Here is a 52,458-nt window from a genome sequence, read left to right as displayed (position 1 = left end):
CAACGACACGCTCACGCAACTCAATCGGATGCGGCTTGCCCATGGTGCATCTCCTTCCATGAGACAAGTGAATCACAGATCAAGCCAAACGGGAATCCCGAATCCGGTTAACAGCGACATGCTTTAGGCTGCCCCGTTGAATCCTGCTTGGCGGGTGTTCGTTACTTTGCCTGTGTGAAGAGATTGCGGAACTGGCGCGGCTGTGAACGCAGAAACTGGGGAGCCGCCTCAATCGTTTCGCCGAAATGCGCCGCCGCATGCCACGGCCAGCGCGGATCATAGAGAACCGTGCGTGCGAGTCCGATCATATCAGCATCACCAGTGGCCAGAATGGCTTCAGCCTGCTCGAAATCGGTAATCAGACCGACAGCAACGACGGGAATATTGACAGCCGCTTTTACAGCGCGCGCCAGCGGTACCTGATAGCTCGGGCCGACTGGAATTTTCTGTGCCGCATCAAGGCCGCCGCTCGAAACGTGAATTGCTGCGCAACCTCTTGCGGCCAAAGCTTGCGAGAACGCTACGGTCTGTTCGATATCCCAACCGCCTTCGACCCAATCCGTTCCGGAAACGCGCATCGTGACCGGACGATCCGCTGGGAAAGCGGCGCGAACAGCGTCGAACACTTCGAGCGGAAAACGCAGACGGTTTTCCAGCGAGCCGCCATATTCATCGTCGCGCTTGTTCGAGAGCGGCGACAGGAATTCGTGCAAAAGGTAACCATGGGCTCCGTGCACCTGGATTGCATCGAGACCGAGCCGCGCCGAGCGTTTGGCAGCGCTTACAAATGCATCGCGGATGCGCTTCAACTCGTCTTTATCCATCGCTGTCGGAGCATTGTCGGCGGGGTTAAACGCCACTGCAGATGGCGCAATGGTCTGCCAGCCGTTCTCGTGCTGCGGCGCAATCTGGCGTCCACCTTGCCACGGCAAATCAGTAGATGCTTTGCGGCCTGCATGCGCAAGCTGTATGGCGATGGGCATGGATGACCAGCGACGAATACCGTCGAGCGTCCGTTCCAGCGCGGCTTCGGTTTCATCGGAATAAAGCCCGACATCCGCATAACTGATCCGGCCTTCAGGGCTGACTGCCGTTGCCTCAATCGTCAACAGCCCTGCTCCGGATTGAGCGAGACTACCCAGATGCATCAGATGCCAATCGGTAGTTTTGCCGTCTTCAGCCGAATATTGGCACATCGGGGCAATGACAATGCGGTTTTTCAGATGCAAACCGCCCACGTCCAAAGGAGAAAATAGCTTCGTCTGGCTCATTAGCTCGCGCGCCTCTTATTGAAATCGATCTGACAATGCCCTCTGACAGAGGGTTCGTCATCACACTTATCACAAGCTTATTTTCATTTTCATTGGCTAAAACGCCCCATAAGTTCAATAAAATTGAAGCATGGAATGCGCCGTTGGGAACAGTATTTCTGGTTTCGCCGCGCCAAATTTTATTCGCGAATTAATACTTTTCCGACGATTTACAACTAAGAACAGGCCATTGTGGATCGGGGGGATACCATGGCCTGGAAATTTATGCTGGCGACAGCCGTTATGGCGGTTGCGCGTACTATGCCAAATGTCTTTAAGCCTAATATTTTTAACACACCGGCGAAGCCTGCGCTCATTGCCGATAATGCATTCGACATGGAGCTGAAATCCGCGCCGATTAATCCTGAATGGATACTGGCTGGATCGCCAAAGGCACGTTCATGCGAGCAATCCGCCAGCGGCGACCGCGCGGCTTTCACTGCGATCTGGGATTGCACCGCGGGCGAATTTCGCTGGTATTTCGGCTGGGATGAAACGGTTTATATTCTCGAAGGCGAGGTGCATGTCACCGATGCCGACGGAAAACATCGAACGCTGAAAGCCGGTGATGTGGGCTATTTCCGCGGTGGAACATGGGCCACCTGGAAGATCGACCGCTACCTGAAGAAAGTTGCATTCATGCGACGTACCCTTCCCGCACCGACCTCCACTATTTATCGCATCAGCGATGCGTTGCGGAATCGGGTTGCGCGATTGTGAAGCTCCAGCCGCGTTGACGGGGCGTGCGGCTATTCTATATAAATAATGCGCATGATGGGAATGGGGGTCTCCCGAAACCGCCGCTTCTGGCTGATGACTCCTGCTCGAATTGACAACAGGAACGCAATGCGTCGATAGCGGGAAGCTGTCGGGGCTGTGGGTTATCCCCTGCCCGACTTTCTCCAGCAGGCATTTCGTTCCGCAATTTTGACAGGTGAATTATGCAAGCAACCATCATGGTGGCTCTCGGCGGCGCAATCGGAAGTGTAGCGCGTTACTGGCTCGCGCTTTTGATGTTGCCGGTCAGTCGCGACCTTCCCTGGGGCACAATCGTCATCAACATAGCCGGATCGTTTGCTATTTCCTTTTTCGGTGCGCTGACACTCGAACAGGGGCGCTTTGCGGTGCCGGAAATCTGGCGTATCGCCTTCATGGTCGGCGTGTGCGGCGGCTTCACCACATTTTCTTCATTCAGCCTGCAGACACTGGATCTCCTGCGAGCAGGCCAGGCCGGCAAAGCTCTGCTCAATATCGGCATTTCGGTTATCCTTTGCCTCATTGCGGTCTGGCTTGGCTTCCTTGCCGCGCAACAGATCAACAGCGGTTCCCAACAGATCGCACAAACTGCCGTCGAGGAAGAAGGGTCGTAGGCGACCAGATTCGAGGTGCCGAGGATTTAGTTTCTTAACATTGATGAATGCGGGCCTATATCTCCCCATGTAACAATGGAAAATGGAGAGAACCAATGCGTTTGATGCTTACCGTTCTGGCATTTGCAACGACCTGTGGTCTGGCGTCAGCCGCCGACCCTGAAGGTCAAAAACTTTCTGAAATCATTTCGAAGATCGAGCAAACCTCGGACGTGTCATATGTCGATGAAGTCGATTGGAATGATCGTGGCTATTATGAGATCGAGTATTTCATGAAGAACGGCGCGAAAGTCGAAATCAAAATCGATCCAAAGACCGGAGAATCGATCAAATAAGGTCTTGGAAAAGTGGTGAGCGCGCAGGGATTCGAACCCTGGACCTACTGATTAAAAGTGGCTTCCGCTCATACAAGCTGAAACATTATCAACGCTATAAAACACCCGATATCCCTGCAAAACATGGGGATTTCTGTTCTATAGTGTCCAGTGGCGTATCAGCGAGTTTTGACATTTCCGTACCCATACGGTACCCAAATGGAAATCAGAAGATTTTCATCAGTAGGTTCAATATGGCTAAGGTGCGTCTGACTACTCGCTTCATCGACACAGTAAAAGTCGATGTACGGACGGATTATCACGATACGCTTGTTCAAGGCCTTACCTTGCGAGTGGCCCCGACTGGTACCAAGACGTGGAACCTCCTCTATACCCGAGACAGCGATAGCGCGAAGCAGCGGGTGAAGCTTGGTCGTTACCCAGCGCTTGACCTTGAGAACGCCCGTGCGAAGGCGTTGAAAGCCATGAGTGGTGTTTCCGAAGGTGAAGACCCTGCCGAACACAAACGCGCTAGGCGGGGCGCTATGACGGTCGAGGAGCTAGGCGCGCTTTATATCGAGAAGTACGCCCAGCGGAATAAGAAGACGTGGAAGCAGGACGAGCAACTTCTCAAGGCTGATGTCTATCCTGAAATTGGGCGCATGAAAGCCGAGGCGGTCAAGAAGCGCGATATTCTGGATATCGTAGAGGCCAAGGCCGAGGCGGGCAAAGGGGCGCAATCGAATAACTTACTGGCGGTCATCCGCAAGATGTTCAATTGGGCAGTCGATGGCGACTATATCGAAGCCTCGCCTGCATCGGGCATCAAGCCGCGAGCGAAGCCCGTCAGACGCGACCGAGTGCTTTCCGGTGAAGAAATCAAGGCAATCCTAAAGGCGCTTCCTGACGCCGCTCTCAGCCCGCATACGGTTAGCATCATCCAACTGCTATTCTTGACCGGGCAACGCTCCGGCGAGGTATGCGGCATCAAACGCAGCGAAGTTGATCTTGATGGGAAGAAATGGACGATCTCAGGCAGCCGTACGAAGAATGGAAACACGCACGTGGTCCCGCTGTCTGAGCAGGCGCTGGCGATCCTTTCCAAAGCCATAGCGGACACTGATAAGGACGAGGAAGACCCTGCCCTATTCAGCCGCGTGGATAATCCGATTGAGAGCAATGCCATCGCGCAAGCGGTTAGGCTGAAGCTTCAAGTCACCGGCGAACGATGGACGCCTCATGATATTCGCCGCACGGTTGCTACCGGCATGTCAAATCTCGGGGTAATGCCGCACATTGTGGAAGCCTGTCTGAACCATATCAGCGGTTTCAGGTCCGGTGTCGCAGGTGTCTATAACCGAGCAACCTACGAGCCGGAGAAGCGGGACGCTTTGGAAAGGTGGGCTAGTAGCCTATCGGGAACGTTAAGTGAACCCAAAGTGAACAAAATAACACAGTTTCCTGCGGAAAACCCCAAATAAGACAACCCCAAGATTAGGGATACCCCCCTCTTTGCGTTATACTGGAAGGCAGTTAATCCGATTGCCCGAACGGTGAAGTCATGAGCAAATCTGTAAATAGCATCAAGACATTAATCAGCATTCGTGAAGTGTGCTCTATCACCTCCTTTTCACGTTCCACCCTGTGGAAGAAAGTGAAAGAAGGTGCATTCCCTAAGCCGGTTTCTTTAAGTGATGACGGCATTCGAAAAGCGTTTGTGTCCGATGAGGTTCAAGCGTGGATCGACAACCGTATCTCCCTCCGCGATCATAAGGACGCAGCATGAGTTTGCGGTTGCGGAAAATAGAGAACAGAGACGGTTCCGAAAAAGTACTAATTGGCAAGGTGATCTGGAAAGAAAAGCCGTCGCGCAAACGCGCACGGCGGTCGGACTGGACTTTCTCCATCGAATTGTTGCGGTTGCGCGAAATCGAAAAGCTAATTCGCCACAGGCACGGCGCGATGATCCCTGATCCTGAAGACACAGATGATCGGGAGACGTGCCTGAATTATGTGCGAGCAGCGGCACTTTCGAAGGCATCCGAGGATATTACCGCATGGAGCCGAAAGTGGGCACCATGGGCAACGGCTGCGGAAATACACTCTTTCATCTTGGAAGCTTTCAATCGCCGCAAGATGATGAAATCCGATGGTGTGGCAGGCCTTCTCAATGTCACGTTGGCAGAACGAACAACCATTGGATTGAACACGATTGGCGCTTGTGACGTTTCAAAGTCGGACCGCAAAAAAATGGCGAAGGAACGCAAGCGCGAGCAAGACAGGGATCGGCAGGCCAAGAACAGAGAAGCTCGTGGGTGCAAAAATAGAAAGTCCCACGAGGCGTTGACCATCACGCATCAAAAGCCGTGGGTGGAAGCCGGAGTATCGAGAGCCACGTGGTACAGGCAACGGCGTGAGACACAAAAGTCGAAAGTAGTATTAAACGGGATTGGCGACACTTCTGTCTCAAAAGCCGAAATATGTATCCGTCAAGACCGCGCAGCGGGATTGATGACGGGTCTGGGGGATTATCCCCCAGCGGAGCTCCAAGAGGCAGCGCCTCATGGGAAAGAAGATGCAAAATCTCGGAGGGCGGCATGATGCAAGAACCTAATGTGAACATTGTCTCGATCATTCCTTTCCCTCTGGATCGAGAACTTCGCCTTATCCGCGAGACTGCAAGACAGCTTGAGCGTCGTGATGGTGAACGTGCCAACAAATATTTCAGAACTGAATGCAACCGGATTTATGCCCGCCTTCAGGTGCTTGGCTTTGACCATGGGACGATTGATGAACAAGTAGATCGGTTCGCCAGCGCCGTTCAGTTGGAGCTTCAAAAAATGGCGATGTGTGCAACAGGAGGTGCCGCATGACCGAGCAATATAACTCCAGCATCATTGAAGCTGCCCGTTGGTTGGCGACCACGCCGGAACGCGACAGGCCGCACCCGATCATTCCGGCGCTTCGTCGGCGGTTTGGCTTGACCGTGCTTGAAGCGACCCTTGCCGCCGCAGAGAGCGTTCTTATCCAAGCGAGGGCAAATTGATCAGGAGAACCAGCAGCGAACGCCCCAGGACGGCAGCAGAGCGTCAACGTGATTGTCGCGCCCGTCAACGCCGTGGGGATGTGATATTCCCTCTCGCGCTTCCGGCTGAAGCCGTCAGAGATTTCCTCATCGAAACCGGACACCTGAAAGAATGGGACGATGACGATCCGGAGCGGGTCAAGGAGGCTCTTGAAGTCGCCTTCCGGGATTATGTCACGCGTGACGGGTCGTGACGATGCGGGGTGATAGATTTGTCAGCAATGGCAAACAAGGCACCCAACATGACCCGGAACACAAAAGACCAGAGGGGCGCGGCATACTTCACCCGCGCTCTTCGCCTCCCAGAGAAGCCCCGCCAGCTTGTTGAAGCGGGACAGGCATATGAGGCAACCCGGAACGCCAGAGCGTTAGCATCGCGTGAGCTTTCCGATATGCGGTTGAGCCGCAGTAATGCCGAAGCCGGTGTTACGGTTCGGTCAATTCCCAGTCAGGTACAGATTGATGATGCGGCGGATAATCTGGCCGAACTTGTCAATCAGGATACCGAGACAAGCGGCACCTTCCAAAGCCTCCATCGCGAATACGTCCAGACGGCCAATCAGCAACTCCATCCGGTTTATCAGGAATATGCCGCTGCCGTTCTCGAAGCGGTGGAGACACTGGATACCCTTCTGAAAGCTGGCGAAGATTTCCATCGTGAAGCTCTGCGGGCCGGTCTCTCTCCCGACCATCCAGCCATCAACGGCAGCAAGGGCCAGCGCGGCCTTATCGACAACTCCCTGAAACTTGCCCGGAGTTGGTGCCGATGATCATCAGCATGTTCTCAGATGATGGCATTAGCCTGGAGCCGACCGAGGCCGTGAAGCAGCGCAATCTGAAGCTTGCCGAGCGTCACCGCGCCAAGGGCGATTACGTCCGTCATATCGAGATCGCCATCAAGGGACCGATTGACGAACTGATGTTCTGCGACACGGTTGAGAAGCTTGCATATGCCCCGGCTGCACATTCGATCGATCTGATTGTCGACTGCCCCGGTGGCGAGTGCTTTCCAGCGATGTTGCTACACAAACAGCTTCGCGACCATCCCGCAGAACGCAAGACGGCTCATATTGTCGGTAGCTGCGAAAGCGGTGGCCTGTTGATCGCACTGGCAGCAGATCGGCGTATAGCCAGCCGGAAAGCCTCATTCCTCATCCATCAGTCGCGAAGTGGGGAATACTCGGTCACATCGTGGAAGGCCGGTGATTTTCAGCGTCAGGCAGATCAATTCCGGGCAATCGACGCGGACATGTTCGCTCTAATCGCGCAGCGCACCGGCATAGACGTTTCCATTATCGAAGCAATCGCATCCGACGAAATCCCATCACCAATCGAATGGTGCCTTCAAAACGGCATCATCCATGAAATCGCGGAGGATCAATCATGAGCCTGCGAGACTTAATCAAGAACGCCTCACCGGAGCTTTTGAAGTCACCCGTCCAAACTGGCGTTTTCTATGAAGCTCTAGCCGAAGTCATGGATGCATTCAGCGCAGTCAAAAAGCGACTGGATGCCCTGGAAGAAGGCGGCATCAAATACCGAGGCGCTTACCAGCGAGCACAGGACTATTCCAAGGGCGACGTGGTGACGTTCAACGGGTGCGCATGGATCGCCGTACGGACGCTCAAGGAAACAGAGGCACCGGCTTCATGTGATGGCTGGATGTTGATGGTGAAGAAAGGACGTGATGCGTGATGACCAAGAACACCAGCGACAAGAAGCTTTGCGCCGATCTTGAAAGGCATCTCAACAAGAAGATGGCGAAGTACCTCGCAGAAATTTGCGATGAGGTGATGATCGAACATCCTCGTGCCGATCCCGTTGCCGTCGCCCGCACCCTCGCAGTGGCGTTGTCATCGGTCGATGTGATCGCCCTCACCAAAACCATCACAAGCAAATCTGTAATGACCGAAAGGGCATCAGCATGACCACGAACGCACAAGAATTCGTTACGGCCATCATGGCCCAGATCAAGCCTGTTCTCGATGAGAGCTTGGCCGTAATAGGCGAGAAGATCACGGCTCTCGAAAAGGCCGTGTCTCGACATGAGGCTGCGGCGAAACAGCAGGCCCACGCCAACGACAAGCCAGATGCGTTCACCACGCCGATTGTTGAGCTGTTCGGTGACGATGCTGTGAATACGCTCCAGCGAGTTCAGGATGAGTTCGGCACCCGCGCCCGATACGAGACCGAGCTTTTTCTGCGATGCTACGCACACGCAACCGAGATATTCGGACGCGTACCCACCAAGGATGAGCAGCGCACAATCTTCAAGGTCGTCAAGCGCAATACAGATGGGATGACCTTCTGATGGCTAGACCTAAGCTCAAGCTGATCAAGCCTTTGGTCTCGACCATGAAGCCCCGCCTTGGACCTACACCTGGTAGCCAGAAGAGCCGAGACGCGCACCGCGTGAAGGTAGAGCCATGGCGTCGGTGGTATCGCATTGCCCGATGGCAGAAGCTTCGCATGAAGATATTCACTCGCGACCTCTTCACCTGTCAGATGTGCGGGCTTCTGGAAAGCGACACGTCCAAGCTGGTTTGCGATCACCGCGAACCACATGGCGGCAGCGAGACCAAGTTCTGGGATGAGACGAACCTGCAATGTCTCTGCAAGAACTGCCATGACGGCCTGAAACAGCGCCTCGACCATCAGATGAGGGCCTATCGATGACCGGGGGGGCCATTTTGTCACAGGAATGGACCGTCAGCGCGTACCCGCCCGGAACACATTCGCATATTTTTTATCTCACCAGTGAATTTCACGGTTCTATCGAAAATAACCGAAAAACTCACTGCGGCTTTCGCCCTTACAACCTCGGCTTTTGCGCGCTTGTCGATGACGCGATCACCCCATTTTTATTTGGAGAATTAACATGACCGACAAACCATTCTCGCAGATCAATCTCGTCTTTGGCGATGGCGAATACACCTTCGCGCTGACATGGGCCGGTGCTCAGGAGTGGGAGGAGAAAACGGGCCGCAGCCTGTATCATACGTTCAATGATATGGTTTCATCTCGAATGGGTTTTGTGTCGGACATCAGGGAGATTGTCCGCATCGCGCTCATAGGCGGCGGCACGGCCCCGTCGGAAGCCTTCAGATTGGTCAAGCGCTATGTCGAAGGTCGCCCGTTAGCGGAAACTATGCCGGTTGCACTGGAAGCCATCGAAGCCTTCCTGTTCGGCACCGATGAGGAGAACAAGCCGGAGGCTGCCAATGGCTAAAGGCTGGTATGTCAGCAACGACTTCAAGCGGCGGCTTTCCAAGCTGCCGCAGAGCGTTCAGAAGGCCACGAACAGAGCCATCGAGCAGAACGCCGATGAATGGGTTCGCACTTCTCGCAGCATGGCACCCGTGGACCCGAAAGACGGTGTGCATCTGAGGCCGAGCATTCGTCACTACGAGACCGAAACCGGCGGTCAGGTTGTGCGGGCTGGCGGTGAAGCCACCACGCGCCCCGTCAAGGACGGCCAGAGCGCCACATTCGATTACGCTCTGGCGCAAGAGTTCGGCACCCAGGAGATGGCAGCCAATCCCTTCTTCTGGCCCGCTTATCGCCTGTTCAAGAAGAAGTTCGCGAGCCGCCGCAGCCGCGCCATGAACAAATCAGTCAAGGATTTCAACAATGGCCAATGAACCCGCATTGTATGCGCGCATGGAAATGCGTGTCGCCCAGGCCGAAAAGCAGATGGCGAAGTTTGCCAAGCAGCTTGACGGCGAAATGGGGAACATGGAGCGCCGCACCAACAAGGCGGCGAAGAACATGGAAAGCTCGCTGAGCCGTGGCTTCTCCAAGATGAAAGGCATCGTGGCCGAGTTTGGCAAGGGCCTGTTTGCGGGCATCGCTGCCGGTGGCGTAGTTGGTCTCGCCGCGAGTGTACAGGCTGTCACGAAGTCATTTGCTGACCTTGGCCGCGAGGCGCAGACTGCCGGTATCAAGGTCGAGGATTTCCAGAAGTGGCGCTATGTTGCGGATCAGAACCGCATCGGCATTGACGCCATGATCGATGCTTTTAAAGAGCTCAATATTCGTGGTGATGAGTACGCAAAGACCGGCAAAGGCGGCGGCGCGGATGCCTTTGCTCAGATCGGCATGTCACCCGCAGAAGTCAAACAGCGCCTGAAAGACCCTTCAGCGCTATTGCTGGAAATCATCGACCGTACACGAAGACTGAAGGACACAGCGGCAGGCGTCAGGATATTTGACGAGTTGCTTGGAGGACAAGGGGGCGAGCAGTTCACCCGCCTCATTGAGCAAGGTCGCGAAGGCATCACTGCCACGCTCAACGAAGCCGAAAAGATGGGTGCTGTCTTCGATGCTGAATTCATCAAGAAGGCTGATGAGATCGACAAGGCTTTCAACCGTCTGGCGACCACGATGGGGACGGCTGTCAAAGGCGCTATCGTGGAAGCAGCAACCGCGCTGCAAGGCTTCCTGTCGTCGTGGCAGGGCATGGAAAACAAAACGCTGTCTGGCATCAATGCTGAACTGGACACACTCACCAAGCGCAGAGAGCAGCTTCTTGCTCAAAAAGGTGGATGGGAAGATAGCGTTCTCGGCGTCGTCGGCAAGGATGCTGCCACAGAGCTAAAAGCCGTCGATGAGCAGATGGCACGTTTGCAGGCTCGCAAGGACGAACTAACCGCGGTCAAACTCGAAACCATCACAATCGAGCCGCCAGTAAAGCCATACATCCCGCCTGACACCACAAAGAAGGGCAAGTCAGATGAGGAAAAGGCGCGTGACCGGGCAGCCAAGGCCGCTGAGCGCGAGCGTAAGGCTGTAACCGATCTGATCAAAGACCTGCAATTCGAAGCGTCCCTGGTTGGCAAGACGGCACTGGAGAAGGAAAAGCTAACCGCTCTTCGCCATGCAGGCGCGGCAGCGACGGCAGCAGAGAAAGCTCAGATCGAGCAACTGGTAGAAAGCACATACAAGGCCAATGAGGCGTTCGACAAACAGCGGGCCGCAATAGAGGAAATTAACGATGCGGGGCGTGAGTTTGCCGGTACGCTGGTTGATGGGCTTCTTTCCGGCGCAAAGGCTACAGACGTGCTCTCAGACGCGCTGAAGGGCCTTGCCAGCCGCTTTCTCAATTCTGGACTGGATGCGCTGTTTAATGGCCTCACGGGTGGCGGGAAAACGTCGTTTCTGTCTGGCATCATTCCGGGCTTTGCTTCTGGCGGCTACACAGGCGGCGGCGGCAAGAATGTTCCGGCTGGCGTTGTCCACAAGGGCGAATATGTCTTCGATCAGGAAGCCGTTCGGAAGGCTGGCGGTCCCGCTGCACTCGAAGCCATGCGTCGTGGCTTGAAAGGCTACGCGAACGGCGGCGCGGTAGGAATGCCCACCATCAGCGCACCACGTATGCCGTCGCTGGCGGGAATGTCGCAGACCAACAACAACACCCAGAACAATACGCCGACGATCAACGTCAACGTGTCCGGCGCGAACGGCAATGCCGAGATAACGGCCATGGTGCAGGAGGGTGTGTCACGGGGCATCGACGCATGGAAGAAGAGCTCAGATTTCAAAGCAAGGGCATGGGCGCAAGCGGATACACGCGTGAAAAACCCACGCTTGCGAAACTGGTGACGGAGGAAGCCATGACATCACCGTCTCTTGAGCTTCAAAAGGCCCTGTATGACCGTCTCAAGGCCGATCCGGTGTTGTCGGCGGTTATTGGCAGCCGGGTCTATGACACCGTGCCGGAGGGGGCCGAGTTTCCGTACGTATCATTCGGACCCTTCGATGAACTGAGCGATGACGCGGAGTGCATCACCGGCTTCGAGATCACCATGCAGCTAGACGTATGGTCGCGAAAACCTGGCTTCCCGGAATGTCGTCGGGTTGGCGATCTGGTCAGGCGGGCGGTACTTGGTGCCGAAATCGAACTGCCAGACAATCGGCTGGTTTCTATATCTCACCGGCAGACTATGACTATGCGTGACCCCGATGGGCTGACCAGCCACGGCATTATCAACTTTGTCGCTTTCGTAGAGCAAGGAGGCTGAGCATGTCTGTTCGTGTTTTCCTGTCAGGCAATCCGCCCCGGCTCATCACCACAAAGCCAGGGTATGATGCTGATAACCTGTCTCTGGCGGACATCTATAAGACGTTCGATAGCGATTGGTTCCAAGGCGCAGGCATTCGCTGGATATTCCGCGTGACCATCCCGGCAGGCAACCCGGCGTCTAAAACCGTCACGTTCCCATACGCTCTGAACCATGTGCCAAGATACTCATGGATGTGGGGCGGATACAGAACGAGCGGCGCTGCGTACCCGCCAAACCAAGGCGTGACATGGCCGTTCCCGCTGGACCCGAACACGCCTTACTTCAGCACTGCTTGGCAGGCAACTCCGGGAGGCGGCAACTCGCAAACCCCGAACAATAGTATTCGGATGTACAGCAACCGGTTCGAAATTGTTGACACGCTTGGCTTATCAGGCGGACAGTTCGGCACATTGATCGTGTACCAATCATGAGCATAAGAATTCACATCGGCCCACTGGGCAATGACTTCCTGTTTCGGATTTCAACGCCCGGATACGACGCATCAGACCCGGCAAGCCCCTCGGTGTTCTCATCGGATGGCGATTATTTGAAGGTTCACGCGGTCATTGATGAGACGCTGAACCGAACAAATAATTACCACTGGGGCGCTTATACGTTCCCGACACTTGGATACTGCCCCCTCGCGTTTCCAAGCATAAGTCTGCTGGATCGTGTGTTCTACCCGAACGACAGAAACCCGGCGACCGGCGAGATGAACAACTTCTGGCAGTGGGGCGTTCAGGATGGAAAGGTTTGGGCAGGAACCGACACACCGAGCAGCTACGGCGGCAATTATCGTTTTCGCTGTCTTATCTTCAAAAACCGAGCAGACAGGTACACAGTAGCATGAGCAGGCGAGCCGTATTCTCAATCGATGGTGTTCGTGTATCCCGCGCTGGGTACGACGCTATGACCGCTTCTGTGGACAATCTTGGCATGTACCCGGGCATGTCCACGATGACGATGGCCGTACAGGGTACAGTCACCTTGGCCGGTGGAACACGTCAGCGCTACACGTTCAGCAATCCAACGGGCCGTATGCCTTACGTCATTCTCAGTAGCACAGCAGGCGACCCACCTGATCGGGATACGTTCTGCGCGATGTCGGAACCGCCTTTCAATTGGGTGGATATCCGCAATGACGTGCAGACCGGCGCACCAGCTAGGACAATCCGCTTCGCCGTACTCATTGATAACAGCTTCATTTGAAAGGTTACAGCCATGTCACTGACTGACATCATTAACAGCGGGAAGAAGGTCGAGCTTCAGGCGACGAATGAAGAGGACGCCACAGCAGAAGCGCATCGCCATTTCGGTGAAGAGGATTTCGCCCTATTCGAGATCGAGCCGGGAAAGTTCGTAGCCTGTCAGCCCGATTTCACGCTGTCGGATGCGGCCTAAATTGCAGAAGCTCAACGAAATCCATATCGAAGGTGTCGGATCGGTCCGGCACCCTCGAATTCTGGCTTTTTGCGTTTCGTACTGATCTATAACACTTGTAGAATGGGCGGCCAGAAGGTCGCTTATTCAATCTGTTTCCGTTAGATATTCCCGACTTACCAGTTCCGCGATATTCTCCCGCCAATTGGGGTTTGATGCTTGCATTTTGAACACCAATTCGGCTTCCAGCCTTATCGAAATGCTGACCTTTTCAATTGGGTTCTTGGGGCGACCACGGCGCTCTCGCTTACGGTTTTCACTCACTGATAATTATCCCCGCTTAATATTCACAGTTTACATGCTGCTAAATGAAACTTACGTGAAGGTTAAGCGGCTGCTGAAGCGATCCGACCTTTTATTAAATAAAAAGTCTGACGTTAGTGCTCATTCTGGTTTTATCTTTTCGGTGAAAATCGCTCCCATAAACCATCAGATCCTGAAAGGTCCCCTTCGCCATTAACTCGGATAGCGATATCCGAAATGGAATGATTGGACTGAAGGACTAGGGCCGCTATTTTACTAAATGTAATTTTTAGATGACAAAAAGAACCCCGCAACGAAAACCGTGCGGGGTTAAGCGACTGGTCCCCTCCCAAAAGGGACGGTTAAATTCTACCCATCTGGTCAGAAAAGTAAACCTGGAGTTGCCATGCTGCAACTCACGTTTGCTCGTTATCTATGACGAGGGTCATTTGATCCCTGACAAGTCTTCTGGCGATTATTCCGACAGCTACCGCTGCCTCCATCTCGCTCCAGCCAGCCTTTTTGGCACTTTCAATCAATTCGATCACATCATCAACAACTGCATCCTGGCAGTCAGCACCGCGATCTTGATAATCTCCGACCTCGCGAGGACGAATAATCCGCTCAGGCATGTGGCATCCTAACGTTTAATCTGACTTAGCTCTCTTTGCGAATTTGTGCCATCGTTGACAAAAAAGTAAACCCCGGCAAGGAGGGCTCCATGCCGGGGTCACGCAGGTTGGGTTTTCATCGGTCTGAAATGCCTGCGCGATGGATATTTTTTGCGAACTATATCGGTGGTCAAGCACAGGTGATCAGTCGAAAAGCCTAGCAAGTTCGGCGGCGCGCAATGCTGTCAATTCATGATCGTGGTTGCTTTCTTCGAAAATCCTCATCACGAGACGTGCCAAACGATCCTTATCCTCATGAGTGGAGGGGCAACGTTCGAGAAGCTCGCAGCATCGACTGTAGGCCTGCTGTAAAAGTTTCAGTTCGGTCGGATTAAATGTACCCTGATATTCAGCAGACCTGAATGGCATTGTGCGCTCCTCAAACACAACCCTAGGGCTTAGTTATATATATAAAGTGGGAGACGCATTACGGCGGTGCGTCTCCCAGTCTGCGCCCAGTTCAACACAATGCGCAGCTTGGCGGATGCTTGGGCCGCCGAGAACGAGTTTAGTTAATAGAGCGCTTTCCTCAATTGACGTTTTGTTACGCTCTGTTGCGCATCTGGGCGGGGGTATCTTTAAACCGTTCCTCTTTCAGTTGCGTACCCGTCGGCCCAGTTCATGCATCCATCTGCAATTGAGAAAAAGGGGGGGCGGGGCATTCTCGGAATAATCGGCGTCCGGTTCCAGACCCGCCCGACAAGACAGCAATCATAAAGCGTAAGAAAAACAAAAATTGTCGCGGTTTATGAAAGATCGTCTGGGCGTCGGGTACGCGGACACGTGCCGGTCAGGTTGGCAGATACGCCCCCCTTTTATTGAATTGCGGATACGTGTGTTGTCCTGGCGCACGGGTCTCAGACACCGATCGGTGACAGTTTAGACCTACCCCCGCCTCCTATTCCGTCAGGCTGCAAGCCATCATCGCGGGATTGATCGTTCTCTCATGCGGTGCCACAATCCTATTCATCCGCACAGCTTCAGCGTGGCCGTCGATGATGTTTCCCAGCCGATAGAAGCCTTTGCGCCTCTCTGGCTTGATATAGCCTTCTGAGACCAGTTCCTTGAAAGCGATATCGCTTATGTGCAGCACCCGCGCACCATTGTATCGGTTGATAAGCATGGAGCGGATAGGCTTGTTGAGCTTCGACATATGCAATCCACAACTGTTCAATATCTGTGATCTATTATAGCTCATTGTTCACCAAATGTGATATATTCTGCACAGTCTCCAATCCAGCAAACAGGCCGTTTCACCATGACGACAGCACATGAACTTTGCGCGGAATTCGATATCGAGATTATCCCAGGTACCAGCTACCCGCTACCGGGCCAGACACGCGCCGTTGCCACGATCAATCGACTGATCGAGAAGTACGGTGAAGGCCATGCCCGTATCGTCCTGTCCACCCTGGCAGAAGCAGCGGGAAAGCAGGGACTGATCGACAAGTACAGTCTCTGGGCCGTGAGCGATCTTGTCCGCGCCTGTTCTGACTGGATCGAGACCGATCTATCGAGCTGGTATGAGGCATGGGATCAGATGCCCATGGGCTTCGCGATGTGGGAATGCAACCAGCTATCGGGGATCGTGCTTCAGCGCGCCGGGCTTGCCGGTATGCTCTACCTGATGCTTTCCATGCACAAAAGCGCAAAGCGGGCCAACAAAGCGCCCAACTACAAAGCGCTCATGAAAGCCTATGATGAGGAGAAAGCCCTTCACCGGGCAACCTCGAAGGAAATAGAGGACATGTCGGCTTGAGGGCAATCCTGAAGCCGAGCAATTGACCCCATCCAGATCACGCCGGGGCGGATGACGTTCCCGTCTTTGGAGCTACACAATGCCCTACGTTATCCAAAGAACCATCAAGGGTTCTTATTTTATCAACCGATTTGGCAAGATTTCCGACTGGAGAAAACGAACTATGGAACGCAACTAGTTCGACAGTCCATCCGCATTCATGCGCAACTTTTACCAGGGGTAAAAAATCACTGTCGCCCGACCCGAGAACAAGGACACCTTTCTCTGGGCCGCGGGCAATTGCCAAAGTAGCTTGTGCTACGACCTCGGTATCAATCGCTTTTTCTTTATTCTGAGAGTTCCTGTCGTGAGTGATAACTTCGAAGCCACCATTCTCGGCCATGGTCCAAACGGTATCTTGGGGTGGAGGCTTGGATCCGACCAAAAATGCCTTATGAATATCTCGTCCATCTGCCATGAATGCCAAAAGCCCTGCGAAATCCAATCGCCACGTATAATCTTGTGTGGAAAGCCCTTTTCTTACTCCAGAAGCTTTTTGCCCTTCGATGAAGAGATTTGAATTATCTACGGCAATTACACAGCTCATGATTGTTTCCCCACCAATATCATCTCGTTAAAATAACGTCGACGTTTTTGCCGCCGGACACTTGGATAGCTTTTGTCAATTCTCCGCCTTGGTTGGCGTCCGCTGCCATCCACTGGACCTTGGTTACAAGGTAATAGGCACCGTCCGGCACATTCGAAAACGTAAATCGACCTTCGCCGTTGGCTTGCGTTGTACGGACGTATTTCTTCAGTCGCGGATCGGAGTTCGTGAAATTGATGCCAAACGGGGCTGCTTGCGCCTTGTTAAATGCTTCCTCAGTGTATGGCACTTTCGGAACAAGAGCGACAGGGCTACCGGCAGCATAGACCACCATGCCGTCACGTCGGCGCATGAACCCTTGACCGCTAACGGTCGCCGCTCCTTGTCGATTTATGTACGCCACTGAGCTTTCGTTGAAAGGCGTCTCGATACTCGCTGTCTGAACGCATCCAGTCAGCGCCAGAATGACAGCCATCGCGACAGTAATATTCAATCTCATGGAAATCCCCCTTGCCCGTTCCGATTTCTGGCAAAGGAGAGAGCCGTCGTCAATATGCTGTTTTGCTTTAAGAGCGCGGCGTGGTGAAAAGGGTTTCGACCAGTTGCCTGCCGCCGTTACTGTTTAATCTCTGCAAAAGATGGATAGTCCGAAGCGCAGCCTCTTCGAACCTCCAATCGCAGTTGTCAAGAAACGAGCCGTCGAATAGCGGCAATTCGCCTCCACGATAAATCAGAACGCATTGCCGGAACTCGCAGTCGATGAATTTCTGTCCATCAATAACAATCGTTTCGCCGGTATAGGCCTGGGCAACAGATTTCATTCGTGTCTTTTCCCGCGGTTAGCGCATCGTATGAAAAAGGCTGGCAGAGGCGCGGCGGGCGGTCAAGGGCAAAGAAAAACTCCGACCAGCGGGGGCTAGCCGGAGTTCCACACCGATCCTGAGTTGTTGTTACCGAGGCTTGGTGTGAGGGGATAAATATCGCGGGACATTCGTTCGGCAAGGGTATGCACAGTTTTCTGCAGCTCTTACGCGCCGGGGTGCCCCCAGATTTGGGGAGACATAATGCGCCCAGATTTGGACGTATCTGATGCCGTGCTGTGCGGCGAGTGAAGTTTGCGCCCTGGTGTCGCGAAGTTAGGAGTGGACAAGTTGTCCACTCGTTCCCCAAACCCGACACCGTGACGCTTTTCAAATTATCAGCGTGATAAATTTCAAATTTGCAACGGTTGCCGATTTGCCCACTCTGAGCATTTCCAGATGCGGAACGTTTCCGCTTTTCAAATCCGCAACTGTTGCAAGTTTCAACCATTCGATTTGAGCGAAAGGTTGATTAGGCCTTCAGCCGAACGCCCGGCCCGCCATCGCGATTATCCCCATTGGCGAGAAACACAATCCCCCTGCCCTCTAGCGCAGCCTGAATAGCCGATAGCGTCGAAGCCTTCGGATCAGCGCTGCCGCGTTCAATATTGTTAAGGCCAGTCGTAGATAGACCGGCCAGTTTCGCAAGCTCGGCTTGGGTCATGCCCAGCATAGCTCGCGCTCCACGTATTTGCTCTGGTGTGATCATGGCTATTCTCTACACCGCGATTGTTTTTTTATCAAGTGGGGTTGACGGCGATTACAATTACGATTAATTCAATCCTACTTGATAAATTAACAAGTGGAGAGACAATGATGCCGACACAGCAAGGTCAGGCAACCGCCGAAGGTTTGCCAAAAAGCGAGCGCCCCATCGACCGAGTAACGCGCCTATCTTATGAGCTTTGCGATGCTCTGGACGAATATGCAGACGGTACGATGATGGCCGCAATCACGCCGCGCAGTCGGTCGGTAAGCTGCCCGGTACTGTTCGGGCCGATCAGCACTCACCGCGCCATGGTGGGCTTGCAGGCCACGAATACGCAGCCGTCATATGATCCACTGCTTGAAGCGATTGATGCTTATCTGGCTGCTCTCGATGATTTCAACAAGAACGCCCCGGAGGACCATGACGAGGCGCAGGCCTATGCCGAGGTGTCTTATGGTCCGCCGCTCGAAGTTCTCTGTAACTGGACACAACCAGCATGGACCCGCCAGGGCGCTTTGAAAGCCTTGCAGATCGCTATGGCTGACAGCAACGGCGTTTACGGATCGGAAGCCGCCGAACGCATGATACGGGCCGCTATGGGCTATCTGGCAGGCATTCAGAATTATGGAGCGGTCACATGCGAGTAACAGGCCCTGCAGTGAAACGCCTCCGCCGCTTGATGCTGGAACAGTGGATTGAGGAAATGATCTGGTATCTCGACCGGATGGATGGCGACCCTGATTTAGAGGATGACGAAATCGAGGACGAGAACGAGCACGGCGGCGAAGTGACAGATGAGCCGCATGATCATAGCGACAGCGGCGACGATGAACTGACGCTTGGCTGGCCTGAACAGGTCACACAGCGCGGCATAGAAATGCCGGAACCATTCTCGGCAAACTATGATACCGACGACAGCCACGCCGATTATGGCGGGCCTCGCTCCCTCAGCTTTGACGGTAGTGGCTACCGGCAGGCGAGAAATGATCTTGCTAGGCTTGTCCGCCGCCGGAGGGCGACCCAATGGCGTTCGTAAGAATTATGACGGCGCGATGGCTTCTCAGGGCGGCAAGGTGGTTCGCGGAACTGATTGCACCTGAAATCAGACCGCCAGTACCCAGCATTGCAAATGAGTACCCATACGGTACCCATGACACAAATGCCCGAACAAATCAGTAGAGGATTTAAGGTAAGTGACTGATTTTATTGGAGATTTTGGTGAGCGCGCGGGGGTTCGAACCCCGGACCTACTGATTAAAAGTCAGTTGCTCTACCGGCTGAGCTACGCGCTCCCTGAGGAACAAATCGTCCCTGGAAGTGCGGCGGAACATAAGGGCGAGTTTTAGAATGGTCAACACCATAAAATCACGTTTCTCCAACATAAATTCAAAAAATCCTGTCAACTGCACGTAATCCCGCGCCATCGCGAAACGAGACTGGCTTCAATCAGCGCAAGCTGATGGTTTTTAGCTGCTTTTTGCAAAAGAAAAGCCGCCCCGAAGGGCGACTTCCTATTCATTGAGGCCGAATCTATCAGCGATACGGCGAATAGCACTGCTGGCGCGGACCATTGTAAGGCTGGAACGTATTGTCCGAGCTGCGGTAGGACCGGTAACGGTCATAGCACCATTCGACATGTGAACTTCTGTTATAGGCTGGAGCGCGGTAGACCGGCGGAGGCGGGGGGGCCGCGATGGCTCCGCCAATGATTGCGCCCGCACCGAAGGCCGCAAGCGGATACCACCAGCCGTCGCTGTGGCGGCGATAGCCATGTCGGTAGTAGTTATAGCCGCGATGGCCGTTCCAATAGCCCGGCCCCGGGCGATAACCGCCGCCATGCCAGCCCGGACGTGGTCCATGGCGGTAACCGTTCCAATGTCCGCCGCGGCCTCTCCAGTGGTCGCGAACCTGCTGGATGTTTTCGTTGGCGACAGCTGGAGCCGAAGGCATGACCGGCGCCGCAGCTGCGGGTGCGATGGCGCCGATCAGAAGTGTCGCGCCAATCGTTCCGGCCAGCAATGCCTTGCCAGACCAAAAACTTGTAAGGTTGCTCTTCATTATGCTTCTCCTTTTCAGGTGCATGCATCATGAAGTCTCCCACATGAATGCACCCTGAATATGATTAGCAATCATATCAAATTTCAAGCCGAACGCAATTTACCTCCTATATTTCAGTAATTTACTATGAAGTATGAAACGGCGAAATTAACCGGCTGAAGGCATAAAAACGGCGCCACAGCGACTTCGAGGGCTTTTTCGACCCCGAATTTCCCCGAGCAACGCCGTTCGCAGGCAAATTCGCGCATCAACGACATAAGGCATTGAGTTCCGCCGAGCACACCTTATAGAACCTGAAGAAAGCTGCAGAATCCTGTTCCCCATTTCAATCGGTCTTGGCCGGTAACGATGGTTGCTGGAACTGGCAGCGCTTGGCGGGATTTTGGATATGGGTGGTGCGGCCTTGTTGAACGATGCAACGCGGTGGGGATCTCAAACAGGCCTTGGGGCGACCGAAGAGGAATGGGTAGAGCTGGTCTCGCACCTGTCTGAAGACCAGTCGCGGCTTTTGTCGGATCTGGTCGAGCAGCACAAACAGAGCTTCGTGGACATCTTTTATAGTCGCCTGATGCAAAATCGCGAGGCGGCGGTCTTCCTGTCGCAAACTGTCGTGCATGATCGTCTGCAACATTCGCTCAGCGACTGGCTGGTTCATCTCCTGGTGAGCCGTCCCACGGATGTCGCCGCTTTCGTGCAGGAACAGCGCAAGATTGGCGAGGTTCATGCGCGTATTCAGGTGCCGATCCATATCGTCATGCAGGGCGCACGGCTGCTGAAAAACGAAATCATCCGCCAGTTGAAGAAGACTGTGCCGGAGCCCGATGCGCTGGCTCGGCTGATCGTGCATGTCAGCAATGCGGTCGATATTGCCATTGAAATCATGAGTCAGGCCTTCGTCAAAGACGCGCGCAAAAGCGCCCAAACGGACGAAGCCTATCGCGCCTTCACGCTAAGCCACGACATTCCACTCGAACGGGAATCGCAGCGCGCCGCCCTGATGGAATGGAGCCAGTCCCTGTTGTTCAACCTTTATGGCAACGGCGACAGCCCACTGCTCTTGCTCGGCAGCTCGGATTTCGGCCTGTGGCTGCAGCACAAGGCTGATATGCTGTTTTCCGGTTCGGCAACGCTTGAACGTCTGCGTCAGACCGTCAGTCTCATCGACTATGAGTTGTTGCCAACTTTGAATACGGCCCGCAAAAGTGACCCGGCAGCGCTTCCAGCTGCGATGGCCGAGTTTCAGACGAGGATTGGCGAAGCGAAGTTTCTGCTGGCGGAATTGTTTCAGGCCGCAGCAACGATGGAGACAGGCCGTGATCCGCTGACACGCGCCCTGAACCGCCGTTTTCTGCCGCCTATTCTGACCCGCGAAATCCGCATGGCCTCGCAGAAAGGACTCGATCTCAGCATTTTGATGGTCGATATCGATCATTTCAAGAAGATCAACGACACCCATGGGCATGGCGGTGGCGACGCCGTATTGCAGCAGGTCGCAGAAACGATTCTGGCCCATTGCCGTCCGGGAGATTTTGTCTTCCGCTATGGCGGGGAAGAGTTTCTGGTCGCGCTCGTCGAAACCGACGAACACAGGGCCTTTGGTATTGGCGAAGAGCTGCGTAAGCTGGTCGAGCAACAGACATTCAATCTGACCAATGGCACGGTGGACACCGTGACGCTTTCCATCGGCATCGCCACATTCAATGGCCATCCGGACTATACGCATCTGGTCGACGCCGCCGATCAGGCGCTCTATCGGGCCAAGCAGGCTGGCCGCAATCGCTGCGAAACGGAAGTGCCGCTCGCGGTTCAGTGAAGAGCAGAGGCATTTTGACATCTGGAAACGGGCGCTGAAAACCGCCATATGCTGCCATCATGACCAATTCTGCATCACTTATGGATAGTTCCTCCAAGCCGCAACGCGACGCGCTCAACGTGCAGTTCTTGCCTGTGGACGCCGATGCGCCGCCGGTGGAATGGCTCGTCGCGGATGGGCTTACCGATTACGAGGAAGCGCTCGCCTTCATGGAAGCGCGGGTGCAGGCCATCCGCGAAGGCACGGCGAGTGAACTCGTCTGGCTGGTGGAACACCCTCCCCTTTATACGGCGGGCACGAGCGCGCGGGCAGAAGACCTGCTGACGCCGGACAGTTTACCGGTGTTCAACACCGGGCGCGGCGGCGAATATACCTATCACGGTCCGGGCCAGCGTGTGGCCTATGTGATGCTGGATTTGAAGCGCCGGCGGGAAGACGTGCGCGCTTTCGTGGCCGCACTGGAACAATGGATCATTGAAAGCCTCGCCGAATTCAACGTGAAGGGCGAGCGCCGCGAAGATCGCGTCGGTGTTTGGGTGATGCGCCCTGAAAAGCCTCGGCTTGCCAATGGTGATATGTGCGAGGACAAGATTGCCGCTATCGGCATTCGTCTGCGCCGCTGGGTCAGCTTTCATGGCATCGCCATCAATGTGGAGCCGAATCTCGGCCATTACGGCGGCATCGTGCCGTGCGGCATTTCAGAACACGGCGTCACGAGCCTCGTCGATCTCGGCCTGCCCGTGACCTTGGGCGATATGGATGTGGCGCTCGGCAAGGCGTTCGAAAACGTATTCGGTCGTCGCGCGGTGAAGTAAGCGTCAGGCTTCGACCTTTAGTTTGCGCTCGCGCATGAAGACATAGAAGCCCGAGCCGATGATGATCACGATGCCAAACCATTTGGATGGCGTTGGAAAATCGCCGAAGACGATCAGCCCGACCAGAACCGCATTCACGATTTCCAGATATTGAAACGGTGCCAGCATGGAAGCTGGCGCCAGTTTGAAGGCGTGCACGACCATCAAATGGCTGACCGTGCCGATAGTGCCCAGAAGCAGCAACAGCAGCCAGGGCTGGATGCCGTTGGGCACGCCGAAGCTCAAATCTTCGAGGCCCATGGTTGGCCCGACGAGCATGGCGAGCCCCGCAAACACCCAGCCGCCAACGCCTGCGTAAAACTGCATGACGAGCGGGCTCTCCTTCGCGCCGAATTTGCGGTTCAGGATCAGATAGATCGCGAATGTAACCGCCGTCGCCAGCGGCAGCAACGACACCGCGCCGAAAATCTCGAAGCTTGGCTGGATGACGATCATCGTACCGATAAGGCCGATGCCGACCGCGCTAAAGCGCCGCCAGCCAACTTTCTCCTTGAGGAAGATCGCCGAAAGCAGCGTCAAAATAAGCGGCTCTGCGAAGAATACGGCCATGGCGTCGGCAAGTGGCATATATTTGACAGCTGTGAAAAAGCAGAGGCCGCCAAAGCCCATCAGAACCCCGCGTATGAGGTTGCCCGCCAGATGCTGCGTGCGAAGTGCCGCCACCCCACCACCTGCCACAAGCAGAATGAAGAACATCAACCAGCATTGCACGAAAAAGCGCATGAACGTGACGGTTGCCGGAGGCATATTATCCATCATGGCCAGCCATTTGCCGATGGCGTCCATCAGCGGCAGCATCAGCACCGAGACGACCATAATGGCCATGCCTTTTACATGCGCTTCTACGCCGCCTGCCGCGCTGCCCTGCATTTCCCGCTCACGATTTCTTCTAAATGCTCGTTTGTTCGCTGTAGGCCAACAACGGCCCCGTTTCCATCATATTCATCGAATGAACAGCCGCTTGTTTGACTTTCGCCTTGTTTCTGGTGCAAACCGACACGACATCACGCGAAATCCTTTGATAAAGCCGTGCGAAAGTGGAACGTAAGGCGAACTTCATTCGCCTTTCACGGCTGCGCATGGCATCATTCGGATGATTCGCAGACAGTATATTTTCGGTCCATGCCGGGGCAGCAAGCCGCATGGTCCTTCCTGAAATTCTGACAGAGAGCTTATCGGGTAAAGATGGACGACAGCAACGATCTCTTTTCGAGAGTGGTGAATAATGCCCGGGAGCGGCAGGTGGAACGACGCACGGAACAGAGCGCCGCGCCTCAACCCGTCGCACCACCTGCGGCAACGCCATTGCCGTCTGCACCTGTTCAACAGGCTGCAAAGCCGGTTGCGACCAAGGCCCCGCCGGTTTCATCAGGTGGCGATGATTACAACGCCTCGTCCATCCGCGTTCTCGAAGGGCTGGAGCCGGTGCGTTTGCGCCCCGGCATGTATATCGGTGGCACCGACGAAAAGGCATTGCACCACCTATTTGCGGAAGTCATCGATAACTCGATGGATGAAGCGGTGGCAGGCCATGCAAATTTCATCGAAGTCAGCCTCGATGCAGAAGGTTTCATCACCGTTTCCGATAATGGCCGCGGCATTCCGGTTGACGAACACCCGCAGGTGCCGGGCAAGTCCACGCTTGAAGTCATCATGACCAAGCTGCATGCGGGCGGCAAGTTCGACGGCAAGGCCTATGAAACATCGGGCGGCCTGCACGGCGTCGGCGTTTCGGTGGTCAATGCGCTGTCCGACGTGCTGGAAGTGGAAGTCGCGCGCAACCGTCGTCTTTATCGCCAGCGCTTTTCGCGCGGTATTCCGCAGGGCGGGTTGGAAGATGCAGGCGAAGTGCATAATCGTCGCGGCACACGTGTTCGCTTTCACCCGGATCCGGATATTTTCGGCAAGACGGCGCATTTCGACCCGCACCGGCTTTATCGCATGGCGCGGTCGAAGGCTTACCTGTTCGGCGGCGTCGAAATCCGCTGGAACTGCGATCCTTCGCTGCTCGACCCGAAAAAGGAAACACCTGAAAAGGCCGTGTTCCACTTCCCCGGTGGTCTGAAGGACTATCTTCAGGCCTCCCTTGGCAAGGAACATCAGGTTACCCGCGAGCTTTTTGCCGGCAAGACCGAGAAGCAGGGCGGGCACGGCGCCGTCGAATGGGCGGTCACGTGGTATGGCGGCGACGGCTTCGTCCATTCCTATTGTAATACGATTCCGACTGCCGATGGCGGCACGCATGAGGCTGGCCTGCGCATTGCGCTGACGCGTGGTCTCAAGGCCTATGCGGAACTGACCAATAACAAGCGCGCTTCGATCATCACGACGGATGACGTCATGGTTTCGGCTGCGGGCATGTTGTCGGTCTTCATCCGCGAACCGGAATTCGTCGGTCAGACCAAGGATAAGCTGGCGACGGTGGAAGCGCAGCGCATTGTGGAAAATGCAATCCGCGATCCGTTCGACCACTGGCTCGCGGCCTCACCGCAGGAAGCCTCGCGCCTGCTCGACTGGGTGGTGGACCGAGCGGAAGAACGTCTGCGCCGTCGTCAGGAAAAGGAAACGGTGCGCAAGAGCGCAACGCGCAAGCTGCGCCTGCCCGGCAAACTGGCCGACTGCACACAGAATGCGGCAGCGGGTGCGGAATTGTTCATCGTCGAAGGTGACTCGGCAGGCGGTTCGGCGAAGCAGGCGCGCAATCGCGCCACGCAGGCGATCCTGCCGCTGCGCGGCAAGATTCTGAACGTCGCCAGCGCTGGCCGCGAAAAGCTGACAGCAAACCAGCAGATTGCCGATCTCATTCAGGCGCTGGGTAGTGGCACGCGGAAGAATTATCGCGAAGACGACCTGCGTTATGACCGCGTGATCATCATGACCGATGCCGACGTGGACGGCGCGCATATCGCATCGCTGCTGATCACTTTCTTCTATCAGGAAATGCCGGAACTGATCCGTAACGGCCACCTTTATCTGGCCGTACCGCCGCTTTACCGTCTGAGCCAAGGCGGCAAGACAGCCTATGCCCGCGATGACGCCCATAAGGACGAATTGCTGCGTACCATGTTTACCGGACGCGGCAAGGTGGAAATCGGTCGCTTCAAAGGTCTCGGCGAAATGCGCGCCGAGCAGTTGAAGGAAACCACCATGGACCCGAAGAAGCGCACGCTGCTGCGGGTGCAGGTGGACGAAGACTATATCGATGAAACCCGCAACACCGTCGATGAACTGATGGGAACCAAGCCGGAAGCCCGTTTCCGCTTCATCACGGATCGCGCTGCTTTCGTGGAAGAACTCGACATTTAAATTAAGCTTATCATGAACAGAGAGCGGCGCGTTGGTTTTGGCCAACCGCCGCTTTATTTATATCTGAGCCAGATATTTCAACTGACTGAAAAGAAAGATTTTTACGCTTTCACGTTGATACCGAGGCGCGACTCGATATCTTCCAGCGATTCCTTAACGAAGAAAGTCTGGTCCGCACTCATCGTCAGAATGCGTGTGCCAGTACCGTAGGCATTATAGGATAGAACGTGGTTGAAATTGATCGCGAGCTTTTCGCCACTCACATCCGTCAGCATGATCCACATGATAGCCCTCCTCCTAAGAAAAACTGGAACTCTCAAGAGAAGGATAGGCGCGCCGGACTGTTCGGCAACAGAAGGGGTGCACTCCAAGGGGTTTCAAAGCGTTGCACGCATACGCACTTTTTCAACAACACGGCCCATGCTGACAGAAGCTTCTTCGCCGCGCCACTCGATGCGAAAGCCCATTTTCTCGTAAAGGCCGATGGCCGGGAGATTATCGGCATGTGTGCCAATCGTTACTGAATCGAAGCCATCCAGCAGAATTTGCGCCATCAGCGCGTCGAGAATGCGTCTGCCGATGCCCTGTCCGTGATAGGGCGGATCGATCCAGAGATCGGCGATATAATTGCTGCCGGGAACGCGCGCACCCCAGCCGAGGATTTTTCCGTCGAGCTCCGCAACCAAAACGCCATCGGCATTTTCATGCAGATAACCAAGGAAATTCGCTTCCAGCTCTGCACGACGTTGATCGCTTAAGGGACCTGTCTTGGCAGGGATTTCCCACGCCCTGACCGCAAGAGCGGCCATGAAAACAAATTCGCCGGCCATCGAGCGCCGTGTGTCCGAAAGGACGCACAAAGGACGCTCGATATCTTCTGAGTGTTGCATCGTGCTTTCCGAAAATCGACTTCGATTTTCGGGCCGATGCAATCCCCGGCGAATTGCAGTTTCGACTTTTACCACCATTTGGCCGGAGTGAAGCGTCCGGCAGCCTGCTCGATAGCGTGGGCTGTCTGGAACAGTGTTTCTTCCTCGAACGGGCGGCCAATCAGCTGAAGACCGAGCGGCAGCCCCTGCCCGTTGATGCCAGCAGGCACTGCAATGCCCGGAAGACCGGCCATGTTCACAGTCACGGTGAAGATGTCGTTGAGGTACATCTTGACCGGATCGTTGGCGAGGTCTTCATCGGCAAGGCCGAATGCAGCCGACGGCGTCGCAGGCGTGAGGATTGCGTGCACGCCCTTGGCGAAAACGTCCTCGAAGTCTTTCTTGATCAGCGTGCGAACTTTCTGGGCGCGCAGATAATAGGCGTCGTAATAACCAGCTGACAACACATAGGTGCCGATCACGATACGGCGCTTCACTTCCTTGCCGAAACCGGCCGCGCGGGTCTGCTCGTACATGTCGGCAATATCCTTGCCGGGCACACGCAGGCCATAGCGCACGCCGTCATAGCGCGCGAGGTTGGACGAAGCTTCCGCCGGTGCGACGATGTAATAAGCAGGCAGCGCATATTTCGTGTGCGGCAGCGAAATATCGACGATCTCGGCACCGGCATCCTTCAGATACTGGATGCCCTTCTGCCACAGTTCTTCGATCTCGCCCGGCATGCCATCGACGCGATATTCCCGCGGAATGCCGATCTTGATGCCCTTCAGCGACTTGCCGATGGCGGCTTCATAATCCGGCACCGGCAGATCGACCGAGGTGGTGTCCTTCAGGTCGAGCGATGCCATGGACTTGAGCAGAATAGCGGCATCGCGTACGTCGCGGGCAATCGGACCAGCCTGATCGAGCGACGAAGCGAAGGCAACCGTGCCCCAGCGCGACACGCGTCCATAGGTCGGCTTGATGCCGACCGTGCCGGTGAAGGCTGCAGGCTGGCGGATCGAGCCGCCCGTATCGGTCGCGGTGGCGCCGGCGCAAAGCTGTGCGGCGACGGCAGCAGCCGAACCGCCGGACGAACCGCCCGGCACCAGATCGGCATTGGAACCCTTGGCGCGCCACGGGTTCTTGACCGAGCCATAATAGGAGGTTTCGTTGGACGAGCCCATGGCGAATTCGTCCATGTTGAGCTTGCCCAGCATGACCGCGCCGTCAGCCCAGAGATTGGCGGTGACGGTCGATTCATATTCCGGCTTGAAGCCGTCGAGAATATGCGAGCAAGCCTGCGTATGCACACCCTTGGTTGCGAACAGGTCTTTCACGCCGAGCGGGATGCCTTCCAGCGTGCCCGCTTCGCCCTTGGCGATGCGCTCATCCGAGGCCTTGGCCATGGAACGCGCCTGATCGTGCGTAACGGTCACATAGGCATTGATGGCTTCATTGGCGGTGTCGATAGCGGCCAGATAGGCATCGGTCAGCTCGGTCGCGGTGATGGCCTTGGCCTTCAGCTTGTCGCGCGCTTCGGCAATGGTCAGTGCGGTCAGTTCGCTCATCGTCAAATCCTGTCAGTGCGCCTCAGAGAGACGCTTTTCAAAAAAGGCGCTGTATTCGGAGTCCGGATAGTCCAGAACCACACCGCAGCGCGTAAAACCCGAATTCTCATAAAGCCGCCAGGCATCGGCAAAGCCGGGGCCCGTCCCGGTTTCGAGCACAAGGCGGGAAACGTTTTTGGCGTTTGCCGCATCGACAATCGCATCCACGAGAGCAGACCCCACACGTTTGCCGCGCACTTCCGGGCGGGTGAACATTCGTTTCAACTCGCCGATGCCGTCTTCATGCAGCTTCAAAGCGCCGCAACCGACAGCCCTGCCCGTCTCGTCGCGGGCCACGAAAACCGTGGTATCCGGCTCCGCCATCTGCTCAACTGTCATCTTGAACTGGAATTCCAGTGGCGACAGCGGCAGCATATGCGCGTTCAGGTGCTCGACCAGCTCGCGCACATCGTCCTGCAATGGGGTCTCGACGGAAACCCGAACGGCCATGGCCTACTCCACGACTTTCGGAACGACGAAGAAATTGTCTTCCGTGACTGGCGCATTGGCAACCACGGCATCGGCGATGCCGCCATCGGTCACCTTGTCGTCGCGCAGGCGCATATTCATCGGCGTCACCGAGGTCATCGGCTCGACGCCGTCAACATTGACTTCGTTCAATTGCTCGACAAAGCCCAGAATTGCATTGAGTTCACCGGTCATGCGCTCGGCATCGTCTTCGCTGACGGCGATGCGCGCGAGATGCGCAACGCGTTTGACGGTGGAAATATCGACGGACATTCTGTTCTCCGCAAATGCTGTATCAGGGCGGCGACCCGCCACCCTGAAGGTTCTTTGCTACGGCTATAACGGCGCGATTGTTGAAGCGCAACATTTCTTGGCGCTTCAACGGGGATTAGAAGCTGTGAACGGTGCCGGCAGGATCTGCCAGAACCTTCGTGCCGGGATGATCGGCCATACCGGCCACAAACTTTTCCGCGGTCTGGTCGATGATCGGGAACGAACCGTAATGGCACGGCAACACGGTCTTGAAGTTGAAGTAACGCTGGCAGGCCAAAGCCGCCACCGCACCGCCCATGGTGAAGCGGTCGCCAACCGGCACAATGCCGATTTCCGGTTGGTGCAACTCGTTGATAAGCGCCATGTCGGAGAAAATATCCGTATCGCCCATGTGATAAAGCGTTGGGTCTTCTTCAAAGTGGAACACCAGACCGTTCGGGTTGCCGAGCGCCTGTGAGACGCCGTTTTCCGTCAGAAAAGCCGAGGAATGCAGCGCATTGACAAAGGTGACGGTGAAGCCGTCATGCGACTGCGTGCCGCCGGTGTTGCCCATCTCGAGCTTTTCAACGCCCTGTGTGCCGAGCCAGCTTGCCAGATCGGCATTGGCGATAACCGTCGCGCCATGCTCCTTGGCAATGGCAACCGTGTCGCCGATGTGATCGCCGTGGCCGTGGGTCAGTGCAATATGGGTGACGCCTTTGGTCGCTTCCTTGAAGTCGATGCCTTTCGCCCCGGGATTACCGTTCAGGAACGGATCGATGAGGATGACCGCCTTTGCGGTTTCAATGCGGAAGGCGGCATGGCCAAGCCAGGTCAGTTTCATGAAGATTCTCCTTCGATCTCGATTTCCGGGTTGAGAACAGATATGACGCCCATAAAGTTGAAAGCAATATGAAGACCACTTCAAATTCCGATGAGGACTTATGGCTATCGTTGAAATCGAGGAAATCCCGGCGCTGCTGAAGCCCGGTCAGACGATTGCCGGATTGGACCTTGGCACCAAAACCATAGGCGTCGCCGTTTCGGACCTCGGTTTCTCCTTTGCCAATCCGCGTCCAGTCATCAAACGCGTGAAATTCACGCTCGATGCGCAAACGCTTTTGAAGGCGCTGGAGGCGGATAGGGTCGGCGTGATCGTGATCGGCTTGCCTATGAATATGGACGGCACTTCCGGTCCCCGTGTTCAGGCAACCCGCGCTTTCGTGCGCACCATGCAGCCGCTGACCGATCTGCCCTTCGTGTTCTGGGATGAACGGCTGTCCACCGTTGCCGCTGAACGCGCGCTGATCGGCATGGATGTATCACGCGGCAAGCGCGCCGAACGCATCGATTCGGCTGCTGCTGCCTTCATCCTGCAAGGCGCGCTCGACCGCCTGCATCTGATCAGGCGGTCGGAAGCCGATGACGATTACGACGCCGGATAAAGCTGGTCGAGAATGCGCATCGCATCATGGCGCGCATCGAGCATGCCATAGGTGCTGCGCCACTGGCCGCCGAGCCGGGTTTCGATGAAGGCATCGGCAATGTCGTCAGCGCCGAGCTGGCGCAATTCCGCCGCCGCAGCCGCATAGGCAAGCTGTTCCGTCAGAAGACGGGCAACCCCCTGATCGCTTTCCGTCAGTTGCAAAGCAGCGCGCAGAACGTCGATGGTGCCCTGCCCGCGCTGGCCAAGTTGTCCGCCGATCCATTCCAGCACTTCGTCAAACAGACCGGGCGCACGCGAAAGCACCCGCGCCACGTCCAGCGCCATGACATTGCCAGAACCTTCCCATATGGCGTTGACCGGCGCTTCGCGATAGGCGCGGGCTAGATTGCCGTCTTCGATATAGCCGTTGCCGCCAAGACACTCCATGGCTTCGTAAAGCAAGGCAGGCGCAATCTTGCACACCCAATATTTCACCACCGGCGTCATGCAGCGGGCGAAGGCAGCTTCGGCGCGATCACCAGCCGCCATGTCAAAGGCGCGGGCAAGGCGCATGGAAAGCGCTGTCGCACCAGCAACATCCAGCGCCATATCGGCCAGAACACGGCTCATCAAAGGCTGCTCGATCAGAGACTTACCGAAGACCTCGCGGTGACGGCAGTGGTGCACGGCCTCGGCCAGACCGGAGCGCATCAGGCCTGCCGATGCGACGGCACAATCAAGCCGTGTCAGCGTTACCATGTCCATGATGGTTTTCACGCCCTCGCCCGGATTGCCGATCAGCTGGCCGATCGCGCCGTCGAACTCGACTTCCGAAGAGGCGTTGGACTTGTTGCCGAGCTTGTCCTTGAGACGCTGGAAGGCAAAGCCGTTGCCTTTACCTTCCGAAGTGAGGCGCGGAACCAGAAAGCAGGAAAGCTGCTCATCGACCTGCGCCAGAACCAAAAACGCATCCGACATCGGCGCAGACATGAACCATTTATGCCCGGTGATCGTATAGGTGCCGTCCTCATTGACTGTCGCGCGGGTCGTGTTGGTGCGCACATCCGTGCCGCCCTGCTTTTCCGTCATGCCCATGCCGAGCGTGACGCCGTTTTTGCCGAGCGCGGGCTTTTGAGAAAAGTCGTATTTGCGCGACAGGACCGCCGGAGACCACTCTTTGTAGATGTCCGGCGCGCCCATCAATGCCGCAAGCGAGGCGCTTGTCATGGTGAGTGGGCAAAGGTGCCCGGCCTCAAGCTGTGCGGTCAGATAAAAGCGTGCGGCGCGCGCCTGATGACGGCGACCGGTTTCAGCCGGATTGTCTTCCCAGATCGAGCAATGCAGGCCCTGGGCGATGGAGCGGCGCATGAGTGCGTGATAGGCCGGGTGATATTCGACCAGATCGATACGGTTGCCCTGCCGGTCATGGGTGCGCAGCTTTGGCAGTTCCGTATTAGCCAGTCGCGCCAGATCCTGCGCTTCCGCCGACAGCACGAAACGCCCTGTCTGTTCCAGCTCATTGTGGAGCTCTTTTGGAAAACGAGCCGCAATCTGCATCAGAAGCGGATCGCCCAGATATGCATTGGTGCCTGTCATGGGCGGCGTCTGGTTGGTGACTTCGTGCGTTTTCAAAGGCTCATTCCGTGCTGTTCGTTTTGTTCAACTTAACCGTCTTGCACCGCATTTGCTAAAAATTTGCCATCCATTCCCGAATTTGTCGCTCAAACGACACAGGTTTTTCTTGGGGAATCGGCAGATGCCGTTATAAGGACGGTTGCGGGCTTAGTGCTATGGTCCTATACGGGTGACTTGCCATGATAAAAGAACCGGTCTCTCCGCTTTTCCCTCACCGCCACCTGCTTGGTATCAAGGGGCTATCGCCCCTGGACATTCTCTGCCTCCTTGATCTTGCCGATCAGGAAATCGCCGTATCCCGGCAGCCAGAGAAGAAAAAGTCCGTGCTGCGCGGTCGCACGCAAATCAATCTTTTCTTCGAAGCATCGACGCGAACGCAATCGTCGTTCGAACTGGCCGGTAAACGGCTCGGTGCCGACGTGATGAACATGTCGGTCGGCAATTCGTCGGTCAAGAAGGGCGAAACGCTCATCGATACGGCGATGACACTGAACGCGATGCAACCGGATATTCTGGTCATACGCCATGCGTCCGCCGGAGCTGCCGCCCTGCTCGCGCAAAAGGTCGGCTGCTCGGTCGTCAATGCGGGCGACGGCGCGCATGAACATCCCACACAGGCCCTGCTCGATGCGCTGACGATCCGTCGCGCCAAAGGCCAGATCGAAAACCTGATTGTCGCCATTTGCGGCGATGTGCTCCACTCACGTGTGGCGCGCTCCAACATTCTGCTTCTCAACGCCCTCGGTGCGCGCGTGCGTGTCGTCGCGCCATCCACGCTTCTGCCTTCCGGCATGGCGGATATGAGTGTCGAAGTCTTCAACTCGATGGAGGAAGGTCTGAAAGACGCCGATGTGGTCATGATGTTGCGCTTGCAACGCGAGCGCATGGCAGGTGCCTTCGTGCCGTCGGTGCGTGAATATTTCCGCTTCTACGGCCTCGATAAGGAAAAACTGAAACACGCCAAGCCTGACGCGCTCGTCATGCATCCCGGTCCGATGAACCGTGGCGTCGAAATCGCCTCGGATGTCGCCGATGGCCCGCAGAGCGTCATCCAGCAGCAGGTGGAAATGGGCGTTGCGGTGCGCATGGCCGTGATGGAAGCCCTACTCGATCCGCGCCGAAATCCAAGCAACGGAGAAGCAGCATGAGCGCCGTTCTGTTTGAAAATGCGCGCATCGTCGATCCGTCACGCGGTCTCGATGAAACCGGCAGTGTGCTGATCCGCGACGGCAAGATCGTTGCCGCCGGAGCGGATGCCCGTAATCAGGGCGCACCGGAAGGTGCGGAAATCATCGATCTGGACGGTAAGGCAGTTCTGCCCGGTCTGGTCGATTCGCGGGTGTTTATCGGCGAGCCAGGCGCAGAACACCGCGAAACCATCGCTTCAGCCAGCCGCGCTGCTGCCGCGGGTGGTGTGACTTCTATCATCATGATGCCGGATACCGATCCGGTCATTGATGATGTGGCGCTGGTCGAATTCGTCAAGCGCACCGCGCGGGATACGGCCATCGTCAATGTGCACCCGGCGGCTGCTATCACCAAAGGGCTGCATGGCGAAGAAATGACTGAGATTGGTCTGTTGCGCGATGCCGGTGCGGTCGCCTTCACCGAAGGCCGTCAGACAATAGCCAATACGCAGCTGATGCGCCGCGCACTGACCTATGCCCGCGATTTCAACGCGGTCATCGCCTGCGAAACCCGTGACCCCTATCTCGGTGCCAACGGCGTGATGAATGAAGGCCTGTTCGCAAGCTGGCTCGGCTTGTCCGGGAGCCCGCGTGAAGCCGAGGTCATCCCGCTGGAGCGCGATCTGCGCCTCGCCGCGCTGACCAACAGCAATTATCACGCGGCACAGCTTTCCTGCGCCATGTCGGCAGAAGCCATGTGCCGTGCCAAGGACCTTGGCGCCAAGGTGACGGCAGGTGTGTCGATCAACCACTTGTCGCTCAATGAGAACGACATTGGCGAGTTCCGCACCTTCTTCCGCCTGTCGCCGCCGCTGCGCAGTGAACAGGACCGGCTTGCCATGGTCGAGGCGGTCAAGAACGGCACGATCGATATTGTGGTCTCCGCGCATGATCCGCAGGACGTCGACACCAAGCGCCTGCCCTTTGCGGATGCAGAAGCCGGAGCCATCGGCCTGGAAACGCTTCTGGGCGCAGCCCTTCGTCTTTATCACAATGACAGCATCCCGCTGTTGCGTCTGGTTGAAGTGCTGTCTACCGCCCCGGCGAAGATTTTCGGCCTCGATGCCGGTACGCTGAAGCCCGGCGCGTCGGCAGACCTTGCCATTGTCGATCTCGACGAGCCGTGGATTGTGCGGGAGGAAGAGCTGCATTCGCTTTCGAAGAACAGCTGTTTTGAAAGCGCCCGCTTTCAGGGTCGCGTTGTCCGCACTATAGTCGCCGGCAAGACCGTTTATTCGGCATAAGAATCCATAGTCCCGACAGGAGAACTCTTTTCGGGACCTTGGATAACAATAAAAGCCAGAGGGAATCTATATGGCCGAAACCGGTTTCTTTAATCTCGTGCACATCGCGACACTTATTTTCGGCTATCTCCTCGGTTCCATCCCCTTCGGGCTGATCCTGACCCGACTGGCGGGCTTGGGCGATGTGCGGTCCATCGGCTCGGGCAATATCGGCGCAACCAATGTGCTGCGCACCGGCAACAAGAAGCTCGCCGCTGCGACGCTCATTCTCGATGCGCTGAAGGGCACCTTTGCGGTGCTGGTCGCATGGCGCTATGGCGAAGGTGCCGCGATTGCTGCGGGCTTTGGTGCCTTTATCGGCCATCTCTTTCCGGTATGGATCGGCTTCAAGGGCGGCAAAGGCGTTGCCACCTATCTCGGCATTCTGATCGGCCTGGCATGGCCCGGCGCCTTGATCTTCGCCGCTGTCTGGATCGTAACCGCAATTGTCACGCGTTATTCGTCGCTATCCGCGCTTCTGGCCAGTGTCATCGTGCCGATTGGCCTTTATTTCAAAGGCGACCACGCGATTGCGGGCCTGTTTGCAGTGCTGACAGTGATCATCTTCTTCAAGCACCACGCCAATATTAAGCGGCTTCTGAACGGCACAGAAAGCCGGATCGGAGCCAAGGGGTGATGGAGGGCGCGAATTCAAAAGCCGGAATTCGCCTCTCAGATCGCCAGAGATTGAACTGGCTGCGCCTTATTCGCACCGACAATATCGGTGCGGTTACCTTTCGCGACCTTATCCTTTTTTGCGGTTCCGCCGCCAATGCGTTGGAGCGGCTACCCGATCTCAATATCCGGGGCGGCAGCACCAGACCACTTCGCATTACGCCGATGGAAGATGCCGAGCGTGAGCTGGAGGCAATTGAGCGCCATGGCGCTCGCCTCGTCGGCATGGGCGAACCGGATTATCCCGCGCAACTGAAGAACTGCGAAGCGCCGCCGCCTTTGGTGATCATCAAGGGCGGTGAGAACGTGTTCCGCAAGCCACCCGTTGCCATCGTCGGCTCGCGCAATGCTTCTGTTGTGGGTGCGCGCTTCACGGAGAAACTGGCGCGTGATCTCGGCGATGCGGGCTTTGCCGTGATTTCCGGGCTCGCGCGTGGCATTGATGCCGCCGCACACAAGGCCAGCTTGGCAAGCGGCACGGTCGCCGTGCTGGCCGGAGGGCTGGATCGCCCCTACCCGCCTGAAAACCTGCCGCTATACCGCGCAATCCCCGAACATGACGGCGCTTTGATCACCGAAATGCCGATGGGCGCAGAACCGCGATCCCGCGATTTTCCGCGCCGTAACCGCATCATTGCCGGGCTTTCGCTCGGCCTGATCGTTGTGGAAGCGGCGGAACGCTCCGGTTCGCTGATCAGCGCGCGGATGGCGGGCGAAATGGGCCGCACGGTTTTTGCCGTGCCCGGCTCACCGCTGGACCCACGCGCCCGTGGCACCAACGCGCTCCTGAAACAAGGCGCAACACTGGTCACCGGCGTGGAAGATGTGATCGAGGCACTCAATCCGATCTTGCGACCGCAAGACCTTTTTAGCGCTGAAGTTCCACAGGCTGACGGTAACCATCAACTGGAAGAACCGCTGGATGAACTGCCCGCGCTCATGACGGATGAGGAACGTTACCGCATTATGGATGTCCTTGGTCCGAGCCCGGTCGATATCGATAGTCTTGTCCGCCATACCGGCATTGGTGCCAGTCAGGTCCAGCTTATTCTGCTGGAATTCGATCTGGCCGGTCGCCTTGTGCGCTATCCCGGTAATCAGATCGCCCTCCTCCCCGAGGGGTAATCTGTGCCCCGCCCGTTCCTTTAATGATTTCGCTTCCCCTCAATCAGATCCTTCGCCTCTTCCGAAGCCATTTGAATCATGTAAGCCAATAAGGGATTGTCTGTCTTCTTTGCCAGTTTCCCAAGTTCGCCCAGCATCTGTTCTATATATACGAGGGTCTCAGGATTATCTTCACGACGTTGCTTCATGCTGCCCCCAACAAATAAGCAAGTAGCTTTATTAGAAAATCACTATGCAATTATGAACGCTCCGACCATATTTGGCTCCAAATCTACCAAAAGTTACATATCTAGCAATCACTATTTATAGTTGTATTTCGCGATTTTTTGTCTCGCACTCTTGACCAAACGCCGCCCTCTGTTCATGTGGAAGGCAACAAATATGACGCGGTTGGGAGGCAAAACGCCTCTGCGGGGCGCGAATCTGGGCTGTTTTAAATGAACGTCGTTGTTGTCGAATCGCCTGCCAAGGCGAAAACTATCAATAAGTATCTGGGCTCGAACTATAAGGTTCTGGCATCGTTTGGTCACGTGCGAGACTTGCCAGCCAAGGATGGTTCGGTGCGTCCGGACGAAGATTTTGCCATGTCGTGGGAAGTGGACGGCAATTCCTCCAAGCGACTGTCAGATATCGTCAAGGCGCTGAAAGACAGCGATGGCCTCATTCTCGCAACCGATCCGGATCGCGAAGGTGAAGCCATTTCCTGGCACGTGCTGGAAGTGCTCAATCAGAAAAAGGCGCTGAAGGGCAAGACGGTCAAGCGCGTCGCGTTCAACGCCATTACCAAGAAGGCCGTTCTCGACGCCATCGCCAATCCGCGCGATATCGACGAGCCGCTGGTCGATGCCTATCTTGCGCGCCGTGCGCTCGACTATCTCTTCGGTTTCACGCTGTCGCCGGTTCTGTGGCGTAAACTGCCGGGCGCACGTTCGGCTGGCCGCGTGCAGTCCGTCGCCCTGCGCCTCGTCGCCGACCGCGAGTCGGAAATCGAGCGTTTCATTCGCGAAGAATACTGGAACATTGCCGCTCTTTTGAAGACGCCGCGCAGTGACAGCTTCACAGCGCGGCTGACCGCCGTGGACGGCAAAAAGCTCGGCAAGCTCGACATCAAGAATGGTGAACAGGCAACCGGCATCCGCACCATGCTGGAAGGCGCAAGCTTTAAGGCTATTTCGGTCGAAGCCAAGCCGACCAAGCGCAATCCCGGACCACCTTTCACCACTTCGACCTTGCAGCAGGCCGCTTCCGGCCAGCTCGGTTTCTCGGCGTCGCGTACCATGCAGGTGGCGCAGCGCCTTTATGAAGGCGTGGATATCGGTGGCGAGACCGCCGGTCTCATCACCTATATGCGTACCGACGGCGTGCAGATGGCGCCGGAAGCGATCACTGCCGCACGTCAGGCCATTGGCGAGACGTTCGGCGCGAAATATGTGCCCGAAAAGCCGCGCTATTATTCCAGCAAGGCCAAGAACGCGCAGGAAGCGCACGAAGCCATTCGTCCGACCGATTTTTCGCGTCATCCGAAGGAAGTGCGCCGTTATCTCGATGAAGATCAGGCGCGGCTTTATGAGCTGATCTGGAAGCGCGCTATCGCCAGCCAGATGCAGGCCGCCGATATCGAGCGCACCACGGCCGACATTGAAGCCGTCAATGGTTCGCGCTCGGCCATGCTGCGCGCCAATGGCTCGGTGACAAAGTTTGACGGCTTCCTTGCAGCCTATATGGATCATCGCGAGGAAGAGGACGACGACGAGGACAGCGCAAAGCTGCCGGAGATTCGTAGTGGCGAAGCGCTGGCGCGCGAAAAGATCGATGCCACCCAGCATTCGACCGAACCGCCGCCGCGCTATTCGGAAGCCTCGCTGATCAAGAAGATGGAAGAGCTGGGCATCGGTCGTCCTTCGACCTATGCCGCCACGCTCGCCACGCTGCGCGACCGCGAATATATCAGCATGGACAAGCGCAAGCTGATCCCGGAACCGAAGGGCCGTCTGGTCACGGCTTTCCTTGAAAGCTTCTTCGACCGCTATGTCGAATATGATTTCACGGCGAGCCTTGAAGAGAAGCTCGATCTCATTTCCGATGGCAAGCTTTCCTGGAAAGACGTGCTGCGTGATTTCTGGCGCGATTTCTCCGGCTCGGTCGATGACATCAAGGAACTGCGCGTTACCAATGTTCTTGATGCGCTGAACGAGGAACTGGCGCCGCTGGCTTTCCCCGCTCGCGAAGACGGCAGCGATCCGCGTTCGTGCCCGACCTGCGGCACCGGCGTGCTGTCACTGAAACTTGGCAAGTATGGCGCGTTTGTCGGCTGCTCCAACTATCCCGAGTGCAAATTTACCCGTCAGCTCGGCGGCGAAGCCAATGGCGAGGCAGCAGCAGCTGATGAGCCGAAGTCACTCGGCAAGGATCCGTTTACGGGTGAGGAAATCACTGCGCGGACTGGCCGTTTCGGTCCCTATATCCAGCGCGGCGAAGGCAAGGAAGCCAAGCGCGCCAGCCTGCCGAAAGGCTGGACGCTGGATACGGTCGACCATGAAAAGGCTGTGGCCCTGCTGTCGCTACCGCGCGATGTGGGCCAGCATCCGGAAACCGGCAAGATGATTTCAGCGGGCATCGGGCGTTATGGGCCTTATGTCAGCCATGACGGCACATTCGCCAATCTGGAAAATGCCGAAGAAGTGTTCTCGGTCGGTCTCAACCGCGCCGTTTCGGTGCTGGCAGACAAGCAGTCGAAGGGCGGTCGCGGGCGTTCGACACCTGCGGCGCTGGCAACGCTTGGCGACCACCCGGATGGCGGGTCGATCACGGTGCGCGACGGACGCTATGGTCCTTATGTGAACTGGGGCAAGGTCAATGCGACTTTGCCAAAGGGCAAGGACCCGGCAAGTGTCACGCTGGAAGAAGCGCTGGCGCTGATCACCGAAAAGGCTGGCTCGACCAAGGGCAAGAAAGCCCCTGCCCGCAAATCTGCCGCCAGTACGGAAAAGAAAGCCGCAGCCAAAAAGCCGACAGCAAGGAAAGCGCCCGCAAAGGCAAAAGCCGCTCCGAAGGCTAAGAAGGCCGCAGCGGCAGAGGAGTAACAATTGGCACGTCGTTTTCCCAAACCCGATTCCGGTCGATCCGCACGGACCGAACGGCGTGCAGCACAGGCGAAATCAGAGGCGCATGCGGGTGATCCGCATGCCTTTCTGCCGACGCGTGAGGAAGTCCTCAAATATATTGAGGAAAATCCTGATCGCGCTGGAAAGCGTGAACTTGCCAAGGCGTTCAATATCAAGGGCGATGCACGGGTCTATCTGAAAGACCTGTTGCGCGAACTGGCCGATGACGGTCTTGTCGAAAAGCGTGCACGCAAGCTTTCACGTCCCGGCTCATTGCCAAGCGTCACCGTACTGGATGTCACGGGACGCGACGAGGATGGCGGGTTGCTGGCCCGTCCAGCCGAATGGGACGAGGCCGCCTATGGCAAGCCGCCCGTGGTGCTGGTGCGCCGCACGCGGCTTAACAAGGCGTCCGAAGGCGGTCCGGCGGTCGGTGTCGGTGACCGCGTTCTCGCGAAGATTTTCCGCAATGAGGACCGCGACGGACCGGACTATACCGCGCGCGTGATGAAGCGGCTCGAACACCGCACCGATGCGGTGCTGGGCGTTGTACGCAAGCTTGGCAATGGCGAGTGGCGGCTGGAGCCTGTGGATCGCAAGCAGGCGGAAGTGCAGCTTGACCCTGCCCAACTGGAAAATGCCGAAAGCGGCGATTTGGTGGAAGTCGAACTGATCTCGTCGCGCCGTCAGGGGCTGCCGCGTGGCAAGGTCCGACAGGTGGTTGGTTCTATCGATAGCGAAAAGGCGCTGTCGATGATCGCCATCCACGAACATGAAATTCCGCATGTGTTCCCGGATGAAGTGATCCGCGAATCCGAAGATGCCAAGCCCGCGACGCTCGATGGCCGCGAAGACTGGCGCGCGGTTCCGCTTCTCACCATCGACCCGGCCGACGCCAAGGACCATGACGACGCCGTCTATGCGGAGCCGGATACCGACCCGGAAAACCCCGGTGGCCAGATCGTTATCGTGGCGATTGCCGATGTGGCGGCCTATATACGCCCCGGTTCGGCGCTGGACCGGGAAGCTTTGAAGCGCGGCAATTCCGTCTATTTCCCGGACCGGGTTGTGCCGATGCTGCCAGAGCGCATATCGAACAATCTCTGTTCGCTGCGCGAGCTGGAAGACCGCCCGGCCTTGGCTGTGCGGATGGTCTTTGCCGCTGACGGCAGAAAGAAATCGCACAAGTTTCACCGCATCATGATGCGCTCTGCCGCCAAGCTTGCCTATGGTCAGGCTCAAGCCGCCATTGACGGCGCGACAGATGACAAGACGGCACCGATCCTCGATAGTGTGCTGAAGCCGCTTTGGGCAGCTTATGCGGTGTTGAAGCGCGGGCGGGACGCCCGCGAGCCGCTGGAACTCGATCTCCCTGAAAAGAAAATCCTGCTGACGCCGGATGGCAAGGTGGACAAGGTGATCGTGCCGGAACGTCTCGATGCGCACAAACTCATCGAAGAGTTCATGATTCAGGCCAATGTCGCGGCAGCTGAAACACTGGAAGATCATCGTCAGCCATTGATCTTCCGCATCCACGACGAGCCGGCGCTTGCCAAGCAGGAAAGCCTGCGCGAATTTCTGCGCACGCTCGACCTCAATCTCGCCAAGGGCGGGCCGCTGCAACCATCGCAGTTCAACCGTATTCTGGTGGCTGTCGAGGACACCGATCATCAGGAACTGGTCAATCAGGTCGTGCTGCGCACGCAGAGCCAAGCCATATACAGCCCTGACAATATCGGGCATTTCGGGCTGCATCTGCGCCGCTATGCGCATTTCACCTCACCAATCCGCCGTTATGCCGATCTGATCGTGCATCGCGCGCTGATCAAGGCGCTGAGGCTTGGCAAGGACGGAATAACGACCGATGAGGAAGCGCGCCTTGAGGAAATCTCCGCGCTGATTTCCTCAACCGAGCGCCGCGCCATGCTGGCAGAGCGTGAAACCGTGGATCGTTTGATCGCGCATTTCCTCGCTTCACATCTCGGTGACGAGTATGAAGGTCGCGTGACGGGTGTTACCCGGGCCGGTCTTTTCGTGAACCTTGCGACATATGGCGCGGATGGACTGGTGCCCATTTCAACTTTGGGTCATGAATACTATTTATATGACGAAGCCAACCATGCGATTGCCGGAGAAAGAAGCGGAAAAGGCTTCCGCCTCGGTGATACTGTCACGGTCAGGCTGGTTGAGGCGCTCCCCGTTGCGGGCGCGCTTCGTTTTGAGATGGTATCGGAACCGCATCCCCTGCCGATGTCGACGCGCTCGCATCACAAGGCAACCCGGACGATGCGCGGACGAAAGGGCAAGCCTTCGGGCATCCCGCGTCACAAGAAGAGAGGTCGGTAATGAGCACGCTTGAGGCCAATTCCGCGCAGAACATTCAGGTTTTCGGTGGCGAAACCAGCAGAAAAGCCCATCCCAAGCGCCCGCTTGGCGAGGCCATGTGGCGCGGTTTCCGCTGCCGCTGTCCGCATTGCGGCGAAGGCAAGCTTTTCCGCGCTTTCGTCAAGCCGGTCGCCAAATGTTCCGTCTGTAACGAGGATTATACCGAACAGCGTGCTGATGACCTTCCGGCCTATTTGACGATTCTGGTTGTCGGTCACATCGTGGTCGGCGCTTTCATGGGCGTGGAAGCCACGACCAACCTGTCGCTGTGGGCACATATGGCGATCTGGGGGCCGCTGACGGTCATTTTGTCGCTCATGCTGCTCCAGCCGCTCAAAGGGGCAACCATCGGCCTGCAATGGGCGCTTTACATGCATGGTTTCGGGGGCAAGGGCGAAGGCGACTACGGCGACGTGACCTGATCCGGCTATCATGACCGTGACAGTTTCCACGCCCTTGGCTGAACAGAAGAAGAAGGTGCTGCGCCCGCGCGACGCAGCCTCGCTGCTTCTGATCGACCGTTCATCCGGCAAGCCTTGCGTGCTGATGGGCAAGCGCCATCACAGCCTTGCCTTCATGCCGGGAAAATTCGTGTTTCCTGGCGGCCGTGCCGATTCAATTGACGGCGCGATTTCAGCTTCGAGCGAACTCAGCCACGACGACACATTGAAACTTCTGAATGGCATGGGTTCCCGCCCCTCGATGCGTCGCGCCCGCGCGCTTGGCCTCTGCGCCATCCGCGAAACATTCGAGGAAACCGGTCTCCGTGTGGCGCATCCGGTCAACAGCGATTCTTCGGCTGAACCGCCGTTTGGCCCCGCGGCCAATCATCAGGACTGGCGGGCCTTTCTCGGCCAGGGCGCCCTGCCCGCTTTGTCCAGCCTGCGCTATTTTGCGCGTGCCGTGACCCCGCCGGAACATGTCCGTCGATTCGATACACGCTTCTTCATCGCATTTTGCGACAGCCTGCCGGAATTCGGCAAGCAAAAGCTCGCACCAAGCGGTGAACTGGAAAATCTCGACTGGGTATCGATCGATGATGTGGGCAAACTCGATCTCGCTCGCATTACCCAGATCATCCTGGAGGAAGCACAAAATCTACTGGCTGAAACACGCCTTGATTTGCCTGCGGCCCTTCCGGTGGTGCAATACCGTGTGCGGCACGGCCGCTTTGTCCGTGAAGTGATCTGACCTGATGAATACAGAAATTCCAGCAACCGACCGTGCTTCTGCCAAAACAAGCACGGAAGGCGTGAACGGCGCTCTTCCGCAGGAAGGCCAGATGCACTGGCGTTCGCTTGCTGCGGCCATTGCGACCATCAGCGCAGTGGGTGCAGCTATCGGGCTGGGCATTCCGCTTTTGAGCGTGCTGCTGGAAGCCCGCGGTCATTCGGCAAGCCTTATCGGCGCCAATACCGCTGTTGCCGGGCTTGCCTCGATTGCCGCCGCCCCCCTCGCCGCTCCGATTGCGGCGAAGCTCGGCGTGGTCAGAGCCATCTTTCTGATGCTCGTCATCGGCGGTATTGCCTTCCTCGGCTTTCATTTTTTCCAGCCGCTCTGGGCATGGTTCGCGTTGCGCATCGTGCTGCATTTCGCGCTGACGGTGCTGTTCGTCCTGTCAGAATATTGGATCAATGCATCAGCACCACCTGAAAAACGCGGACTGGTGCTTGGGATCTATTCCACGTCGCTCTCGCTCGGTTTCGCGCTCGGACCATGGCTTTTCTCAAAGATCGGCAGCGCCGGTGGCCTACCATTCTTCGTTGGATTCGCAATCATCATGATTGCGCTCATCCCGGTGACAATTGCCTGGCGCGACAGCCCGGATTTCGAGGAAGGTGAACATGTTCCCTTCCTGCCGTTTATCTTCGCCGTGCCAACCGCGACCATGGCGGTCTTCGTCTTTGGTGCCGTGGAAACAGGCGGCTTCGCGCTTTTCCCGGTCTTTGGCGCGCGCATTGGCTATCCGGAAGCGGATGCTGCGTTGTTGCTGACGATGATCGGTCTCGGCAATGTGCTGCTGCAAATTCCGCTTGGCATCATCAGCGACAAGATTCCCGACCGCCGCAAGCTTCTGCTGTTCTGCGCAGTCACAGGCCTCATCGGCATGATCGCGCTGCCCTATCTGATGCAACACTGGTATCTGATGGCGGGCGTGCTGTTCCTGTGGGGTGGCGTGGTGGCTGGTCTCTACACGGTCGGTCTTGCGCATCTTGGTTCCGAACTCACAGGCCGCGAACTGGCGTCGGCCAATGCCGCCTTCGTGTTCTGCTATGCAATTGGCATGCTGGCAGGCCCGCAGGCCGTGGGTGTCGGCATGGATGCTTTCGGCCCGGCAGGTTTTTCGTGGACGCTTGGGGTATTTTTTGCCGCATATGCGATCTTTGCAGCAGGAAGACTGCTTTTCAGAAAGAAGCGGACTTGACTTTTCGGCCCCAATCCGTAGTTATGCGGCGAATTTCCGCTGCCGGGTGAATTGCCGGAATCGCTGGCGGTTACCATCCATAGAGTATGACCCCGGAGAATGGGAGCCCGATAAGCGGGTCCGGTTTCCGAAAAGGTGATGCTCCGGCAAAGTTAAAGAGCAGGTATTTCGATATGGCCAAGGCTACGACGATCAAGATCAAGCTTTTGTCGACCGCTGACACCGGCTTCTTCTACGTTACGAAGAAGAACAGCCGCACGATGACGGAAAAGATGACAAAGACCAAGTACGACCCGATTGCGCGCAAGCACGTCGAGTTCAAGGAAACGAAGATCAAGTAATTCGTTTCCCGCGTTGCCCATGCGGTGACCGGAATCAAAAAAGCCGTCTCTCACGAGACGGCTTTTTGTTTTTGATCTGCTGTTTATCAAAACATTCAGGCAGCCGAAGCGACAACGCGATTCCGACCATTCTTCTTGGCAAGATAAAGCGCAGCATCAGTTCTGTCGAACAGCGCTTCCACGCTGTCGCCGATCAGGCGCAAGCCAGCCAGACCGACACTGATCGTCATATTGACCTTGTGGCGCCCGCTAGCGACCGAGAAAGGCACTGCCTCCACAGAGGTGCGGATACGCTCTGCAACGGCTGCACCAGCCTGCAAATCCGTATCCGGCAGCACGACGATGAACTCCTCGCCACCATAGCGACACATCAGGTCCATACCGCGGATATTCTTGCGCAGGCGCGATGCGAATTCGCGCAGGACATCGTCGCCAGCATCATGCCCGTACTGGTCGTTGACGCGCTTGAAATAGTCGAAGTCGATCATGATGACCGTCAGCGGGCGCTCCCGGCCCGTGGCGCGGCTATAGAGCACCGGCATATGCGTATCGAGATAGCGGCGGTTGTGCAGCCCCGTGAGATCGTCCGTTACCGCCATGGTGATCGAGCGGTTCAGGCTCTGCCGCAGCAGATCATTGTAGCACTTGCGCTTGATCTGCGTGCGCAGCCGCGCAAAAAGTTCCAGCTTTTCCAGCGGGCGCATCAGATAATCGTTAACGCCAAGCTCCAGCGCGCGAACAACAAGCGCGCCTTCGTCTTCCCGCACAATCAGGATGATCGGCACCAGTCGGGTACGCTCGATGGTGCGCAATTGGGAGCAGAGGCGCAGCGGGTCGTAATAGGTGAAAGCCGCCGAAACGACGATGCTGTCATAATCCGCCTCGATGGCCTTGATGAGAGCAGCATTGGCGTCTGTGGCGATATCGACCCGATAGGTTTCGCCCAAAATAACGCGCAGCCGTGCTGCCGCCGTTTCATCCTCGTCCACAACGAGGATGCGGGCGGCATCCTGCAAGTTCGGACCGGAACCAGAAACCTTGGCTGAAAGCAGCGCCTCCACCTCGGCATCGGCCACGCTGTTGCTGCGCTGGAACAGTTCGTCCGAGACCAGCTTCAGGCGGGCGAGGCTTTTCACGCGCGACATCAGATGGAGATCATTGACCGGCTTGGAGAGAAAATCATCTGCACCCGCCTCCAACCCACGAATCTTGTCTTCCGGGCGGTCAAGCGACGTCACCATGACCACAGGAATATTGGAGGTGCGCGGGTCGTCCTTCAGCTTGCGGCAAACTTCGAAGCCATCCATGCCCGGCATGAGAACATCCAGCAGGACAACGTCAATCTGCCCGCCTAAGCAGATTTCGAAAGCATCTGATCCGTTATAAGCGCTGACAACTTCGTAATACTCAGCAAGCAGCCTTGCCTCCAGAAGCTTCACATTGGAAGCCACATCATCGACGACGAGAATTCTGGCAGTCATGATCCCCCTCGCCTGGTCGAGCCTAAGCGTCGCCCAGATAAGACTTTATCGTTTCTATAAATCTTGGAACAGAAATTGGCTTGGATATATAGGCCTCGCATCCGCCCTGCCGGATGCGTTCCTCGTCGCCTTTCATGGCGAAAGCCGTGACCGCGATCACCGGAATATGGCGCAGTTCTTCATCGTCTTTCAGCCACTTGGTCACTTCCAGACCTGAGACTTCCGGAAGCTGAATATCCATGAGAATGAGATCTGGCCGGTGTTCGCGTGCGAGATCAAGCGCCTCTAGACCGTTTCGTGTCCGGATCGTTTCGTATCCGCTGGCTTCGATAAGATCGCGAAACAACTTCATATTCAATTCGTTGTCTTCGACGATCATTACGCTTTTCGTCATCGAAACTTCCCTGGGGCAACTGCCCGGCCCGATTATTCATTCATCTACTGGCATTGGCTGACACCAAACAGTGTGTGCACCGACATTCCCCTCGGTCCACTCTATGATTTAACCTCATTTCATTGACGAAAGGCAAATAATTCCGTTGTCGCTACAAGGACCTGCATCTTATATGAAAACAATTGCAGGCCCGCGTGGCGGCTGCATGGATCGGCTGAAATGGAGGTGACGATGAAAACGCTTATGAACGAAACAGAAGCGCAGGGTCTCGCCATTGAAGCTTTGGCCTGGCTTGCGCAGGACAAGGATTTACTCCCGCGCTTTCTGGCGCTGACGGGCATCGAAGCCTCGTCCATCCGTCAGGCAGCGCGTGAGCCGGGCTTTCTGGCCGGTGTGCTGCAGTTTTTCTTAAGCCACGAGCCAACGCTGATGCGCTTTTGCGAAGAAACCGGGCGTGACCCGGCTATCATCCAGAAAGCGGCGTCTTTCTTGCCCGGCGGTGCGGGCCAGCATTTGCAAAGCGGCGCCGACTGATTCGACCGACACCGCCCTGTTTTTGCGCTGAAATCAGGCTGCGCTCGGCCCGGTGACGACCTCTTCCGCCGCGGACACATTGAGAACGTTCAGCTCATGCGCCCGCCCGTCGCGTGCAGTCCATGAAATCGACTGGCCGGGTGCAAGCCCGATCAATGCCGTGCCAATCGGGGTCAGAATCGAAACCTTGCCCTGTGCAATGTCCGCCTCGCCCGGATAAACCAGCGTCACGCGGCGCTCATGTCCGTCATTGGAACGGAATTCGACCACCGAACCCATATGCACCACATTTTGCGGCAGCCGCTTGGCAGGCACGACCTTGGCGCGGTCAAGTTCGGCCATCAGCTCGTCGGCGATTTCCTCGTGCTGCTCGGCGACGCTGTTGGCCAGCCCCATCAGGCGCTCGTAATCGACGTCGCTGACGACAATATTGGGCTTCTTGCGATTCTTGACGCTCATGGCGATAGCTCACTGTTATAAAAGATAAATATCTCCGAGCATGATGGCTCGAAGCGGATTATTGGGATGTTTTCATGAAAGCGCTTGTCGAATTCGCTTGAGGCAAGCGACGAACCATCCCCCGGAGTCCTTCTGCGCTAGGCAGGACTCGAGGGCCTTTATCCCGCGATCGGTTGAACCCGATGGAGTATGGCGGCGAAACGGTTGTTCATAACACTAAACTTGGTGATATCGCTGCCAATGTCAAGAGCATGACGGTTGCGCGCGCCTCTGCCAGTGGCGTGGCGCGGGATTGGTGATATACAAAGCATGTTCCTTTTATGTTCGTTTGAGCAGGCTTCATCGAGTCGAAGCTGGGCCAGACGACGAAGCTGCGCATGTGGACGATGGTTGAGAATTTCGCCGGAAACAGTTCGGAGCAAGGCTTATGTCGCGACTGCCTGTCGCTACAGAAGAGTGCTTCGGTGCGCCGGTGTTATTCCTGCGGCAGCCCGCGCCTGGTGCGACATCCGGAATTGTACAAGCTGACGCTGGCGCATATCGATTGCGACGCCTTCTACGCTTCTGTTGAAAAGCGCGATAATCCTGAATTGCGCGACAAGCCGCTCATCATCGGCGGCGGCAAGCGCGGCGTCGTTTCGACAGCGTGTTACCTCGCCCGTATTCATGGTGTGCGTTCGGCGATGCCGATGTTCAAGGCGCTGGAAGCCTGTCCCGAGGCGGTCGTTATCAAGCCTAATATGGAGAAATATGCCCGCGTGGGGCGCGAAGTGCGCCAGCTGATGCGTGATCTCACCCCATTGGTTGAGCCGCTTTCCATTGACGAAGCGTTTCTCGATCTCAGCGGTACAGAACGGCTGCACAAGGCGCCGCCCGCCGTGGTTCTCGCACGCTTTTCCAAGCGCGTGGAAAGCGAGATTGGAATCAGCGCATCCATCGGCCTGTCCTATTGCAAATATCTCGCCAAGGTGGCCTCCGATCTGGAAAAGCCGCGCGGGTTTTCCGTTATTGGAGAAGCCGAGGCGCTCGATTTTCTGCGCGATAAGCCGGTGAGCATGATCTGGGGCGTCGGCAAAGCATTTGCGGCCAAGCTGCAAAGCGACGGCATCCGCAGCATAGGCCAGCTCCAGACGATGGATGAAGGCGGGCTGATGAAGGCCTATGGCACCATGGGCCAGCGTCTCTATCGCCTGTCGCGGGGGCAGGACAGCCGACGGGTAGAGCCGGAACATGATATGAAAAGCGTTTCGGCGGAAACGACCTTCAGCACCGATCTTTCCACTGCGGCCGATCTGGTTCCTGTTTTGCGTGCGCTTGCAGAAAAAGTATCGCGACGGCTCAAAGCAGGCGAAATTGCCGGGCGCACTGTCGTCCTCAAGCTCAAGACGCAGGACTTCAAGCTACGCACCCGCAATCGCCAGCTTTCGGACCCGACCCAGCTGGCTGACCGCATTTTCCGGCATGGATTGCAGCTTCTGGAAAAGGAGCTGGATGGCACCAAATTCCGGCTGCTTGGAATCGGTGTCGGCGAGCTATCCTCAAGCGACCGGGCTGACCCGCCAGATCTGGTCGATACGCAGGCCACAAAGCGTGCTGTCGCCGAAACCGCGATTGATCGCCTGCGCAACAAGTTCGGGCTGAATGCAGTTGAGACCGGCTATACTTTCTCAAAAGGTAATCTCGCCCGCACGCAGACACCATCCGACCGCGATCATGACGACCACGACTGAGTGATTGGCGGCCTGACGGGAATTCACCGCGTTATCCGACTTGTTTCCGCTTTAGACTCACGGTTCAATTCCCGCAGCTAAAACATGGAGGTTAAAAATGCTGACAGGCCCATTGTGTCGAGCAGGCCGCGCGCTCGTTGAGATTTCACGCGATAACCTCGCCAAACTATCCAAGGTGGATGCATCGGTTATCGAAGATTTTGAGCGGAAGATCGACAAGCCGTCCGCTGAAACGATCAATCAGCTACAAAGCGCGTTGGAAGATCTCGGCGCAGTTTTTATCCCGGAAGATGAACGCGGAGTTGGCGTTCGCTTGAAATTCACCGCCTCCGAAGCCAAACGCATAGCGATCCTCGAAGGCGAAGGCGGCATCATAGCCCAGGATGACGTCACCTGACACATTGGTGCCGTGGCCGTTCAAAGAGCCGTTTGTACTGCGAACGCCGGATTTCGTTTTGATACACTATCTGCAGGCATAAGCATTAAGGCAGAACTCTCTTGCGGGAGAGCACATGTGAGCGTCTGCCCCGCCTAAACGGGGCAAATCATTCAACCGCCGAAAATGGTCCGTCCACCGCTGAAACCCGATCCCGAACTGGTCGTAAATCCGCTCCTGTTCTTGCCGCCCGCGACAATGACCCCGGTAGATTTATCGGACTTTACCGTCTGGGTATCCAGGTTTCCGTTCGTTGGCGCGGTCGCAAATGCAGTTCCTGCCATCATGAATGCACCAACGGCTAACAAAGCTATGGTCTTCATCGTTCCTCCTTTGCTGGCCCCGCCAGCTGACGCCGATATACGATGAGATCATGCGGGCGTTGACGCACAATCCGGCGTTTAGAAAACGCCAGATTTGGCCTCGATGATATACGGCACATGCCGTATTTCGGCATCTAGACGCCCTCCACAGTATTGAAATTTCAGTCAGTTACTAAGCCGGGGCGAACATATTGCGGAGGCTGAGAGCCAAAAGACGGCATGGTTTGCCACACCCGATCAAAGTGCGGCAGAACACCGTGTGAATAGATTGCCACACCCAAGAAAATAAAACCTTGGATATCAACCGCTTACAGTGATTTTGAGAAAGAGATGGAGGCCTCGCCCGGAATCGAACCGGGGTGCAAGGATTTGCAGTCCTCTGCGTAACCACTCCGCCACGAGGCCTTCCTGAGAGCGTTTCCAAATCAATTGGTTCGGCTCTGCGCAGTTCCAATATTGATCCCTGCCCACTTCGTCAAGCGATTCGAGCCCTTTGTGTAAAAAATCCTTGGTGTTTTCTCTTGGCCTACGAATGAACGCCTGCGGCCAGTGTGATTGGGGAATTTTAGAACATTACGATCTGTTAACGCATTGGAAAGGACAGGCTGTGCAACAATAAGGCCATGAGACAAGCGCCGACATGGAGACGAGTGAAGCACGCGGCTTGCTTCGTTTTGCGCGTGGCCATGCTGGCCGCCCCCATTCTGCTGGCATTAGCGGCTTTGACCATGGTGACCAATCCGGACGGTAACAAACCGCCGGTTCCCGACAAGGGTGTTTCCGGCGCGACAGCGCCGACCGGAAATTGATCCCTCGTCGGCAATCTGACGTTACAAATTGCAACAGCTGGAAACCTCGCTGCCGAATCCTGGATTGAAATGGCTCGTAGAGTGCCGCAATCGTTCAATTGCGGAGATGATTTATGGCCAAGCTGCAGTTCTTTTTTGCAAAGGCCTTGCCCTATATGGGAACAGGCTTCATGCTCGTCAATTTTCTGGCTTTGCTTTACGCCGTCACCATACGCGGATGATTTCATGACGATTAGAAGCGAAAAGGGCGCCGTAGCGCCCTCTTTCATTTGACGACGTGCCAGACGCCGCCCTTGCCGTCGCCTTTAACGTCACCCATCTTCATGTCGTCGTGGTAACGATAAAGCGGCATTCCCTTGTAAGCCCACATATCCTTGCCGTCCGTGGCTTTGACGACAGAAAAGTCGCCGTCCGATTTTGCGCCTTTGTCGGCATGAAATGCAGGCCACATCTTCAGGCATTTGGCATCGCAGGACGATTTACCGCCTTCGTCCTTGTCAAACGTATAGAGCGTCATGCCCTTCGGCGTGGTCAGTATTTTGCCGGACTGGCTATCCATCATCTTGGCAGGTTCGGCTGCAAACGCGCCAGCCGTCGATAGCGCGACCAATCCGATCGCTAGAAGCATCGTTTTCACGGCATATCCTCCTTGGTTCGGAAGACAGGCATATGATCGTTTATAGTTCCGCCTGTTCTTCCGATCGGGAGTTTGCGCCCCGTTGCAGCCCGAAATATGGCGCTGCGATTCGGAAGCAAAGAATCAATTAGCCGGAACCGGACAACTGAGATCACCCTCTTCGCAGCTTAGATAAGTCCGCAGTTGCTTATTGCGCTGCTCGGTCAGGTCGGTTTTGCAGCTGGCAACAAGCATCGGATAGATGCTGCCACCGGAAGAATTGCCCGCATTGAAACCGCATTCGGCATCTCTGAATGCAATCCATGCGCGCTGGGCTTTGACAAACCGCGCCTTTCCATCTGCGTCATCGGCAAGACGCTTCTGGATTTCCCTGAAGTTGCCGGCGAGCTTCTTTTCGGCAGCAGAAAAA

The 52,458-nt window shown here is 56.4% G+C and carries 70 protein-coding genes, 2 tRNA genes and 1 riboswitch (1 of these 73 running past the window's edge); of the genes, 44 read left to right on the top strand and 28 right to left on the bottom strand.

Translation table 11 applies throughout. The features are described 5' to 3' along the window. Positions 1-161 precede the first annotated feature (161 nt). A complete protein-coding gene (locus ABWW11_RS17795; protein WP_109367383.1) occupies positions 162-1,271 on the bottom strand; it encodes an NADH:flavin oxidoreductase/NADH oxidase in 1,110 nt (369 codons plus the stop codon). A 249-nt stretch (positions 1,272-1,520) separates the two neighbouring features. Here ABWW11_RS17795 and ABWW11_RS17790 point away from each other — a divergent pair, with 249 nt between their 5' ends. From ABWW11_RS17790 to ABWW11_RS17680, 23 genes are all read left to right on the top strand, one after another. Next, a complete protein-coding gene (locus tag ABWW11_RS17790; RefSeq protein ID WP_109367382.1) occupies positions 1,521-2,030 on the top strand; it encodes a cupin domain-containing protein in 510 nt (169 codons plus the stop codon). Between the two features lie 47 nt (positions 2,031-2,077). Further along, positions 2,078-2,140, top strand: a riboswitch (Fluoride riboswitch). Positions 2,141-2,251: 111 nt separating this feature from the next. Further along, on the top strand, positions 2,252-2,680 hold the full coding sequence (gene crcB, locus ABWW11_RS17785) for a fluoride efflux transporter CrcB (protein WP_124915874.1): 429 nt from the start codon (positions 2,252-2,254) through the stop codon (positions 2,678-2,680). 95 nt (positions 2,681-2,775) lie between these two features. Then, positions 2,776-3,015, top strand: a complete 240-nt coding sequence (locus tag ABWW11_RS17780) for a PepSY domain-containing protein (protein WP_109367380.1) — start codon at positions 2,776-2,778, stop codon at positions 3,013-3,015. A gap of 233 nt (positions 3,016-3,248) precedes the next feature. After that, positions 3,249-4,475: a tyrosine-type recombinase/integrase gene (locus ABWW11_RS17775; protein WP_319080740.1), complete on the top strand. Its 1,227-nt coding sequence runs from the start codon at positions 3,249-3,251 to the stop codon at positions 4,473-4,475. 80 nt (positions 4,476-4,555) lie between these two features. After that, positions 4,556-4,780, top strand: a complete 225-nt coding sequence (locus ABWW11_RS17770; protein WP_319080739.1) for a helix-turn-helix transcriptional regulator — start codon at positions 4,556-4,558, stop codon at positions 4,778-4,780. After that, the gene (locus ABWW11_RS17765) at positions 4,777-5,595 is read left to right on the top strand and encodes a hypothetical protein (protein ID WP_319080738.1); all 819 of its coding nucleotides are present in this window, start codon (positions 4,777-4,779) and stop codon (positions 5,593-5,595) included. The genes ABWW11_RS17770 and ABWW11_RS17765 overlap by 4 nt, the downstream gene beginning before the upstream one ends. After that, positions 5,592-5,867, top strand: coding sequence for a DUF6074 family protein (locus ABWW11_RS17760; protein ID WP_319080737.1), 276 nt, complete (start codon positions 5,592-5,594; stop codon positions 5,865-5,867). Before ABWW11_RS17765 ends, ABWW11_RS17760 begins: the two co-directional genes overlap by 4 nt. After that, entirely contained in the window at positions 5,864-6,040 is a 177-nt protein-coding gene (locus tag ABWW11_RS17755) for a hypothetical protein (RefSeq protein ID WP_319080736.1), read from the top strand. Before ABWW11_RS17760 ends, ABWW11_RS17755 begins: the two co-directional genes overlap by 4 nt. An 80-nt stretch (positions 6,041-6,120) precedes the next feature. After that, positions 6,121-6,273 carry a hypothetical protein gene (locus ABWW11_RS17750; protein ID WP_319080735.1) on the top strand — a complete coding sequence of 51 codons (153 nt, stop codon included), beginning with the start codon at positions 6,121-6,123 and terminating at the stop codon, positions 6,271-6,273. Positions 6,274-6,321: 48 nt separating this feature from the next. After that, positions 6,322-6,849, top strand: coding sequence for a hypothetical protein (locus ABWW11_RS17745; RefSeq protein ID WP_319080734.1), 528 nt, complete (start codon positions 6,322-6,324; stop codon positions 6,847-6,849). Then, on the top strand, positions 6,846-7,466 hold the full coding sequence (locus tag ABWW11_RS17740) for an ATP-dependent Clp protease proteolytic subunit (protein WP_319080733.1): 621 nt from the start codon (positions 6,846-6,848) through the stop codon (positions 7,464-7,466). The genes ABWW11_RS17745 and ABWW11_RS17740 overlap by 4 nt, the downstream gene beginning before the upstream one ends. After that, positions 7,463-7,774, top strand: coding sequence for a hypothetical protein (locus ABWW11_RS17735; RefSeq protein ID WP_319080732.1), 312 nt, complete (start codon positions 7,463-7,465; stop codon positions 7,772-7,774). The genes ABWW11_RS17740 and ABWW11_RS17735 overlap by 4 nt, the downstream gene beginning before the upstream one ends. Beyond that, complete coding sequence (locus ABWW11_RS17730; protein WP_319080731.1) at positions 7,774-8,007, top strand: hypothetical protein; 234 nt, start codon at positions 7,774-7,776, stop codon at positions 8,005-8,007. The genes ABWW11_RS17735 and ABWW11_RS17730 overlap by 1 nt, the downstream gene beginning before the upstream one ends. Further along, complete coding sequence (locus tag ABWW11_RS17725; protein ID WP_319080730.1) at positions 8,004-8,390, top strand: hypothetical protein; 387 nt, start codon at positions 8,004-8,006, stop codon at positions 8,388-8,390. Before ABWW11_RS17730 ends, ABWW11_RS17725 begins: the two co-directional genes overlap by 4 nt. Next, entirely contained in the window at positions 8,390-8,755 is a 366-nt protein-coding gene (locus ABWW11_RS17720; RefSeq protein WP_319080729.1) for an HNH endonuclease, read from the top strand. Before ABWW11_RS17725 ends, ABWW11_RS17720 begins: the two co-directional genes overlap by 1 nt. 202 nt (positions 8,756-8,957) lie before the next feature. Further along, positions 8,958-9,308 (top strand): gene transfer agent family protein, encoded by a 351-nt coding sequence (locus ABWW11_RS17715; RefSeq protein WP_319080728.1) that lies wholly within the window; start codon positions 8,958-8,960, stop codon positions 9,306-9,308. Beyond that, positions 9,301-9,720 (top strand): HK97-gp10 family putative phage morphogenesis protein, encoded by a 420-nt coding sequence (locus ABWW11_RS17710; protein ID WP_319080727.1) that lies wholly within the window; start codon positions 9,301-9,303, stop codon positions 9,718-9,720. Before ABWW11_RS17715 ends, ABWW11_RS17710 begins: the two co-directional genes overlap by 8 nt. After that, positions 9,710-11,680, top strand: coding sequence for a hypothetical protein (locus ABWW11_RS17705; protein ID WP_319080726.1), 1,971 nt, complete (start codon positions 9,710-9,712; stop codon positions 11,678-11,680). The genes ABWW11_RS17710 and ABWW11_RS17705 overlap by 11 nt, the downstream gene beginning before the upstream one ends. Then, positions 11,596-12,099 (top strand): DUF3168 domain-containing protein, encoded by a 504-nt coding sequence (locus tag ABWW11_RS17700; protein WP_319080725.1) that lies wholly within the window; start codon positions 11,596-11,598, stop codon positions 12,097-12,099. The genes ABWW11_RS17705 and ABWW11_RS17700 overlap by 85 nt, the downstream gene beginning before the upstream one ends. Positions 12,100-12,101: 2 nt before the next feature. Beyond that, complete coding sequence (locus ABWW11_RS17695; RefSeq protein WP_319080724.1) at positions 12,102-12,572, top strand: hypothetical protein; 471 nt, start codon at positions 12,102-12,104, stop codon at positions 12,570-12,572. After that, positions 12,569-12,991, top strand: coding sequence for a hypothetical protein (locus ABWW11_RS17690; RefSeq protein WP_319080723.1), 423 nt, complete (start codon positions 12,569-12,571; stop codon positions 12,989-12,991). Before ABWW11_RS17695 ends, ABWW11_RS17690 begins: the two co-directional genes overlap by 4 nt. A gap of 59 nt (positions 12,992-13,050) precedes the next feature. Further along, the gene (locus ABWW11_RS17685) at positions 13,051-13,350 is read left to right on the top strand and encodes a hypothetical protein (protein ID WP_319080722.1); all 300 of its coding nucleotides are present in this window, start codon (positions 13,051-13,053) and stop codon (positions 13,348-13,350) included. Positions 13,351-13,362: 12 nt separating this feature from the next. After that, on the top strand, positions 13,363-13,542 hold the full coding sequence (locus tag ABWW11_RS17680) for a hypothetical protein (RefSeq protein ID WP_319080721.1): 180 nt from the start codon (positions 13,363-13,365) through the stop codon (positions 13,540-13,542). A 126-nt stretch (positions 13,543-13,668) separates the two neighbouring features. Here ABWW11_RS17680 and ABWW11_RS17675 read toward each other — a convergent pair whose 3' ends face one another. The 4 genes from ABWW11_RS17675 to ABWW11_RS17660 all read right to left on the bottom strand — a co-directional run bounded on the left by ABWW11_RS17675 (position 13,669) and on the right by ABWW11_RS17660 (position 15,648). Next, positions 13,669-13,845 carry a hypothetical protein gene (locus ABWW11_RS17675; RefSeq protein ID WP_319080720.1) on the bottom strand — a complete coding sequence of 59 codons (177 nt, stop codon included), beginning with the start codon at positions 13,843-13,845 and terminating at the stop codon, positions 13,669-13,671. A 395-nt stretch (positions 13,846-14,240) separates the two neighbouring features. Continuing rightward, positions 14,241-14,456 (bottom strand): hypothetical protein, encoded by a 216-nt coding sequence (locus tag ABWW11_RS17670; protein ID WP_319080719.1) that lies wholly within the window; start codon positions 14,454-14,456, stop codon positions 14,241-14,243. A 183-nt stretch (positions 14,457-14,639) separates the two neighbouring features. Next, positions 14,640-14,864, bottom strand: a complete 225-nt coding sequence (locus ABWW11_RS17665) for a hypothetical protein (protein WP_319080718.1) — start codon at positions 14,862-14,864, stop codon at positions 14,640-14,642. A gap of 529 nt (positions 14,865-15,393) precedes the next feature. Continuing rightward, positions 15,394-15,648, bottom strand: a complete 255-nt coding sequence (locus ABWW11_RS17660; RefSeq protein WP_319080717.1) for a hypothetical protein — start codon at positions 15,646-15,648, stop codon at positions 15,394-15,396. Positions 15,649-15,753: 105 nt separating this feature from the next. Between ABWW11_RS17660 and ABWW11_RS17655 the strand changes: the two genes are divergently transcribed. Beyond that, positions 15,754-16,254, top strand: a complete 501-nt coding sequence (locus ABWW11_RS17655; RefSeq protein ID WP_319080716.1) for a hypothetical protein — start codon at positions 15,754-15,756, stop codon at positions 16,252-16,254. Positions 16,255-16,291: 37 nt separating this feature from the next. On the opposite strand, the gene ABWW11_RS17650 is transcribed toward ABWW11_RS17655, so the two are convergent. From ABWW11_RS17650 to ABWW11_RS17635, 4 genes are all read right to left on the bottom strand, one after another. After that, complete coding sequence (locus ABWW11_RS17650) at positions 16,292-16,840, bottom strand: NYN domain-containing protein (RefSeq protein ID WP_063882781.1); 549 nt, start codon at positions 16,838-16,840, stop codon at positions 16,292-16,294. Between the two features lie 19 nt (positions 16,841-16,859). Continuing rightward, on the bottom strand, positions 16,860-17,339 hold the full coding sequence (locus ABWW11_RS17645) for a hypothetical protein (protein WP_319080715.1): 480 nt from the start codon (positions 17,337-17,339) through the stop codon (positions 16,860-16,862). A 67-nt stretch (positions 17,340-17,406) separates the two neighbouring features. Beyond that, the gene (locus ABWW11_RS17640; protein ID WP_319080714.1) at positions 17,407-17,661 is read right to left on the bottom strand and encodes a hypothetical protein; all 255 of its coding nucleotides are present in this window, start codon (positions 17,659-17,661) and stop codon (positions 17,407-17,409) included. A gap of 511 nt (positions 17,662-18,172) precedes the next feature. Beyond that, positions 18,173-18,373, bottom strand: coding sequence for a helix-turn-helix domain-containing protein (locus ABWW11_RS17635; RefSeq protein ID WP_302701006.1), 201 nt, complete (start codon positions 18,371-18,373; stop codon positions 18,173-18,175). A gap of 140 nt (positions 18,374-18,513) precedes the next feature. Here ABWW11_RS17635 and ABWW11_RS17630 point away from each other — a divergent pair, with 140 nt between their 5' ends. Next, entirely contained in the window at positions 18,514-19,056 is a 543-nt protein-coding gene (locus ABWW11_RS17630) for a hypothetical protein (protein ID WP_319080712.1), read from the top strand. Continuing rightward, positions 19,047-19,445: a hypothetical protein gene (locus tag ABWW11_RS17625; RefSeq protein WP_279698577.1), complete on the top strand. Its 399-nt coding sequence runs from the start codon at positions 19,047-19,049 to the stop codon at positions 19,443-19,445. The genes ABWW11_RS17630 and ABWW11_RS17625 overlap by 10 nt, the downstream gene beginning before the upstream one ends. 180 nt (positions 19,446-19,625) lie before the next feature. On the opposite strand, the gene ABWW11_RS17620 is transcribed toward ABWW11_RS17625, so the two are convergent. Continuing rightward, a tRNA-Lys gene (locus ABWW11_RS17620) sits at positions 19,626-19,701 on the bottom strand. Positions 19,702-19,942: 241 nt separating this feature from the next. Further along, on the bottom strand, positions 19,943-20,467 hold the full coding sequence (locus ABWW11_RS17615; RefSeq protein WP_124915873.1) for a BA14K family protein: 525 nt from the start codon (positions 20,465-20,467) through the stop codon (positions 19,943-19,945). A gap of 352 nt (positions 20,468-20,819) precedes the next feature. On the opposite strand from ABWW11_RS17615, the gene ABWW11_RS17610 reads away from it, so the two are divergent. Both ABWW11_RS17610 and lipB read left to right on the top strand, forming a co-directional pair. After that, positions 20,820-22,280, top strand: coding sequence for a GGDEF domain-containing protein (locus ABWW11_RS17610; protein WP_244597133.1), 1,461 nt, complete (start codon positions 20,820-20,822; stop codon positions 22,278-22,280). An 80-nt stretch (positions 22,281-22,360) separates the two neighbouring features. After that, the gene (lipB, locus tag ABWW11_RS17605) at positions 22,361-23,095 is read left to right on the top strand and encodes a lipoyl(octanoyl) transferase LipB (protein WP_371830819.1); all 735 of its coding nucleotides are present in this window, start codon (positions 22,361-22,363) and stop codon (positions 23,093-23,095) included. 3 nt (positions 23,096-23,098) lie between these two features. On the opposite strand, the gene ABWW11_RS17600 is transcribed toward lipB, so the two are convergent. Beyond that, entirely contained in the window at positions 23,099-24,025 is a 927-nt protein-coding gene (locus tag ABWW11_RS17600) for a DMT family transporter (RefSeq protein ID WP_109367354.1), read from the bottom strand. Positions 24,026-24,044: 19 nt separating this feature from the next. Next, positions 24,045-24,299 (bottom strand): hypothetical protein, encoded by a 255-nt coding sequence (locus ABWW11_RS17595; protein ID WP_109367353.1) that lies wholly within the window; start codon positions 24,297-24,299, stop codon positions 24,045-24,047. A 41-nt stretch (positions 24,300-24,340) separates the two neighbouring features. Between ABWW11_RS17595 and parE the strand changes: the two genes are divergently transcribed. Then, entirely contained in the window at positions 24,341-26,461 is a 2,121-nt protein-coding gene (gene parE / locus ABWW11_RS17590) for a DNA topoisomerase IV subunit B (protein ID WP_109367352.1), read from the top strand. Positions 26,462-26,562: 101 nt separating this feature from the next. Here parE and ABWW11_RS17585 read toward each other — a convergent pair whose 3' ends face one another. The 6 genes from ABWW11_RS17585 to ABWW11_RS17560 all read right to left on the bottom strand — a co-directional run bounded on the left by ABWW11_RS17585 (position 26,563) and on the right by ABWW11_RS17560 (position 30,504). After that, positions 26,563-26,745, bottom strand: a complete 183-nt coding sequence (locus ABWW11_RS17585; protein WP_109367351.1) for a hypothetical protein — start codon at positions 26,743-26,745, stop codon at positions 26,563-26,565. 93 nt (positions 26,746-26,838) lie between these two features. Further along, positions 26,839-27,351 carry a GNAT family N-acetyltransferase gene (locus ABWW11_RS17580; RefSeq protein WP_244597132.1) on the bottom strand — a complete coding sequence of 171 codons (513 nt, stop codon included), beginning with the start codon at positions 27,349-27,351 and terminating at the stop codon, positions 26,839-26,841. A gap of 68 nt (positions 27,352-27,419) precedes the next feature. Next, positions 27,420-28,901, bottom strand: a complete 1,482-nt coding sequence (gene gatA, locus ABWW11_RS17575) for an Asp-tRNA(Asn)/Glu-tRNA(Gln) amidotransferase subunit GatA (protein WP_109367350.1) — start codon at positions 28,899-28,901, stop codon at positions 27,420-27,422. 12 nt (positions 28,902-28,913) lie between these two features. Then, entirely contained in the window at positions 28,914-29,390 is a 477-nt protein-coding gene (locus tag ABWW11_RS17570; RefSeq protein ID WP_319080711.1) for a GNAT family N-acetyltransferase, read from the bottom strand. A 3-nt stretch (positions 29,391-29,393) separates the two neighbouring features. Further along, positions 29,394-29,681, bottom strand: coding sequence for an Asp-tRNA(Asn)/Glu-tRNA(Gln) amidotransferase subunit GatC (gene gatC, locus ABWW11_RS17565; protein ID WP_078336964.1), 288 nt, complete (start codon positions 29,679-29,681; stop codon positions 29,394-29,396). A gap of 115 nt (positions 29,682-29,796) precedes the next feature. After that, the gene (locus ABWW11_RS17560) at positions 29,797-30,504 is read right to left on the bottom strand and encodes a metal-dependent hydrolase (protein WP_109367348.1); all 708 of its coding nucleotides are present in this window, start codon (positions 30,502-30,504) and stop codon (positions 29,797-29,799) included. Between the two features lie 100 nt (positions 30,505-30,604). On the opposite strand from ABWW11_RS17560, the gene ruvX reads away from it, so the two are divergent. Further along, positions 30,605-31,105 carry a Holliday junction resolvase RuvX gene (ruvX, locus tag ABWW11_RS17555; RefSeq protein WP_109367347.1) on the top strand — a complete coding sequence of 167 codons (501 nt, stop codon included), beginning with the start codon at positions 30,605-30,607 and terminating at the stop codon, positions 31,103-31,105. On the opposite strand, the gene ABWW11_RS17550 is transcribed toward ruvX, so the two are convergent. Beyond that, entirely contained in the window at positions 31,090-32,718 is a 1,629-nt protein-coding gene (locus ABWW11_RS17550; protein WP_121538332.1) for an acyl-CoA dehydrogenase family protein, read from the bottom strand. The two genes, ruvX and ABWW11_RS17550, sit on opposite strands and share 16 nt — an antisense overlap. Before the next feature lie 182 nt (positions 32,719-32,900). On the opposite strand from ABWW11_RS17550, the gene ABWW11_RS17545 reads away from it, so the two are divergent. From ABWW11_RS17545 to dprA, 4 genes are all read left to right on the top strand, one after another. Then, entirely contained in the window at positions 32,901-33,869 is a 969-nt protein-coding gene (locus tag ABWW11_RS17545) for an aspartate carbamoyltransferase catalytic subunit (protein ID WP_109367345.1), read from the top strand. Next, positions 33,866-35,152 carry a dihydroorotase gene (locus ABWW11_RS17540; RefSeq protein ID WP_109367344.1) on the top strand — a complete coding sequence of 429 codons (1,287 nt, stop codon included), beginning with the start codon at positions 33,866-33,868 and terminating at the stop codon, positions 35,150-35,152. The genes ABWW11_RS17545 and ABWW11_RS17540 overlap by 4 nt, the downstream gene beginning before the upstream one ends. A gap of 70 nt (positions 35,153-35,222) precedes the next feature. Further along, the gene (gene plsY, locus ABWW11_RS17535) at positions 35,223-35,828 is read left to right on the top strand and encodes a glycerol-3-phosphate 1-O-acyltransferase PlsY (protein WP_109367343.1); all 606 of its coding nucleotides are present in this window, start codon (positions 35,223-35,225) and stop codon (positions 35,826-35,828) included. Beyond that, positions 35,825-36,991 carry a DNA-processing protein DprA gene (gene dprA, locus ABWW11_RS17530; RefSeq protein ID WP_109367342.1) on the top strand — a complete coding sequence of 389 codons (1,167 nt, stop codon included), beginning with the start codon at positions 35,825-35,827 and terminating at the stop codon, positions 36,989-36,991. Before plsY ends, dprA begins: the two co-directional genes overlap by 4 nt. Positions 36,992-37,011: 20 nt before the next feature. On the opposite strand, the gene ABWW11_RS17525 is transcribed toward dprA, so the two are convergent. Continuing rightward, positions 37,012-37,179: a hypothetical protein gene (locus tag ABWW11_RS17525; RefSeq protein ID WP_167836084.1), complete on the bottom strand. Its 168-nt coding sequence runs from the start codon at positions 37,177-37,179 to the stop codon at positions 37,012-37,014. 249 nt (positions 37,180-37,428) lie between these two features. Between ABWW11_RS17525 and topA the strand changes: the two genes are divergently transcribed. The 6 genes from topA to rpmG all read left to right on the top strand — a co-directional run bounded on the left by topA (position 37,429) and on the right by rpmG (position 45,246). After that, a complete protein-coding gene (topA, locus tag ABWW11_RS17520) occupies positions 37,429-40,074 on the top strand; it encodes a type I DNA topoisomerase (protein ID WP_109367341.1) in 2,646 nt (881 codons plus the stop codon). Between the two features lie 3 nt (positions 40,075-40,077). Then, complete coding sequence (gene rnr / locus ABWW11_RS17515; protein ID WP_109367340.1) at positions 40,078-42,441, top strand: ribonuclease R; 2,364 nt, start codon at positions 40,078-40,080, stop codon at positions 42,439-42,441. Further along, the gene (locus ABWW11_RS17510) at positions 42,441-42,902 is read left to right on the top strand and encodes a DUF983 domain-containing protein (RefSeq protein ID WP_109367339.1); all 462 of its coding nucleotides are present in this window, start codon (positions 42,441-42,443) and stop codon (positions 42,900-42,902) included. The genes rnr and ABWW11_RS17510 overlap by 1 nt, the downstream gene beginning before the upstream one ends. A 10-nt stretch (positions 42,903-42,912) precedes the next feature. Beyond that, complete coding sequence (locus tag ABWW11_RS17505; RefSeq protein ID WP_109367338.1) at positions 42,913-43,671, top strand: NUDIX hydrolase; 759 nt, start codon at positions 42,913-42,915, stop codon at positions 43,669-43,671. A gap of 91 nt (positions 43,672-43,762) precedes the next feature. After that, the gene (locus tag ABWW11_RS17500) at positions 43,763-44,905 is read left to right on the top strand and encodes an MFS transporter (RefSeq protein WP_109367985.1); all 1,143 of its coding nucleotides are present in this window, start codon (positions 43,763-43,765) and stop codon (positions 44,903-44,905) included. 173 nt (positions 44,906-45,078) lie between these two features. After that, on the top strand, positions 45,079-45,246 hold the full coding sequence (rpmG, locus tag ABWW11_RS17495) for a 50S ribosomal protein L33 (protein ID WP_002966024.1): 168 nt from the start codon (positions 45,079-45,081) through the stop codon (positions 45,244-45,246). 95 nt (positions 45,247-45,341) lie between these two features. Here rpmG and ABWW11_RS17490 read toward each other — a convergent pair whose 3' ends face one another. Both ABWW11_RS17490 and ABWW11_RS17485 read right to left on the bottom strand, forming a co-directional pair. Continuing rightward, a complete protein-coding gene (locus ABWW11_RS17490) occupies positions 45,342-46,727 on the bottom strand; it encodes a PleD family two-component system response regulator (RefSeq protein WP_109367337.1) in 1,386 nt (461 codons plus the stop codon). Between the two features lie 22 nt (positions 46,728-46,749). Beyond that, positions 46,750-47,121, bottom strand: a complete 372-nt coding sequence (locus tag ABWW11_RS17485; RefSeq protein WP_007878616.1) for a response regulator — start codon at positions 47,119-47,121, stop codon at positions 46,750-46,752. 231 nt (positions 47,122-47,352) lie between these two features. On the opposite strand from ABWW11_RS17485, the gene ABWW11_RS17480 reads away from it, so the two are divergent. Next, the gene (locus ABWW11_RS17480) at positions 47,353-47,655 is read left to right on the top strand and encodes a DUF3572 domain-containing protein (protein WP_109367336.1); all 303 of its coding nucleotides are present in this window, start codon (positions 47,353-47,355) and stop codon (positions 47,653-47,655) included. 33 nt (positions 47,656-47,688) lie between these two features. Here ABWW11_RS17480 and rnk read toward each other — a convergent pair whose 3' ends face one another. Then, the gene (gene rnk / locus ABWW11_RS17475; RefSeq protein WP_109367335.1) at positions 47,689-48,114 is read right to left on the bottom strand and encodes a nucleoside diphosphate kinase regulator; all 426 of its coding nucleotides are present in this window, start codon (positions 48,112-48,114) and stop codon (positions 47,689-47,691) included. A gap of 386 nt (positions 48,115-48,500) precedes the next feature. Between rnk and ABWW11_RS17470 the strand changes: the two genes are divergently transcribed. Continuing rightward, a complete protein-coding gene (locus tag ABWW11_RS17470; RefSeq protein ID WP_109367984.1) occupies positions 48,501-49,844 on the top strand; it encodes a DNA polymerase IV in 1,344 nt (447 codons plus the stop codon). A 97-nt stretch (positions 49,845-49,941) separates the two neighbouring features. After that, positions 49,942-50,241 carry a hypothetical protein gene (locus ABWW11_RS17465; protein ID WP_109367334.1) on the top strand — a complete coding sequence of 100 codons (300 nt, stop codon included), beginning with the start codon at positions 49,942-49,944 and terminating at the stop codon, positions 50,239-50,241. A 152-nt stretch (positions 50,242-50,393) separates the two neighbouring features. Here ABWW11_RS17465 and ABWW11_RS17460 read toward each other — a convergent pair whose 3' ends face one another. Both ABWW11_RS17460 and ABWW11_RS17455 read right to left on the bottom strand, forming a co-directional pair. Further along, a complete protein-coding gene (locus ABWW11_RS17460) occupies positions 50,394-50,603 on the bottom strand; it encodes a hypothetical protein (RefSeq protein WP_109367333.1) in 210 nt (69 codons plus the stop codon). 331 nt (positions 50,604-50,934) lie between these two features. Next, a tRNA-Cys gene (locus tag ABWW11_RS17455) sits at positions 50,935-51,008 on the bottom strand. 245 nt (positions 51,009-51,253) lie between these two features. Here ABWW11_RS17455 and ABWW11_RS17450 point away from each other — a divergent pair. Beyond that, positions 51,254-51,412, top strand: coding sequence for a hypothetical protein (locus ABWW11_RS17450; protein WP_167836083.1), 159 nt, complete (start codon positions 51,254-51,256; stop codon positions 51,410-51,412). Between the two features lie 265 nt (positions 51,413-51,677). Here ABWW11_RS17450 and ABWW11_RS17445 read toward each other — a convergent pair whose 3' ends face one another. Both ABWW11_RS17445 and ABWW11_RS17440 read right to left on the bottom strand, forming a co-directional pair. Beyond that, positions 51,678-52,049: a COG4315 family predicted lipoprotein gene (locus tag ABWW11_RS17445; protein WP_109367332.1), complete on the bottom strand. Its 372-nt coding sequence runs from the start codon at positions 52,047-52,049 to the stop codon at positions 51,678-51,680. A 123-nt stretch (positions 52,050-52,172) separates the two neighbouring features. Then, positions 52,173-52,458 carry the 3' portion of a lysozyme inhibitor LprI family protein gene (locus ABWW11_RS17440; RefSeq protein WP_109367331.1) on the bottom strand. The gene runs 122 nt beyond the window's last position, so only the last 286 of its 408 coding nucleotides appear in the window; the start codon falls outside the window, past its right edge; it ends in the stop codon at positions 52,173-52,175.

Origin of the sequence: Brucella sp. NBRC 113783 (assembly GCF_040372265.1) — a bacterium.
Classification (GTDB): Bacteria; Pseudomonadota; Alphaproteobacteria; order Rhizobiales; family Rhizobiaceae; genus Brucella; species Brucella teleogrylli.
This window is presented reverse-complemented; position numbering and strand designations above follow the sequence as displayed.

What these genes read in the sequence shown, in the direction of transcription:
- ABWW11_RS17795 (WP_109367383.1), bottom strand. Translation starts at nt 1,271, where the DNA reads ATGAGCCAGACGAAGCTATTTTCTCCTTTGGACGTGGGCGGTTTGCAT.
- ABWW11_RS17790 (WP_109367382.1), top strand. Translation starts at nt 1,521, where the DNA reads ATGGCCTGGAAATTTATGCTGGCGACAGCCGTTATGGCGGTTGCGCGT.
- crcB (WP_124915874.1), top strand. Translation starts at nt 2,252, where the DNA reads ATGCAAGCAACCATCATGGTGGCTCTCGGCGGCGCAATCGGAAGTGTA.
- ABWW11_RS17780 (WP_109367380.1), top strand. Translation starts at nt 2,776, where the DNA reads ATGCGTTTGATGCTTACCGTTCTGGCATTTGCAACGACCTGTGGTCTG.
- ABWW11_RS17775 (WP_319080740.1), top strand. Translation starts at nt 3,249, where the DNA reads ATGGCTAAGGTGCGTCTGACTACTCGCTTCATCGACACAGTAAAAGTC.
- ABWW11_RS17770 (WP_319080739.1), top strand. Translation starts at nt 4,556, where the DNA reads ATGAGCAAATCTGTAAATAGCATCAAGACATTAATCAGCATTCGTGAA.
- ABWW11_RS17765 (WP_319080738.1), top strand. Translation starts at nt 4,777, where the DNA reads ATGAGTTTGCGGTTGCGGAAAATAGAGAACAGAGACGGTTCCGAAAAA.
- ABWW11_RS17760 (WP_319080737.1), top strand. Translation starts at nt 5,592, where the DNA reads ATGATGCAAGAACCTAATGTGAACATTGTCTCGATCATTCCTTTCCCT.
- ABWW11_RS17755 (WP_319080736.1), top strand. Translation starts at nt 5,864, where the DNA reads ATGACCGAGCAATATAACTCCAGCATCATTGAAGCTGCCCGTTGGTTG.
- ABWW11_RS17745 (WP_319080734.1), top strand. Translation starts at nt 6,322, where the DNA reads ATGACCCGGAACACAAAAGACCAGAGGGGCGCGGCATACTTCACCCGC.
- ABWW11_RS17740 (WP_319080733.1), top strand. Translation starts at nt 6,846, where the DNA reads ATGATCATCAGCATGTTCTCAGATGATGGCATTAGCCTGGAGCCGACC.
- ABWW11_RS17735 (WP_319080732.1), top strand. Translation starts at nt 7,463, where the DNA reads ATGAGCCTGCGAGACTTAATCAAGAACGCCTCACCGGAGCTTTTGAAG.
- ABWW11_RS17730 (WP_319080731.1), top strand. Translation starts at nt 7,774, where the DNA reads ATGACCAAGAACACCAGCGACAAGAAGCTTTGCGCCGATCTTGAAAGG.
- ABWW11_RS17725 (WP_319080730.1), top strand. Translation starts at nt 8,004, where the DNA reads ATGACCACGAACGCACAAGAATTCGTTACGGCCATCATGGCCCAGATC.
- ABWW11_RS17720 (WP_319080729.1), top strand. Translation starts at nt 8,390, where the DNA reads ATGGCTAGACCTAAGCTCAAGCTGATCAAGCCTTTGGTCTCGACCATG.
- ABWW11_RS17715 (WP_319080728.1), top strand. Translation starts at nt 8,958, where the DNA reads ATGACCGACAAACCATTCTCGCAGATCAATCTCGTCTTTGGCGATGGC.
- ABWW11_RS17710 (WP_319080727.1), top strand. Translation starts at nt 9,301, where the DNA reads ATGGCTAAAGGCTGGTATGTCAGCAACGACTTCAAGCGGCGGCTTTCC.
- ABWW11_RS17705 (WP_319080726.1), top strand. Translation starts at nt 9,710, where the DNA reads ATGGCCAATGAACCCGCATTGTATGCGCGCATGGAAATGCGTGTCGCC.
- ABWW11_RS17700 (WP_319080725.1), top strand. Translation starts at nt 11,596, where the DNA reads ATGGAAGAAGAGCTCAGATTTCAAAGCAAGGGCATGGGCGCAAGCGGA.
- ABWW11_RS17695 (WP_319080724.1), top strand. Translation starts at nt 12,102, where the DNA reads ATGTCTGTTCGTGTTTTCCTGTCAGGCAATCCGCCCCGGCTCATCACC.
- ABWW11_RS17690 (WP_319080723.1), top strand. Translation starts at nt 12,569, where the DNA reads ATGAGCATAAGAATTCACATCGGCCCACTGGGCAATGACTTCCTGTTT.
- ABWW11_RS17685 (WP_319080722.1), top strand. Translation starts at nt 13,051, where the DNA reads ATGACCGCTTCTGTGGACAATCTTGGCATGTACCCGGGCATGTCCACG.
- ABWW11_RS17680 (WP_319080721.1), top strand. Translation starts at nt 13,363, where the DNA reads ATGTCACTGACTGACATCATTAACAGCGGGAAGAAGGTCGAGCTTCAG.
- ABWW11_RS17670 (WP_319080719.1), bottom strand. Translation starts at nt 14,456, where the DNA reads ATGCCTGAGCGGATTATTCGTCCTCGCGAGGTCGGAGATTATCAAGAT.
- ABWW11_RS17665 (WP_319080718.1), bottom strand. Translation starts at nt 14,864, where the DNA reads ATGCCATTCAGGTCTGCTGAATATCAGGGTACATTTAATCCGACCGAA.
- ABWW11_RS17660 (WP_319080717.1), bottom strand. Translation starts at nt 15,648, where the DNA reads ATGTCGAAGCTCAACAAGCCTATCCGCTCCATGCTTATCAACCGATAC.
- ABWW11_RS17655 (WP_319080716.1), top strand. Translation starts at nt 15,754, where the DNA reads ATGACGACAGCACATGAACTTTGCGCGGAATTCGATATCGAGATTATC.
- ABWW11_RS17650 (WP_063882781.1), bottom strand. Translation starts at nt 16,840, where the DNA reads ATGAGCTGTGTAATTGCCGTAGATAATTCAAATCTCTTCATCGAAGGG.
- ABWW11_RS17645 (WP_319080715.1), bottom strand. Translation starts at nt 17,339, where the DNA reads ATGAGATTGAATATTACTGTCGCGATGGCTGTCATTCTGGCGCTGACT.
- ABWW11_RS17640 (WP_319080714.1), bottom strand. Translation starts at nt 17,661, where the DNA reads ATGAAATCTGTTGCCCAGGCCTATACCGGCGAAACGATTGTTATTGAT.
- ABWW11_RS17635 (WP_302701006.1), bottom strand. Translation starts at nt 18,373, where the DNA reads ATGCTGGGCATGACCCAAGCCGAGCTTGCGAAACTGGCCGGTCTATCT.
- ABWW11_RS17630 (WP_319080712.1), top strand. Translation starts at nt 18,514, where the DNA reads ATGATGCCGACACAGCAAGGTCAGGCAACCGCCGAAGGTTTGCCAAAA.
- ABWW11_RS17625 (WP_279698577.1), top strand. Translation starts at nt 19,047, where the DNA reads ATGCGAGTAACAGGCCCTGCAGTGAAACGCCTCCGCCGCTTGATGCTG.
- ABWW11_RS17615 (WP_124915873.1), bottom strand. Translation starts at nt 20,467, where the DNA reads ATGAAGAGCAACCTTACAAGTTTTTGGTCTGGCAAGGCATTGCTGGCC.
- lipB (WP_371830819.1), top strand. Translation starts at nt 22,361, where the DNA reads ATGGATAGTTCCTCCAAGCCGCAACGCGACGCGCTCAACGTGCAGTTC.
- ABWW11_RS17600 (WP_109367354.1), bottom strand. Translation starts at nt 24,025, where the DNA reads ATGCAGGGCAGCGCGGCAGGCGGCGTAGAAGCGCATGTAAAAGGCATG.
- ABWW11_RS17595 (WP_109367353.1), bottom strand. Translation starts at nt 24,299, where the DNA reads ATGCGGCTTGCTGCCCCGGCATGGACCGAAAATATACTGTCTGCGAAT.
- parE (WP_109367352.1), top strand. Translation starts at nt 24,341, where the DNA reads ATGGACGACAGCAACGATCTCTTTTCGAGAGTGGTGAATAATGCCCGG.
- ABWW11_RS17585 (WP_109367351.1), bottom strand. Translation starts at nt 26,745, where the DNA reads ATGTGGATCATGCTGACGGATGTGAGTGGCGAAAAGCTCGCGATCAAT.
- ABWW11_RS17580 (WP_244597132.1), bottom strand. Translation starts at nt 27,351, where the DNA reads ATGCAACACTCAGAAGATATCGAGCGTCCTTTGTGCGTCCTTTCGGAC.
- gatA (WP_109367350.1), bottom strand. Translation starts at nt 28,901, where the DNA reads ATGAGCGAACTGACCGCACTGACCATTGCCGAAGCGCGCGACAAGCTG.
- ABWW11_RS17570 (WP_319080711.1), bottom strand. Translation starts at nt 29,390, where the DNA reads ATGGCCGTTCGGGTTTCCGTCGAGACCCCATTGCAGGACGATGTGCGC.
- gatC (WP_078336964.1), bottom strand. Translation starts at nt 29,681, where the DNA reads ATGTCCGTCGATATTTCCACCGTCAAACGCGTTGCGCATCTCGCGCGC.
- ABWW11_RS17560 (WP_109367348.1), bottom strand. Translation starts at nt 30,504, where the DNA reads ATGAAACTGACCTGGCTTGGCCATGCCGCCTTCCGCATTGAAACCGCA.
- ruvX (WP_109367347.1), top strand. Translation starts at nt 30,605, where the DNA reads ATGGCTATCGTTGAAATCGAGGAAATCCCGGCGCTGCTGAAGCCCGGT.
- ABWW11_RS17545 (WP_109367345.1), top strand. Translation starts at nt 32,901, where the DNA reads ATGATAAAAGAACCGGTCTCTCCGCTTTTCCCTCACCGCCACCTGCTT.
- ABWW11_RS17540 (WP_109367344.1), top strand. Translation starts at nt 33,866, where the DNA reads ATGAGCGCCGTTCTGTTTGAAAATGCGCGCATCGTCGATCCGTCACGC.
- plsY (WP_109367343.1), top strand. Translation starts at nt 35,223, where the DNA reads ATGGCCGAAACCGGTTTCTTTAATCTCGTGCACATCGCGACACTTATT.
- ABWW11_RS17525 (WP_167836084.1), bottom strand. Translation starts at nt 37,179, where the DNA reads ATGAAGCAACGTCGTGAAGATAATCCTGAGACCCTCGTATATATAGAA.
- topA (WP_109367341.1), top strand. Translation starts at nt 37,429, where the DNA reads ATGAACGTCGTTGTTGTCGAATCGCCTGCCAAGGCGAAAACTATCAAT.
- ABWW11_RS17510 (WP_109367339.1), top strand. Translation starts at nt 42,441, where the DNA reads ATGAGCACGCTTGAGGCCAATTCCGCGCAGAACATTCAGGTTTTCGGT.
- ABWW11_RS17505 (WP_109367338.1), top strand. Translation starts at nt 42,913, where the DNA reads ATGACCGTGACAGTTTCCACGCCCTTGGCTGAACAGAAGAAGAAGGTG.
- ABWW11_RS17500 (WP_109367985.1), top strand. Translation starts at nt 43,763, where the DNA reads ATGCACTGGCGTTCGCTTGCTGCGGCCATTGCGACCATCAGCGCAGTG.
- rpmG (WP_002966024.1), top strand. Translation starts at nt 45,079, where the DNA reads ATGGCCAAGGCTACGACGATCAAGATCAAGCTTTTGTCGACCGCTGAC.
- ABWW11_RS17490 (WP_109367337.1), bottom strand. Translation starts at nt 46,727, where the DNA reads ATGACTGCCAGAATTCTCGTCGTCGATGATGTGGCTTCCAATGTGAAG.
- ABWW11_RS17485 (WP_007878616.1), bottom strand. Translation starts at nt 47,121, where the DNA reads ATGACGAAAAGCGTAATGATCGTCGAAGACAACGAATTGAATATGAAG.
- ABWW11_RS17480 (WP_109367336.1), top strand. Translation starts at nt 47,353, where the DNA reads ATGAAAACGCTTATGAACGAAACAGAAGCGCAGGGTCTCGCCATTGAA.
- rnk (WP_109367335.1), bottom strand. Translation starts at nt 48,114, where the DNA reads ATGAGCGTCAAGAATCGCAAGAAGCCCAATATTGTCGTCAGCGACGTC.
- ABWW11_RS17470 (WP_109367984.1), top strand. Translation starts at nt 48,501, where the DNA reads ATGGTTGAGAATTTCGCCGGAAACAGTTCGGAGCAAGGCTTATGTCGC.
- ABWW11_RS17465 (WP_109367334.1), top strand. Translation starts at nt 49,942, where the DNA reads ATGCTGACAGGCCCATTGTGTCGAGCAGGCCGCGCGCTCGTTGAGATT.
- ABWW11_RS17460 (WP_109367333.1), bottom strand. Translation starts at nt 50,603, where the DNA reads ATGAAGACCATAGCTTTGTTAGCCGTTGGTGCATTCATGATGGCAGGA.